This is a genomic window from Paenibacillus sp. 37 (genome assembly GCF_008386395.1).
Classification (GTDB): Bacteria; Bacillota; Bacilli; order Paenibacillales; family Paenibacillaceae; genus Paenibacillus; species Paenibacillus amylolyticus_B.
On record NZ_CP043761.1, the window covers coordinates 6,916,937 to 6,974,607 of the forward strand.

The window sequence follows — 57,671 nt, forward strand, 5'->3', positions numbered from 1 at the left end:
TTCACCTTTTTCCAGATTACGAACTGCAAGGATAACTTTTGCGCCTTTTCCAGCTAACGCTAATGCCGTCTCATACCCTAATCCGCCGTTCGAACCTGTCACAATCACTACTTTATCGGATACAGTCGGGATGATGTCTTTAGTCCAAACTTCGCTCATTTGTCTACACACCTTTCTTATCTCTTCCTTGATACCCTAATATCCAGCGTTTGAAAGCTCTTATCCCCCACCATACTGACTTAAACTCCGTTCCAGCATTCCTCTAACCTGCTGTTGCAGTTCGAGCGGAGACACCACCTTCACTTCCGGCCCATAGGAGAGTAACTTTCGCGCTGTAAAAGAGAACTCCTCAGGCGGAACAAGTCCGCGCCACTCATGGCCTTCAACCGACTTGAACAACACATCTGACGCAGCAATCCTTGCTCCAAATTCCGTGAATTGCAGCACCACTTCTACGCTTGCTCTGTCTTCTTTGGCATCTAGCCACGCCTTCAGGCTCGGAACAGATGCATCCACTGATTCCATAACCGTCAACTGCTGCATGCGATCCACCCGATACAATAATACGCGGTCCTTATTACGGGCTGGCATGTACCAATGTCCCTGCTCATAGTAGATGCCATAGGGGAAGACCTTGACTTGTTTACGCCCACTGCGGGCATGATACATAAATTGGATTTCTCTCTTTTCTACCGCTGCACCCAATATCGCTGTTGTTAAAGGCTCGGCATGCCCACCGGGGTGCTGGACAAAGGTGATATGCTCTCTCATTCGCATAATTAGATCCTGTACATCCTCAGGCAAAGTAGAGAAATACTGCTCAGCCAGATGCTCACGCATCGATCCATACGGAAAATCCGGGACTTGCTGTAGATATTCCAGCATCATAAACAGCCCTAATGCCTCCTGCTGCGTGAATTGAAGAGGTGGCAAAATTCGATTGGGCAACACCCGGTATCCACCGTTCACGCCAACTTCTGTGTACAAAGGAAAGCCCAGCGCCTGCAATGCATCCAGATCCCGCTGGATCGTACGAACCGAGACGTCAAAACGTTCTGCCAGTTCCCGAGCAGTGAACTTCTGTCTGGAATCCATCAGACGCATGATAGCCAGTTTCCGATGATTCATGAATTCAACATCCTAACTACGTCAACTTTTGTCATAGTTAAAGTGTATCATACATTGTAGAAGGGAGCGATGAACATGTCTGATAACAAAACAATTTTGTACATTGCTATGAGTTTGGATGGATATATCGCAAGACTGGATGGTTCAGTCGATTGGTTATTTGATGTGGAAGGTAATGGTGGAGACAACGGGTATGCTGCCTTTTATAAAACGATCGGTAGCGTTGTTATGGGACGTTATACGTATGAAGAGGTGCTCACACTTTCCGAAGATTTCCCCTATGCGGATCGGCCAACATATGTGCTTTCTCGCTCGGAACAGCCGCCCTCTCCACATGTACAGTTTACAACCGAGACAGTAGATACGCTCATTCCCCGGTTAAAGCAAACTTCTGATGGAGACGTGTGGGTTGTGGGTGGCGGAATACTGGTTCAAGCTGTGTTAGCAAAAAAATTGCTGGATGAGATTGAAGTCGCCATCATTCCCAAAATTCTTGGTGAAGGCATTCCCTTATTCCCGACAGGCACTGTGCCAAGCCAATTCAAAATGATCCGAACCCAGACGCTGGGACAGATCATTTCAATTCGTTATGAGGTACAGAACAGCGGCACAACGGACACACCCTCGAATGTCTAGATAAGTAGAAAAGGAAAAAGACCATTCTTATGATGAAGGGACCTCATAAAGTTAGACACCATCTAACTATTGGGGTACATTTCATGAAAGAGTGGTCTTTCCATTACTATATTTCAAGTTATCCTATCATTCCTCGTACATATTCCGTTAACACCTCTGCCGTCCTACGGTGAGATAACTCGCCTGGATGGGTGCGTGCCCCTACCGTCTCTTCGGTTGTATCAGGAAGCTGGATAATCATAACCTTACGATCTCCTGTCCCCTTTGTATACGCATCAATCGCACGGTAGATGGCGGGCATCATGGGAAAACCAAGCATGCCATAAGCCCATACGAGATGTGCCGCCGGATTGTTTTTCCGAAGTTTGGACAGGAACTGTTCCACCGCTTTCTCAAAAGCAGCCAGATCCTCTTCATGATACGTACCGTCTTCGTTCAAACGTTGCTTGTACACCTTGCCCGTGTCGGGGTCTTTCCACTCAGGTGACTGAAATGCACCCCCATCATTGCTGCCCAGGTTCACGACTACCACATCCGGCTGCCAGGAACCAAAATCATGCTGATCTCCTGCGCCTAGCGCATCGTTACGTTCACCAGTAAGCAAGCCACAGACCTGTTCGTAATACTCGGGGATGTTCCCTTTTGGATTGTTATCCCAACTTGTCAGCACACCCCAGCCACTTTGCGAGATGACCCGATACTCCGCATTCAGCGCTTCTGCTGTCATAAACGTATAATTATGTATGGCGCTGAGCCACATCGGAATCCAATCTTCCTCCGCTTTTGCTCCAATCGCACCTTCGCCAGATGTAATACTGTCACCAATGAACTCGATCTTGTACGGTTTTTCCTGCACAGGCAGGAACGCTCCATCGGATTTCACCGCATGAATCTGCAAGGCACAACCCGGGTCACCACTCATCGCTTGAACATCCTTTACGATCCGTACATTCTTCACCAGATCTGCGTTCATGCCCCGGAATACACAGACCCAGTACCTTCCCACCGTTAACATCTGTCTGCTCACCGGAACACCGTTGATCAGAATGCTGATCCATGACTCATACATGTCATACTGTGACTCTACTTCAACCCATAGTTCGGAGCCCTGTACATTGAGTTCGACTGCACTCCCCGTCCAAAATAACGTCAACGGCGATCGCTCTTGAGTCGTTCTACCATGCACTTTAAGATTTCCGATCTTAGGCAGAGCATATACCTTTAAATTCTCATTAGATATCACGGTGCAAACCTCCTACGTTTGGCTCAAATTATAAGCTGGCTCTCTACATGTCTCGGATGTACGCTTAGCTGATATTATGCAACTTTTGAAGCGCTTCCTTTTTGTTTTTCAAAAAGAAAACATGCTTGCCATTGTTGCACTCATAGATGAAATCTCTCAAGCTCTTGCTGTTATGTTCTTCGAAATCTCCCACAATAGCAAGCTTAACATGATAGTTCACGTACTTCTGCAAAATCTCGCCTGCAAGTTTGGTTCTCAGTTCGAAGAACTCTTCCGTGATGTTCGATTTGTCGATAATGAGTTTATCAGCATCATCGGTATACCTTACCGAAGCCATCAAATCCAGTGCATCTTGAGCATTGTTGATGACGATGCCATCACTTTCAATAATGGCGACCTTGGAATTGCCTTGTTGATCAATAGTTATGTTCATTTCACTTTCTCCTTTGGACATCGTCTTAGGGAATTCGGCTTTTGGATATGAGATACCATATCTCAGTTATTCATCTTTTCAATCGTCTCCATATAGAACACATGCAGCACACTCCGGCTTACCACATCATCATCCACGATCATGATAGAAAGTGTCATCGACATCGGCCCCCTTGATCAGATTCATTTTGGGAATAGCTATAACAAATGTTGTCCCTGTCTCTCCCGAAGACGCCGACTCTACCTTAATTTGTCCCGCCAACGACTGGACGATATCACGCACATGGGACAGGCCAATGCCCGTCGCGGCAATGCCAACTTCATTGAACTTGGTTGTGTAGCCCGGTTCGAAGATGACATCCCGTTTGGCTTCAGGTACACCTTTTCCAGAATCCATCACGACGAATTGTACTTTTTCTTCCTGCTCATACACACGAATTCGGACCGCCCCGTCATGCTCAATCGCTTCTACCGCATTGGCAATCAGGTTATTCATTACCGTGAGAAGAGGAATGTAATACGGAGACTCACAATCATACTGTTGCTCAATATCGATCTCGACCTGCTTATGCAGCATTTCGCTATATTTTCGATTTGCTTTGCTGGCAAAGTTCAGTACTTCAGACAGGCTCATGTTAACCGCTTTTTCGTTATCATACAGCTTCAGCAGACCCGCGAGAATACGTTGTGAATCCTTCTTCACTTCATGAATCTGTTGAGCGATGCCCAGGGTACGCTGACTGTATTGATTCATGTCCTGCTCCCGGAGATCGCGATATAGATCATAGCTGTCTGCCGTAATGCCTTCGATCGTATTCATCGCTTTCTTCAGGTAAAAGACCTCGCTATACAGACCCGAGTTCACACTCAGCATCTGCTCCATCCGCTTCTCCTGCTCTGCATGTAAAAGCCGCATCTGCCTCACCGCAATGCTGTTATATAGCCCAATCACAAAGTAACTTCGCAGACCACCTACCACAAGCAGATACAACCATTCCTTCATATAAAAGATATTGGTCCCGCTTAACATTCCGCGAAAAAGAAGCTCAACAAGATTAGAGGAGAAATCGATACATGTGATTAACCCGCCGAGCAGAAGAGGCTGCATCTCATGGAATCGATGCTTGAACTTGCTAAGTCCATAGGCAAAGACCACATAATACACACCTGCCCCCAGATTGTCCCTCATGCTTTCCAGTATGGAGACGGTCTGCACATGATTGATGAGATCTGCTGACTGAAATAGCAAATTCGCGATACCTGTCAGGATCCCTGTCTTCACATAAGACAAGTGTGGCATGATCATCAGCAGAAATAAAAGGATGCTAACCCCCAGCCCGATTCGGAAGTAATCTTCCCGGAACGGATTTATCTTGAATTGCGCCCCTACCGCTGTGGCAAAGGCAATGGCCGTCATCTGTACATTTTCATTTTTGACCCAATTGCGCATCGATCTCTTCACCCACTATAACAACGTTTAGCGCCTACTGCCGGAGCCCGCGCTTCTAATGTTAAACATACTAACATATGAAAGATGCATTAGAAATAATTAAAAATAGGGACTGGATGCGCAAGCAAAACAAAAGGCCGGAAGTCTTCACTTCTGCGGCCTTTTCCTTATATCTTATCCGGAATATCAAATGATACCATCGTGCCCTCACCCGGCTCACTTACGATCGACAATCCCCGACCATACCGTTGCAGCAATCTGCGGTTTGTATTCACAATGCCTATTCCGCCTTTTCCACCTGGCGTAGCATGTAGCAGTTCTGCAACCTTCTCCGGTTCCATACCTTTGCCATTATCCTTCACCTCAATACGGGTATAACCCTCATGACGAGTGATGGATAGGCATAACGTACCGCCTACATTGCGGCTTAATAGACCGTGTCTGACGGCATTTTCAATCAAAGGCTGAATTGATAACGGCGGGAGAAGCAACGGAAGGTCCGGCTCTACGTTTAATACCACCGACAATCGATCTTCGAATCGTGTTTTTTCAATATAAAGATAGGCTTCAACGAGTTCCAGCTCATATGATAATTTCACCAGTTCCCCTGTGTTGAGATAGTTGAAGCTGATCCGTAAATAAGATGAAAAAGCTTCACCAAGCTTCCGCATATGCTCTGTATCAATATCACTTAAGACCATAAGTGAATTCAGCGTATTGAACAGGAAGTGAGGCTGAATCTGAGCCTGCAAATAAGCGGCCTCCATGCGCAGGCGCTCTTGGATAGACTGATTTAACAAGGTCAATGCACGTATCCGATATTTCAGTTCTACCGCATCTACAGGCTTCGTGACATAATCATTTGCCCCCGATGCAAACCCCGTGTAGATATCTGGCGGCTGACTTCGTGCCGTCAACAGCAGCACAGGAAGCTCAGACATCGAGAACTGTTCCCTCACCTTCTGGGTTAACTCATAGCCAGACATATTGGGCATCATCACATCTGTAATGAGCAGATCCCACTGACGTGTGCCGAGCAACTCCATCGCTTCCTGACCCGAACCTGCTGTAGTTATATCATATGGTTCCGTCGAAAGAATGCTGACCAACACATCCAGATTCACCGGATCATCATCCACAGCCAGAATGGTAGCTCTCCCCTCTTTTAACAACGGAGCCATCTCTGCCGTCGCCAAGGCTTCCGCGTCCCCCATACCTTGGCGGGGTAACAGGAATCCGCCAGGTGCATCTTCCATCATCTCGGCGGCCTGTTCCCATATCAGGGGAAGTTGTGACTGAGCCTGATTGGCGGCTTCATCCGCGAGTGGCAGATCGAAGCTGAATACCGAGCCCGTTCCGAGTTCCGAGCGAACCGTAAGTGCCCCGCCGTGCAGTTCTACGAGCTCTTTGCAGATGTTCAGTCCAAGCCCGATGCCTTGTCCGTCACTGATTCCATACGACCCTTGTTCATATGGAAGGAAAATACGCATCCGTGTATCCTCATCCATGCCAATGCCTGTATCCGTCACATGAATCAGAGCATGTCCTTCACAAATTTCGGCACTTACGGTTATCGTTCCTTCCTCTGTATGTTTAAGCGCGTTATGCAGCAGATTATACAAAATCTGAACGAGCCTTTCTTCATCAGCCATGACCAGTGGGAACGATTCCGGAATCTCCATATGAAGGTGGACTGGTTTCCGTTCTGCCATGAATTGCAGCATGGCGATAATGCCAGGCACAACCGACTGTATGGAAAGAGGACTCTGACGCAACACAATGCGGTGCTCCTTCAGTCGGACTACATCCAGTAGATCACCAAGGAGATGCGACATCCGTCGACCGATCGTAACCAGCAACTCCATATCCTCCAGGCTCCGTTCATCCAACCGGTTTTTCTCTCGGGTGACCACGTTGTGAGCGATGTTAATGATCCCGTGCAGTGGGGTCCGCAGTTCATGTGATGTATTCGCCAAGAATTGATCTTTAATTTTGTCACCCTTCTGCAGTTCTGTATTCAGCTTCATATTCTCTTTGGCATTCCTGAAGTATTTCTTGAACCAATAGGCGGAGAAGCCGGTAATGGCAAAGATGATGTCAATAGGGTAATAGACTGTTGTCACATCTCTGGCTGTCTCGGCCACACTCCATAACAGGTTGGATGTAATGCCTCCTGCAGTAAGCAGCAGAAAAACAATATCCCGGTCTGCCTGTTTCCTGAAGATCATCGTTCCCACGATATATAGAAACCAGATCAGGGATACAAGAAAGAAAAGGTTAATGAAGTTGTAATGGATCATGGTATATGTAATATGAATGGGCACAACCACAATCACGGCCGTATAGATCAAGGTCATGACAACATGCCACTGTAGCCATGCCTTTCGTAGATGAACCATCGTTAATCTCTGGAATAACAGCAGGATACAAGCATTTTGCAGCAATAATGAGATCAATCGAATTTTAATGCCCCAGGTATAATTGATCGGAAGCCATAACATCAAAATATTATCATGACCCATCGTAACCGTGATGCCAACAGTTAAAGTTAATACGGCTCCAACCAGCAAGGATCGTTCCTGCCGATTAAATGCGTAAAGAATACAGGCATACATGCCGTGAAGGAGCAAAATCAGAAAGATGACCAGCTGAAAACCAATGGAGTACCACCGCGAGTAATCAACAGCTGCCTGTGAGCCAAAGCGAACAGGTTTGCTAATTCCACCCATATATGGGCTGTCGTAATTGGCTACGCGAATCAGTAGTTCAATGGAGGTTGTTCCTTCCTGATCGTAGGTCACTGTATATGAAGTACTCCCGGGTATATATGTAATGCTATCCGAGGAGACCTCACCTGTGCCCCCGTTGGCGTCTCCGTTCAACTCAATCTCGGATGAACTTCGAATCCCCTTGAACCAGAAGGTAACGGGCGTCTGAAGTGGGTCTGTCAAAATACGCAATCGATACGTTCCATAACCGTACGAACTCTCATGTTCCTGATTCTGTGCACTCCCCCAGTCTCCTGGGACCTGAACACTCTTCGCACCGCCATCCCTCTTGGAAATATTTTGCAGGGTCAGTAATTCGTCCGGGTAAAGTTCCCATTCCCCGTTCAAGTACATAACAGGGGACTGATCCAGATCCACATCTCTCAGATCAAGCACCCCGTTAACGGCGCGATGTTCATCTACTGTGTTGAATAACTCTGACCATACCGAGCGCATGCCAAGTAACACTCCAAAAATGATTAGCATGATGATCAAATATTTGTAACGGTCCATACGTTTTGTTTGAAGTAATTTCATTAATTATTTTTTCATGACTTTGGTTAAACCGAGCTTCCAGTCCTGATACCATTCGGTAATGTCCTCACTGATCGGTATCTCCAAATCTTGCTCCATTCTGGTGGTTAAGAGACGATACTGCTCCTCTACACCGAGATCGTTGTGCATTTCATCATATAACTTCATTAGCATATAATAACTTTCTTCTTCATCCGGAAGCATATGCTGGATACGTTGTGTACTCTCGATCACTTTTTCCACCAGCCCATGCTGCTGGTAATACAAACTTAGTTGTCTCATATGATACAGCCACAGATAGCGTAATCTTTCCCGCTCAGGTTCAGCCCACATGTATTCATAATTGCCAAGATAGGTACCCTTATATAGATGAAGCGCTTGCTCATAGGCATGAACGGTACTTGCGTCTACAACTTTCCATTGCCTGATTTCCCGTTCCCACTGCTCACTATCCAACTGAGCCTCACCCAATTCGAGTCGATAGCCTGCCTCCAGGTGTCCACTCTGAATCTTGATCATATCCATATTGCAAGTTTTCAGGGTTTGGCGGACATGATAAATCGCAGTGTAGAGTTGGTGTGCCGTCTTTTCCTCTTCCATTCCCGGCCACAGAAGCTCCAGCAGAACACTTCGATGGACGACCTGGTTCCGGTGGTGAAGCAAGTATGCAAACAGCTCCTGCGCCTTGCTTGTACGCCATTTAGCAACCTGGATATCCTTTCCTGGAAGCTTAAACTGAATCTGATTAAAACAGCAAATTAAAGGTACGTTTGTATCCTTTGAATGCTGCTCCCGTTTTACGCTCAGTTTCTCTCTTACGCGGCTTACCGTCTGCTTCAATCGATCCTTTTGGATGGGCTTCATCACATAATCCAAAGCCTGTAATTCGAAAGCATGCACCGCATATTGATCGTAACTGGTCACAAATATAATTTCGGTGCCCGGTGTTGCCGTCTGAATCTGTCTTCCCAGATCCATACCATCCATCTCCGGCATATGAATATCCAGAAATACAACATCAGGACGGTGCTCCACAATACCCGCCACAGCCTCTGTTGGATTCATATATGTAGCAATAATTTCAATGCCGCTTACTTCTTTTTCTAGTGATTTTTGAAGGCCTATCAACGCTAGACGTTCGTCGTCAACCAATATCACTTTCACAGGAGCTTCCTCCTCGACCCTGAGGCCTTGAGATGTATTTTTTCACTATTATATCATAGGCATTTTAAGTATTTAGCGTTCTTAGTTATCCATTTTTAATTTTTAGCAATTTAATTGTATAATACTAAATAGAAGACAGGTTATCAGATCCGGTCTTGGAAGAGAGGAAGGTACCATATGTCAGATGTTAATCAAAGCTTTGCGCAAGCCCTTGTCAAATCATTAGTAGGGGAACGTGGCCACATCCGCATCGCCCGTGCTCTACCCGACATCGATGTCACACTTGCTGCTCGTACGCACGATGCCATGCCATATACGATCTATCAGTTGGTGAAGCACATGCATTATTGGCAGCAATTTATGCTCGACCACTTGGAAGGACGCAAGCCACAGCTCCCTGCTAACGTGAGTGAGAGCTGGCCTGAGGAGAAGGGCCCACAGGATGAAGCCACGTGGAAGGCAGATATTCAGGCATTCTTGGATGGGGTTGATCAAGCCGTAGCCATTGCAGAAACTGCACAATTGGATGATCCACTGCTCTATTTCCCGGGTGAAACTAAAGCAGGACTTCTGCGCAATATCGCCTCCCATAACTCGTACCATCTGGGTGAGATTGTTCTGCTGCGTCGCTTCTACGGCGCATGGCCGCCTCCAGGTGGCGGATATCCGGCGTAAACCATCTCCACAACAGATCTATTGAACGAATATACAGACACATCTAAGCTGTGAAAGGACGATTGTTCCTTTTACAGCTTCTTGTGGTTATAGGCAAGTACCATCCATTGAAGTGCCAATTATAATGCTCATGTCCTGCTCCAGGCTCATATATTACTTCAAAGTACGTATATGACTTTGAGGTGCGTACTTCTCATCCTTCTTTTTCTGACCCACAATATGAACAGAAGAAGAGAGGAGCATGTCCATTGAAACCCGAACAATCCGTTACCCGTTACACCGCACTTGTCATTGGTGCTGGAGGCGTCATTGGAAGAAACCTTATGGATTATCTGATGACACTTCCCCAGTGGAATGTCATTGGTGTATCTCGCCGCGGAGGGGAAGATGCCCCTAGGTTGCGTTATATATCAGCTGATTTACTGAACGAAGCAGACACACAAGACAAACTGAGCCATTTAACGACCGTTACGCATATTTTCTACGCCGCGTATCAGGATCGTCCAACCTGGGCCGAATTGGTACAGCCCAACTTGGCCATGCTCGTCAATGTGGTGAATACGATTGAACCGATTGCTCCAAATCTCCAACATATTAGCCTAATGCAAGGTTATAAAGTGTACGGTGCACATCTCGGGCCATTCAAAACACCTGCCAAAGAAACGGACGCATATCATATGCCCCCCGAATTCAATGTCGATCAGCAACGGTTTCTCGAAGATCGGCAACCCGGAAGCAGCTGGACCTGGTCAGCCCTGCGCCCTTCGGTGGTATGTGGCTTCGCTCTGGGTAATCCAATGAACCTTGCCATGGTTATTGGCGTATATGCGGCTATCTCCAAGGAGCTTGGCTTACCACTTCGATTCCCTGGGAAACCAGGAGCGTATCATTCGCTGCTTGAAATGACTGATGCCACATTGCTGGCTCATGCAACCGTATGGGCAGCAACCGAACCTCGCTGTGCCAATCAGGCATTTAATATCACCAATGGCGATCTGTTTCGCTGGAATGAGCTCTGGCCCAAAATTGCTGCATTTTTCAAATTGGAAACCGCACCGCCACTCACCCTCTCACTTGCAACTGTGATGGCAGATAAAGAAGATCTTTGGGATTCCATGATTGAAAAGTATGGTTTGGTAAACACCCCTTATGATGATGTCTCTTCCTGGGCATTTGGTGACTTTGTCTTCTCGTGGGATTACGATTTCTTCGCAGATGGTTCCAAAGCTCGCCGCTTCGGATTTCATGATTTTATTGACACTGAGGCTATGTTTATGGATATTTTCAGAAATCTACGTGATCGCAAGATCCTTCCGTAACTTAGATAAATGCAGAATAAGCCGATTCCTGAATTCCAGAATCGGCTTATATAAGTCACTCAACGTCAGTAGTCGTTGGCGGCTTAAACAGAATTTTTCCTCGATCACCATAAACATTCTCCACGTGTATATCGCCCCATCTACACATTAGATGAAGAATCTCTTTAAGACTCCACCCATACGCTGTTAACTCATACTCCACTTTAGGCGGAACCTGGTGATGGGAAATTCGGACAATAACCCCCGCCTCCGTTAGTTCACCAAGTTGCTGCGTCAGCACTTTCTGGGTGATCGCAGGGATCAGTTTCATCAGCTCACCATTACGTTTCTTGCCAAAGGTAAGATGGAATAGAATAACAGGCTTCCACTTTCCCCCGATTACCTCAAGAAAAGCTTCAACTGCGGTGTTATATACTTTGAGCGGTTCCTCCATATCACCTTCGGTCTCCCTTCGAGTCTATTGCTCAATCTTCCCGATTCATCTTCTCAAAAATATGGACTAGTTGCGCTCGATCCTCTTCGTTTAATTTCTGGAATAAATTCTTACGCAGCTTCTGGCCCTCCAATATTGCTCTTCCGAGGACTTCGGTCCCTTTATCCGTAATGTTCAAATAAATAATGCGGCGGTCCGCTTCATCTACCATTCTGACGACTAGTTCCTTGGCTACCATCTTGTCCGATAAATAACTGAGTGTAGGCGGCGTGAACCCTAACATTTTTGCAATATCCGAAGGTCGGCTTTTTCCATTTTGATGGAGATGGCTGAGTACAAGCACATGAGAGACACCGAGGTCCTCATTGAATGATTTGTTCCATTGTATGATCAATTTATTAGTGAAATTATCCATGTTGTGTATAAGCTCAAAAATGTTCTGTTCTTCCATTAGATCCTCCTCGAAAAAATAAACAACAGCCCTCATTTAACTTAAGGGCTGTCATCATTTTACACGCTATTGGGCTGAGTAGCCACCATCGATCACCAGTTCAGATCCGGTAATGTACGAAGAATCATCCGACGCCAGGAACAACGCGGCTTTGGCAATATCAATAGCCTGGCCCAGACGCTGCAAAGGCGTTGCCTGAATTAACCGTTCAAGCAGTTCCTTTGAGGTGTTCAAGGATTGGGTCATTGGTGTTTCGATGATCCCAGGAAAAAGAGCATTCACACGAATACCTTGACGTCCGAAGGTGGTCGCAGCAGCTTTGGATAATGCACGTACCGCGCCTTTGGACGCCGAGTAATGGTTAAAGCCTTGTCCAATCAAAGCGGTATATGATGAGATATTGACGATAGAACCTTTTTTCTGGGCTGCCATATAAGGAGTGACATGTTTCATGCCAGCGAATGGGCCGTAACCGTTAATGGAAAGCATTTTCCCCCAATCCTGTGCATTGATTTCCTCAAATGGCTTCTCGGAAGAAATGCCCGCATTATTGACCAGAATATCAATTTTCCCAAATCGTTCATTCACTACTTTCGCCAGTGCCTGCCAATCTTCATCCGAAGATACATTCAACTTCATTCCGTACACATTCTCTTTTTGGCTTACTCTCTCCAGTGCTTCCTCATTAATGTCTGCAGCAATGACGATGGCGCCTTCCTGTGCAAAAAGATCTACCATGCCCTCTCCGATTCCCGAGGCTCCGCCAGTAATAATAGCTACTTTATTATCTAATTTTCCCATGTGAATTGCTCCTAACGTATTTTATTTATTTGTAAGTAACAAGGGCTACTTTGTTTTTCTTTCTTAACATGATGCGTAGCCCTTTCTTGAAGAAACCAAGGTATTTAGATATATAATATTTAGATGACTAAATATTATATATCTAAATACTAGCAAAGTAACTGCCTTAATGCAACGAGTACAGCTCTATATACTTATTTTGGATATCTTGGCGAAGCTAACGCAGTTAGTAAAAGCTCGGTTTGGGTGACATTTCCGACTTATCGCGCATAACTAGGCAACAAAAAGACTGCATCCGTCATGACGGATGCAGTCTTTTCAACGTTTTGTATAAAAAGAAGCCCATACCTTTACTTACAATGCACCTTTAAGGTTTGCAGGTTGATTTTCCTCATTTACCAGACCTTGAATAAAGATTTCAAAATTGGGTGCAAGCCACGTAATCTTGTAGCTTTCTTTTTTATCCACATGAACAACCTCGGGCTCACCAGCATTGCCGGATTCACGATAATCCAGCATCACCACCTCCGAATCGGAAGGGCACTCACAGATGACAACACCGATTTCGGGGTAACCCCCCTGCTCGATAATAAACCGGCTGCCAGTTTCACCACCTAACGAATGTGCTTTCTCACGTCCAATTCCCAGTATCCCCTTGACCTCAACGCGGACTTTCTTGGCAGCCTCTGCTTGGCTAACCGGAAAATGCCTATAGTGGGGGACACCGCCATTATGTAATTTCATCATGTTAATATAGGATGTTGGCAGCTTAAACACCAACTGCTCCTCCACTGACTCGACCTGTTCATCGGTAGGCGGGGCCAACACATATTGATCCACGGCTTCAGCACTGTCATTCCAAAAACCTGTTGGTTCCAGATGGCTAACACTAACAGGTACGGTTGAGATCTCAGTAATAGATGGGAAGGTATCCACCGATTCGTCTACGGATTCCTCTGAGGGTTCCTCCTCCATTTTACTTCGAATCCATTCCAGAAACTCCAGCGTATCTTCATCCTCAGGGTCCAATTCATCCGCTCTTTCGAACGCTTGTAGCGCATGCGCATATTGCTCGAGATAATAATAAGCCAGTCCAATCCGATAATGCCAGAGTGGGTCACCTGTGCCCTCTTTAGCAACCGTCAGGAATTGTTCAACCGCTTCTTCATACCGTTCCAGGTTATTCAGCGCTCGGCCCAGATGGTTAACCAGCTCATAATCCCTTTCTTCCACAGGAATCGCTTGAATTGCATCCACAATTTCCTGAAACTCATCTTCTTCATGCCACTCTTGCAATTGAACCAACAGATCGTCTCTCATTCTCTTTTCCTCCCCGTTCATTCACTCATGATTACGTATTGAAAATTATACCACTATCCGGATCACCATCTCCAGCAAAGCAAGATCCTTAGTGATATCATGAATTGATATCTTTTCATTTCCGATGACAAAGCTAAAAGAGGTAACCTGAACCCTGTTAAGAAAACCAGGCAGGTTACCTCTTTTATTCCTTCCACGATATTGCATTCTTAATTCAATTCAGTAACTCCACACAATCGTAAACCCATCCTGCACTTAACCAGTTCCCCAAATCACTGGAACCACTGATCGGCGTAATCTTGATAGTATTGGAACCATTCACGAAGTAAGATGCCGGGACATTCCAGCTGAACGTTGTGTTGTTGCCACGATAGGTACCAATCGTGAAGCTACGAGAATTGGGCTGTGAAGATGCAGCAGGATTGGTTAAAGCATGTCCATTAACCGTTACGCTAGGTCTGCCATTATTGTAAGCTGCGGTAATACCGATGTTGAGCGTATGAGAAGATGCCGCTTGAGATGCATTCAAATTAAACGTTATTGTGGTTGGAGAATTCTGACCACGGAACTGGATTGCCGGGAATCGATTGGTCGCGCTACCGGTGGCATAGGTGACAGGTCCCCAGCTTGGGTTGCGACTATCGGACGGGTGACGGATCGGAATGGTCTGTCCATTCAGGAACTCCCGTGGTGTACCATCCCAGTTGCCGATTCGCCAGATGTTGGAGGCTTGACTCGGATCATTGTTGATCGTACGTGTATTCAGAGTCGTCGTTTGGCCTGCCGTGACATTAACCGTTTCCGTATATACCGCCAGTTCTCCCTTATAGGCTGTCATGGTGTATGTCCCTGGGATCATGCTATATTTGGCGGCTGCCCCACTTGAAGAGGTACCCACCCAATACTGAGCATTACTATTGGCGAACCCAATTGTATATGCATAACCCGTATCCATTCCGGAGAGACCATTAAGCACTACGTTCCCTCGACTGGAAACCCAACCCTGCAAGTTCAGACCAGACATCCAGCTGAAGTCGGGTACACTTGGGGTACCACCTGTGGTGAAGATCAAAGCGTACGGCCCATGCAGACCCAGGCGCCAATTTTCCGTCTGTGCATGTCCCGAGTTCATATAATTATAGACTTCCGTCTCTGTTCCACTTTGGAACTGAATGTCACGGAAGAATGGGCCGCCAGAGCTTTTTTCCCGATTGCCGTAGGCCATAAATACACCGACGCCATTCCCCGTCACCCCACGAACAGATAAGTCTTTGGCCTGATCATTACCATAATATTTGGAGGCCGACTGTCCATTTGCAAACCCGAACACATCCTGACTTTCAATTGCTCCAGTGTTACCCCGGTTATTAGAATTCGCCGGAACACCTGTCAACACACTACCATTACCACGGAAAATGTACCGTAACTCTCCAATCGAAGGTTGAGCCGTGATATGCGTTGCCATGTATATGATATTCTCGCCACCACGCGAAGCATAATAGTGAGTTAATGTGCTTGTAGATACCGTAATTAACACGGTCGATCCAGAAGGAGAGGTATTCCAAGTCACATTGGCGGATGAACCCAAACCTGACCCGATGTGCGACCCTCTGTTGCTGTTCAGCTCCGTACCGTTCATTTTGGCCGATATAATATCGCCATTGGTTTTATTCACCACATAGACTAATCCTGATCCGGTGTTTACTTCGATTCTTGTGCCGTTATCGGTCACATTTATGGTTGCCGCGTGTCCGGTAGATGCAGGGTATACAGCAGCTGTTGCAATCATGACGACAATTAAAAACAAACCAAGCGCCTTTCTCACTATACTTTTGGTCATGAGTAAATCCCTCCTTGGAAATCATTGAATAAAGCGCTTACATTACAATGTATAATAACTGACACTTCCGTCTCATATCTCTATGTCTGCTATGTGAGCCTGTCCATGATCAATGGAATGTTATGTCTACGTGCGTATAGAATAGAGTCATCACTTCATGTAAACCTGATCTCGCCACCCCCTTTTTTAAATCACTCTTCTACATAAAAGTATTCTTACAATTCCAATAAAATAATACCATTATATTACATATGTTCGCAATGAAAACGGCCCGTATATCTGATAGCAAATTCTAAAAACAAAAAAACGCAGCTTCAAAAAGCTGCGCCCGCAAATATCAAACTAGAGACGTATCATCTCTTCCGAATAGGTATCCATATCTCACTTCTATATTGCTCTACAGTAACATCCTTGTGCTCATTCCATAGCATTTCCGGACCCTCACTCAGCTCATAGTCCGATGAAGGAAACCATTCCGCGTAGATCCGGCCCCACACCTCCTGAAGCGTACCAGGAAACGGACCGACGACAGCAAATACAGCCCATGTCGAAGCAGGAACCTCCAGGTGTTCCAGTCCTTCAGGCGTCTCTTTTGTCGTAGCTGCACCAATGTAATGATCCAGTTCTCCCTGTTCCGCCATACGTCCCTCACTGAAATGGGATGAAGCACTGATTAAGCCCATAGGTTGGACGTTCGATGCCCCCTTAATCCTATCGATCAATTCCGGTGTAAGACTCTGGTACATCGCAGCGATCTCCGGATTAACCCCGTTGAATACGATTGGCACCCTTTTACGAATACCCACGATTCGAAACGCCTCTTTATCTTCAATGCGGTAGTTCATTTCGCTTCCTCCTTGAATGGTCAGTTGAAATGTCATTCGTGGGAAGGCTTTAAGGGATGGACCATGGTTTCGTGCTTCGGAGGGCGTAGTGCCATGCATGCTTTGAAAAGCACGCGAGAAAGAATCCGGCGATGTATACCCGTATTTTAGTGCAATATCAATGATTTTGCTGTCACTGTGGCTTAACTCCATAGCTGCAAGTGTCAACCGGCGACGTCGAATATATTCCGAGAGCGTTACACCACTAAGAAAAGAGAACATGCGTGTAAAATGATATTCCGAGCAGCAGGCAATCCGGGAAATCTCCTTCATGTCCATGACATCCATCAGATGCTCCTCAATATAATTCAAGGCTTCATTTAACCGCCTCAGCGTATCCATATCATCCCTCCCACGTTAATTTAAGCTTAGCAAAGTCATTCTCTTTGCATCCGACATTACCTGCACCATTCTGTAGGCTCTTTGCATCTAAACAGAAAAAAAGAGCAGCATCAGCTGCTCTTTTCCAACCTTGATACTCACATAACGCCAGTATTTAAGTCAAACAGGTCAAACCAGATACTCCGCCATAATTTGCTCGATATCGTACGGTGTAACGCCTTGATCCACCGAATAGATTGTATCCGCCTGATCTATTGTATCCACCAGTTCTCCTCTAGCTTTGGCATGGAGCATGAACAAGTCATGCAGATCGGGTTTGCGTAAAGTCGTTAGTGCTTTACCCATCAGCACGATACCTTTCTGATTCCCCTCTACGTTATTGTGGTAGTCCGGATATCTGGTCAGTGCCAGGTCTGTCCAGATGACGGTGCGTTCGACCAGATCCATAATGACAGGGATCGCAATCTGCGTATCCGCTGTAATATCGATTTTGTTCGCTACGGTAGACGGTTCGAAAATCTCGCCAGACCCCGGCTTCTTCCTCATCATCCAGCCCACAAAACATTCGGGCAGATCACAATACGGATGACTTGTAAACGAAAGCAGTGTCGCCACCACATATCGTCCACCAAAAGCCACGATGGATGGAATATGCAGATCAATAAACTCACTTGCTCCGTTAGGTGCAGTCACGATATCTCCGCTATGGACAGCCTTATAGTTAGAGGATCGCAGATTCGTATAGGAAATATGCTCCACATAGTTCCAGTCCTTATCATACATCACCGCAGACAAGTCAATGTCCACGCGCCCTGTAGACTTTCCATCCACGTCCCCCTCTTTCCACCAGTTGAAGAAACGAATGGTATCACCCTCTGCCATCGGCACACGGCTTCCACGAACGATGGTATGCAGAGCCTTGCTCGCTGATCTCTGGGAAAAGGGTACCAGATAATCATGAAGCTGTGGATCGACATAGGTCTTCCCAAGCGGGGAAAGGTTTGCGAATCGCTCTACCAGCGCCTGCTCGCATAATTGCACGACATCTTGACACGTGCCTTCATCGATCTCTGGCAGCTCATTCGGAACAGCAAAAGCTTTGGCTACATTGCCTTTCGGGAAGAAGACACGCAGATCCTGCCGTTCATTACGCTGCGCAAAATGCTGTCTCACCTGCAATAACACTGGGGTAGAGACTTGCTCCAATACCTCACCAAAGGCCAGCAGGACATACGCTTCATCTTCGGTCATACGCAACATGTGATCCAGTCTTCTCGCGAATTCACCTGGACGCTGTGACAACAGATCGATCAGACTCCAGACATTCCGATATTGGAAGGCAAGCTCCACACTTCCGTTGAAGGTCGAATACGGTTTATTATTACGCAAAATATCAAAAGCCTCTTCGCATCGTGGATACCGAAGCTTATATTCCGAAGGATGCAGAATTTCGCCGAGACGAATCCAGCGATCTTTATAACGCAGCATATCCTCCGTGATGGAGCCACATTGCTCCAATAATCCGAGCAAAAGGCGTCTCTCACGGCGTTTAAATTTTCGGAAGGGAGAAGCCGCAGCGAGGCTGACATCACCATTCGACCAGGCAACAGCCAGACGCAGGACATCACTTGCCGTTTTGAAATACGGACCGATTCGGTCGATGTTCGCCTTTTCATGCTTCAACAGCGAGGCAACCACAAAGCCTACATTTTCTTTGAACGGAATCTCAGCGGGTAATAGCGCATCCACGTCTTCCGGGTCTGCGTGCTCCAATACCGTGTCGATATCCGCCTTGTCTGTTTCAGAGATGGAACCTTTTGCTTCAATGATCTGACGGATTAGCGCCTGGAATGCTTGTTTGTTTCCCAAACCAATGACTTTCAAGTCCGTCTTCTCCAGCAAAGGCATTCGCTCCACAGATGGTTGATCCGAATAGACCACAGTCAGGTTGGTCAGATAATGAATAATTGCATTAAGGTATAACTCCGCTTCATCCGCTTGCATCACCTGCATTGGGAATCCTGCATACATCGGTGTGTACTTCACATGTGCGCCGACCATGACTCTCAGATCCGCCACAAGTTGATGATATACTGCTTCAAACTGTTCCATGGACAGCTGTCTCATCGCCTGCATTAGCTCATCCGAGAAGGTGTATCCGAGTGCTTCAATATTTTTGAGGGCAGTCGCCAGGTGTGTCTTCGGCAACTGTTGTTTCCCTTCGTTTGATTCAATAATGAGTTTGTTCGCTCTGCGCAAATAAATCGTATTGTCCATGATAAAAGAGTCCAGGAAAGCCACATCCCTATATAACGTGAAAGGTTAGGGTTAGAAGGAAGGAATATGATAGCCTGGACGCCTCCTCTCTGATAATGAAATCTTCAGGAGAGCTGCGACCCTATGATCTCCAATGATGTAGAAGGAAGGATCGCAATAGCCTGAAGGCCAGCGATTCGAAGTTCGTCACCCGAACCTCTGGTGAACCCATCATCTCAGATTCCACGATATGCCAACAGGGCGAAAGTATTACGACACCCCATTGAAATTCTTTTTTATATCCACCAAAAGATATATGTGGTTTATGATCTTTCCCAAATCCAGGGGGAGTGCTCAAAATTGTGTCGAATATAACGAAGAAGAACCCTAGAGAATGATGCAGAAACGAGGTTAGGACGATGGAACTTCAAAAATTATATTCTGATTATATACGGCTCAAATTCAATTGTGGAGTTAAGCCTGCGCCTTCGTGCACAGATTATATGGAGTATGGTTTGTATGAGGATAATAGTGCCGAACTGTTTATGGTATCCCACCCAGATGAGACATTTACAAGCTGGATGTCGAGACTGCGTCCGAAAGATCCCTATTATGGATCAAGGCCAGACTGGAAGCCGACTCTCTCAGAACCATTTGAACAGCTCGATGTTTATGACGAAATGATTATGTATTATCTGTTATTTACCATCAACACCACGCTGTCGATCAACACGTATAACACCTACAGTGCCATGAATGAATTTATGAAAGGCTATAGCTTCTTCCAATTGTCTCAGCTAAGCGAAATTCCCCAATTCAGCGAGGAACAAAAGCATCTGTTACGTGACTTTTTCTTCTTTTTTTACCTCTATGCACACCCGGTTAATGAAGATACATTATATGCCTGCTCATTCAGCGAACAACACCTTGTACATACGAAGACCGACATTTCATTGGAGGATTATTTTTCGGCATACCATGATCACTACACCTTACTTCGAAATGAATACAGGGAACAAATCGTAATCACTGCTGAAGAGATCCAAGCCTGCAAACGCCTGACGCTGGAACTGCTATATACCATTGAAGGCCGATCTCCCAAGTTAAACATGCCTTCAGAGGAAGGTTTGGAACCAATCATCATGTTAATCAACAACGTGAGTCAGATGTTACAGTTGTATACAGAGGAACCGGAGGCATTATTCCAGATCATGCGGGATTTCCTTATTCAAGCTGAAGGTCACTCCAGTACATACGCTAACCACTGTTTCAAGACACTGCTTCAGAACTATGCTTCATATATCCTGTTTTTCCGATTTGATGAGGTTCAATTGCTGGTAGATGCTTTCAGGCATACCCCGGCTTGGTGCGAAATAATTGTTAGTAAACTGTTCAACGACTCCATCTTCCTTGAAAAGATCATGAGACTACAGCAGGTCAATCTTGACGCTTATCCAGACGTCACTATGTTCTTTAATGAAGAGGCACGAAAGATGATTTTGTAGCAACGATCTGGCCCTACAAAAAAATGCCTAAAAAAGCCTTTGCCGACCCCCAATGTCAGCAAAGGCTTTTCGTTTTAAATTGTTTATTGATCAATCAAGTTGGTTACTTTCAACATTCTTGCAATCAATGCAGTGACCTCAGCACGGGTCATCGTAGTCTTCGGACTCAGAACCTCTGGTCCATTACCTTGGATGATTCCGGCTGCAATCAACTGGGCTACATCTTCTTTCGCCCAATTCGATACATCCGCTGCATCACTATAACGTTCCAGTTCAGCGTTCATCTGATCCGGGCTAATTGCCGCTTCCGGTTCAATCAGACGATACGCACGAGCAACCATGGCAAATCCTTGCTCACGTGTGATCTCCTGATTACCGTAGAAGTTCCCATTATCGTAACCGCGAACGATACCGAATTCATTCGCAAGGGCTACCGCGGAGCGGAACCATGCGGAATCGTTAACGTCAGGGAATAGATTCTGTGGTGCATCCTGACGCATTAAGCCCAGTCCAAGCACAACAATTTCGGCAAACTCGGAACGAGTAACCTGACGGTTCGGTGAGAAGGTGTTATCTCCGTTACCTTGCAGATCTAATCTCGCAGCGATGTTGTTCACATCCGTTTTGCCCCAGTGGGATCTGGCATCTTCAAAATCCTGCGGATTCCAGATGACCGAGTAACTTCCGCTGCTGCGCAAGTCATTAATGAGTGCATAGTAACGACTATCGATCTTCGTGACAACCGTTGGTACATGGAAGATGCTACCGTCCGGGTTAATGATCACGCCTGTGGTAATCCGGTTCGGATCGATACCTTCTGGAAGTGCAATATACTTCGGTGCATAACCGTTCAACTGGCCGGATCTAACTGTCTGTCCATCTTTCGTAAATGTCAGATCCAGATCGACCGGATCCACCAGAAGCTCATACCCTTCGGTTGCAGCCTTGTTTTTCACGCTGCTGATCAAGGCATCCGAAGAACGTGCAATGTCGACATGTACAGCAATATCTTTCATTGCAACGTTGCCCAGTTGCTTGGACACACCGTTCAGGTCCATTTTGCCACCAGGTACCGGATAGATCGCCAACGGATTGCTAATGTTCAATTTGGAACCTTGATCTACTAATTGTTTCAATGTTTCGAGGGTTAAACCATCCACCTTCATATCCCCATCATTCGGCGAATGAATGGCGAACTGCTGACCTGTGCCTTGTGACATGGCAACATTCAACTTGGCTGGATCAACTTGAACCAATGTTTCTTTGTTGTCAGATGGTTTGGATGTAGCAAATGGTTGATGGCTACCATCCCGAGTTGTTTCCAAATTATCCTTCACGGGTGCCGTTGGTGTTGGTACTGGCGCAGGGGCAGGTGTGCTTCCACCGTTACCTCCCGTATTTCCACCGCCATTGTTCCCGCCGCCGTTGTTGCCTCCACCATTGTTACCATTGTCACTGGACGCTCTGGTGATAACCGTAGTGTACTCCGTCTGCAAACCATTCGTATCTGTAACTCTAATGACAATTGTGTTTGAACCTACCTTAAGTGCAAGATCATCACTACTACTGCCGCTCTCCACTTCCTTCCAGATTCCATCATGCAAAATCTCAATTTTGTCTGTAGAATCAGGAGCAGTTGGGTAAATACGTAGATTGTACACATCATTGGTTACCGTTGCTGCGTAGTTGAATTGGTTTGGATCAAATGCTTGGTTCAACGCAATATTTTTCCCAAATGAATCGGTCAGACTCAGCTGTGTCAGTGCTTCTTTTACAATAGTAAATGTTTTCGTTTTCGTAACGGAACGTCCTCCATCCACTGCTGTTACCTCAACGGTATAAGTGCCGGGTGCCAGATCTTCATCCAGATGATAGGACCAGTTTGGATCCCCAGCATTCCAGATCAAACTTCCTGCAACATCAACTACATTTCCATCCGCATCTTTCAACACTGCACTCAGCGTATCTGTATCCGTATGGACCGTACCCGAAACCGTTGGCTTCTTATCTGAAGTACTCCCTGCTGGTTCAGTAATCTTCAGCGCGCTCGCGAATGGGTCTTCCAAATCGAATTGGAAATCATGAACCAATGTCCCTTCTGCTCCCTGGCCTTTTAGATAGCCAGATGTTCCATTGTAAGCAACGTTAACCTTCTCATCACTTGATAATTTAACCGATTCGGGCAAGGTCAAAATCAATTTTGTAGGATCAGATCCGTCGATGACAGCTCCGACAACTTCTACGGTTTGCCCACCTACCGTAACTGTAAATGCACTACTTAGATCCACTTCAGAAACTACTTCGATACTTTTATCAAAATGAATGGATATCGTGCTTTCGCCCTCGATGAAGCTGCCGCTGTCCGCTTTGGGTTGATTCTTGACCAATCCATCGATTGCGTTATCCAATAATCTTAACAGGTCATTTACCTGAGTCTGTGTTACCAAAGGATTGCTCAAAAGTGTCTGTGCCTCTTGGACTTTGGTTTGCAATGCATTCCATGAATCTGTCGTGTAATCACCATTCGATAAAGCTAAGGCTTCTTTCACTTTTTTCGCTAATGACATTGTATTGACTGCGTGAAGAGCCTGATCGAATTCATCAACCTTGAGTCCGGTTAACGCGTCTCTCAACGTGCCACTACCGTCATAGTTAATTGTAATTTCTTCTCCCGATTCAAGCTGAGCTTCCGTCAGAGGGATGGAAATCGTAGATCCATTAGCTATAAATTGACTAAGATTATCATACACGGTACCTCCAACTGTGACGGTGAAACCCTTCAAATCATCCGATTTCACGTCACGATTGAAGGTAAGATTTAGAATTCCATCGTCGTTTACTTGCGATGTTTGCAAATGGGCACCCTTAGGTTCCGGATATGCAGCTGCAAACGTGAAGTAAGAACCGTCCGCAAAGTTGGAACTGTTTAATGTAACCTTTCCATCCGTTACTGGATAAAAGATATCATTATTGTCAAAAGAGTCATCTTGGCTAAGAATGATGTAGCTTGGTGTTACACCTTCAGCATCATCCACTTGAAGTGTGATATCTTGATCATTCCAGTTCGTTTTGTCCACCTGATATGAACGATCCATGATCTTTACACGAAAGCCATCTTTCACGATGGATGCACTTACATAAGATACGGTATCGTTCACGCTCTTGTCTGCAAACATAAAGAAGGAGTTGTTATCCATCGTATTCTCATTGTCGGCATTATCTGAATGAATCGTATCTCCAAGAGCAATGGCTACATTTGAGCCGACTCCTTGTGACTTGGATTGTTTCTGGTCCTGGGCACCCAAGTCATCACGTCCGATCCCGGTAATGCGATTCTTGTAATCTGCCTGGTTCGACGAATTCCAGAAAACCGTACCTTCTTCTCCGTTCCAATCACTGGCAACATAGTTGTCTGCCAGAGTGATTCCGTATTTTAACCCCAAGTAACTGTACACTTTAGTTCTTTCAACGTCCTGTAACTCGCGATTATATAATATCGTTTCCGATATTAGTCCATTAAACCTTCGATTATGCCCTGCTCCGAAGTAGTAACCCGTAGCACTCGTGGCACTATTAAAGTTCGCTGTTCCTGCAGTTGTTTTATCGATTAACTTCGTACTATTTAAATACATCCCAAAATAATTCTCAGTGCGAAGTACATTGAAAATATCTGCTTGCCCTAACTGATACGGGTTACCTGCATTATTTCGAATCAATTCGTCGTTCCCTGCATTGCCAAATGAAGATCTGATTACACTTGTACTGTACGTGTCGGTACTTCCTTGGCCGCCAAAATGCCAAGGGAAACCGCTCGCAGCAGCTCCTTGAATGGAAAATGCCTCACGAGCGACATCCGTTGTATGGAAAGGCTCCCTGACATAGTATCCTTTGTTGCCATCAATTAATATACCGCTGTTAAAGTTAATGGCACCTGTAACTAAGGTGTTAGGATTTACGATACTCCACACATTATCATGTTCTACATTGGGGTCCAGATCTACCAGATCGGTCAAAGAAGTGATTTTACTGCCGTCAGCTGCCAGATTCATACTTTGCTCAACGTCAATCCATGATATGAGTCCATCGCTTACACCACCCGGATATCCCCCTGCGGTAATCGCGGTACTGTTGGATACAGGATTTTCAGTATCTGCATGAGCTTCTATGGCTGGAAACAAAATTGGTGTAGGCAATATACTCGCAACCATCACCAAAGAAAGCACCCTTGACCATACTCTTGTCATTTTGCTGTTGTGCAAATTCTTATTGTTCTTCAAACACTTGTCACACCTTTCGACTAATATCTAATTTTAGCTAAATCATTCTTCTCATAATCCCTTTCAGGATGCTGATTTACTAGATTGTGTTAATTTTGAAATACTTCATTGCTTATTCTACACTGAGCCTCTTACCAAACTCTTACCAAGCTATACGATAATGAATACAAACGATAGCAAGGAGGATATGAGGGTGGATAACCTTTTATCATATCCTCTAGCAGGAGACACATAGAGTTCAGCGGCTCCAACGTCAGTTCAAAAAATAAAAAGCCTTTGCCGACCCCCAATGTCAGCAAAGGCTTTTCGTTTTAAATTGTGTTTATTGATCAATCAGGTTTGTTACTTTCAACATTCTTGCAATCAATGCAGTGACCTCAGCACGGGTCATCGTAGTCTTCGGACTCAGAACCTCTGGTCCATTACCTTGGATGATTCCGGCTGCAATCAACTGGGCTACATCTTCTTTCGCCCAATTCGATACATCCGCTGCATCACTGTAACGTTCCAGTTCAGCGTTCATCTGATCCGGGCTAATTGCCGCTTCCGGTTCAATCAGACGATACGCACGAGCAACCATGGCAAATCCTTGCTCACGTGTGATCTCCTGATTACCGTAGAAGTTCCCATTATCGTAACCGCGAACGATACCGAATTCATTCGCAAGGGCTACCGCGGAGCGGAACCATGCGGAATCGTTAACGTCAGGGAATAGATTCTGTGGTGCATCCTGACGCATTAAGCCCAGTCCAAGCACAACAATCTCGGCAAACTCGGAACGAGTAACCTGACGGTTCGGTGAGAAGGTGTTATCTCCGTTACCTTGCAGATCTAATCTCGCAGCGATGTTGTTCACATCCGTTTTGCCCCAGTGGGATCTGGCATCTTCAAAATCCTGCGGATTCCAGATGACCGAGTAACTTCCGCTGCTGCGCAAGTCATTAATGAGTGCATAGTAACGACTATCGATCTTCGTGACAACCGTTGGTACATGGAAGATGCTACCGTCCGGGTTAATGATCACGCCTGTGGTAATCCGGTTCGGATCGATACCTTCTGGAAGTGCAATATACTTCGGTGCATAGCCGTTCAACTGGCCAGATCTAACTGTCTGTCCATCTTTCGTAAATGTCAGATCCAGATCAACCGGTGTGACAAGTAGCTCGTATCCTTGGGATGCGGCTCTTGTCTCGGCGCTGTCAATCAAAGCATCCGAGGAACGTGCGATATCAACATGGACATCAATATCATTCAACGCTGCATTACCAAGCTGTCTGGACACACCATTCACGTCCATTTTACCGCCAGGTACCGGATAGATTGCCAGCGGATTGCTAATGTTTAGTTTGGAACCTTGATCCACCAATTGTTTCAATGTTTCGAGGGTTAAACCGTCCACCTTCATATCACCATCATTCGGTGAATGAATGGCAAACTGCTGTCCTGTGCCTTGTGACATGGCAACATTCAGCTTGGCTGGATCAACTTGAACCAACGTTTCTTTGTTGTTAGATGGTTTGGATGTAGCAAATGGTTGATGGCTACCATCCCAAGTTGTTTCCAAATTATCCTTCACGGGTGCCGGAGTAGGCGTTGGTACTGGCGCAGGTGTAGGTGCTGGTGTGCTTCCACTGTTACCGCCCGTATTTTCACCGCCGCCATTGTTGCCTCCACCATTGTTACCATTGTCACTGGATGCTCTAGACACGTTAATTTTATACTCCGTAACATGGCCAAGTGAATCCGTTACTCTAACAACGATCTTATTTCCACCAACTTGGAGCGGTAGATTCTCACTTACAGTACCACTTGAAACCTCGTTCCATTCTCCATCTCCAACAGCTATTTCAATCTTGGCAAGTGGATCAAGTGCCGTTGGCGTTAGCTGAAATTGATATACGCTATTTGGCACAGAGATGGTGTAGGTATCTTTAGCCGGATCAAAGGCCGGAGACAAGCCTCCCACGGAAGGGACCAGTGTTTGCAAGGTAGATGTATCCGTACCAATCACTTTGGTAAGTCCTGTTCTAGCGTTAGTCAGATCTTGAAGTGCCTTATCTACCTGCGCTTGAGTTGCTGTCAGATCATTAAGCACTCGATTTGCTTCATTCATCGCATTATCCAGTGCTGTCCAGCTTGCTGGTGTGTAGGCTGACTCTTCCAGGCTTTCACCTGTAATTTCAGTTACTTTCGCTTGCAAAGCTGATTTATCTACAACGGGTACAGATGTTGTAGGGATTAGGCCCGTTCTTGCATCTGTCAGATCCTGAAGCGCTTTGTCTACCTGCGCTTGGGTCGCTGTCGGATCATTCAACACTCGCTCTGCTTCATTCATCGCATTATCCAGTGCTGTCCAGCTCGCTGGCGTATACGCTGATTCTTCCAGGTTTTCACCTGTAATTTCAGTTACTTTCGCTTGCAAAGCTGATTTATCTACAACGGGCACAGATGTTGTAGGGATTAGGCCCGTTCTTGCATCTGTCAGATCCTGAAGCGCTTTGTCTACCTGCGCTTGGGTCGCTGTCGGATCATTCAACACTCGCTCTGCTTCATTCATCGCATTATCCAGTGCTGTCCAGCTCGCTGGCGTATACGCTGATTCTTCCAGGTTTTCACCTGTAATTTCAGTTACTTTCGCTTGCAAAGCTGATTTATCTACAACGGGCACAGATGTTGTAGGGATTAGGCCCGTTCTTGCATCTGTCAGATCCTGAAGCGCTTTGTCTACCTGCGCTTGGGTCGCTGTCAGATCATTAAGCACTCGATTTGCTTCATTCATCGCATTATCCAGTGCTGTCCAGCTTGCTGGTGTGTAGGCTGACTCTTCCAGGCTTTCACCTGTAATTTCAGTTACTTTCGCTTGCAAAGCTGATTTATCTACAACGGGTACAGATGTTGTAGGGATTAGGCCCGTTCTTGCTTCTGTCAGATCCTGAAGTGCCTTGTCTACCTGCGCTTGAGTTGCTGTCGGATCATTCAACACTCGCTCTGCTTCGTTCATCGCATTATCCAGTGCTGTCCAGCTCGCTGGTGTATACTCCTCTTCGTCCAGCTCGCCTGTTTCGATCTTATCTTTAATATCATCGAATTTGGCTTTCAACTTCGCCTTATCAATAGCAACAACATAATTTTTTGAATTCGACTCTTCTGAATCTGAATAGGCTGGATTGTTCGTCTTCGCTGTTACTGTCACTTTGTAGGTGCCAACTTCTAGCGTTGGTACCAATTGCGACAGGTTAAGCGCCGTTCCGGTTACTTCCTCCGTCCGCTTCGTGCCGTCTCCCAGTTCAATCGTTACTTCATATTTATCTGCATGTGCAACTGCTTCCCATGTCAACTCATCGTCGGTCAGTGTGACGTCCGGTACCGTCAAAGGAGTAGCAGCAGTTGCAATGGTAAAGTACGAGTTCGGACCAAAACTAGAGGTACTCAGGGTTACTTGGCCGTTCTCAATCAAATGTAATGAGTTTGGATTACCAAATTGAGTATTATCGCTGATCACAACATACCGAGGCAACGCCGGGTTACCTCCCGTTTCGTCTACCTGAAGTGTAATCTGTGATTCAGTCCAGTTTGCTTTCTGTACCTTGAAGATACGCTCCATCCCAAGTAGTTTTTTCCCATCTTTCGTAATTGGTGTTTTGAATTCAGTACTTGCTCCATTGTCACCAAACGTAAAGAAAGAAGAATCCTTTAAGAATTCATTTTTATTTGCAGAATTGGTATCCTCAACACTGTTGCCCAATGCAATCGTCAACGTAGATCCCAGTTCCTGCGCTTTGGCTTGTTTCTGCATCAATCCGCTCTGATCATCTCGACCGATGCTTGTAATGCGATGGGTATAGACTGCGTTCTCCTGGGCATCCCAGATAGTTGCCATGTTTGAATCGACATATGAATTGGCTGTCGTCTGATCCAGCGTATAGCCGTATTTGATCGCCAAATATGTGCTGACTTTTTGGCGTTCTGCGTCCGTCAGAGCATGGTCAAATACGATGATTTCTTCAATCGTACCCTGCCAATGTTCAATGCCCGTTGCTGCTGGGATCAGCTTGCCGACTACTGCTCCGCCAGAGTTACCAGTATCCCATAGCTTCACATTATCTTTTCCCCAGTCATTTAGTTGCTGTACCTGCTTCATTTTACTGTACAATCTAGCTATGTTGGGTTCAGTTTCCCCGCCTGTCCAAGTAACAAATTGCTCGTTCGGGAATGTCGTGCCCAAGAATCCTTCAGGGGTGTATAATGTTTGGTTCCTGTCACTGTTAAATGTCGTCAAGCCGCCCCTTGTATTATTCTGAAGCATCCCCATACCCGTATAAGCACCCGGTGTTTGTACTCCCCATGAAATAATATAATTGAGGCCTCCAGTTTTATTGGTTCTACTAACGGTAATGATCGATCTGGGGCTCTTCCCTTGAGGAAGCTTACTTACATCCAGATTCATAAAACTACTCGTGCCGTTATATTCCAATACCGGATTGAAATTGATATTATGATTTTTATCATCCCAATAGGTCGGTTGGTTAGCTTCCGTACTTTGGGTTGCATTGTTTATTTTACTGCCTTGATCTTCCCAAGTACTCACCTTTTGGCCACTGGCAACTCCCATCCCCAGATCTGATCGTAGCCACAGTGCAGAGGCACCAATTCCACCTGGACCAACAGGAGTCTCGTTAGTCGCCTCCGCTTGAACCAAACTCATGGGCAACGTTCCAATCACCAGAATAAAGGAAAGAACCAGCATGGACATTCTTTGCCATGGTTTCTTCCGGATTTCTGCTGTGTACATAATTTCCTCCTACTTAATATGTTATTTTTGGACTGCTTACTGACTCAAAACATCATATCTACCCTCATCTTGCTTATTCTACACATGGCCTCTTACCAAACTCTTACCAAACCTTTCACTAGCAAATACGACAAAAAAAACAACCTCGCAAACGAAGCTGCAAGGCTGTGTATTTCAATCAAATATTCGAATTTTTCCATTGTTGGTACCATAACTCAACTTCCAGGCCAGGACGTATACCTGCCTCTTGTTCTAACGTAGTGACCAACTGATTATATTGAGCGATCACAGGATCTTTATTACCTAATCGATCATAGGTCTTCATTAAGGCCAATCCGACTTCCTCCAATGATGGCTCGAATTGCTGTACCCGGTGATATAGCGTGAGTGCTTCCGTATTCTGTCCCAGCTCGATGTAATATTGTGCGAGTTGCATGGCGTGGTTACGCCAGAGTGCATGCAATCGCTGGCGCTCCAACTCAGCCCAGACATAATCGTCCTCTCCATAATATTTGCCTTCATATTGATCTGAGGTCTGCCGATGTTCAGCTATTGTAGACGAAGATAATAGAGGCAATCGGTTAAGACGGCTCTCCCATTCTTCCACGTCAATCCTGAATTCACCCGTCTCCAATAGATAACCAAACTGTTGATAACGAATGACCATCTTGTCCTCACCCATGAATTCGTTCATCATGCTGCGTAAGCGATGGATGCCACTGTGCAGATTGGATATACCTCTCCGCTCATCCAACTCTGGCCACAACAGTTCAAGTAGCTTATCCCGCTTAATCGGTTTGTTCCGATGGTGGAGCAAATAGGCAAATAACTCTCTAATCTTGGTTGTTCTGAACTTCATATGTTTTGGCGTCTCATTTGGGTGCACTTGGACTTGGAGCATCCCCAGACAACGGATCAACATGGATGGCCCTTCTGCTATATTCAGACTTGCTGACACCGTTCGGCGTTGATACATCTTCATCGTTTTTTCCAAACGGTCACGCGTTACAGGCTTCATAATATAGTCCAGCACTTCAAGCCCATAGGCCGTCAGTGCATGTTCGTTATATGCGGTTGTGAAAATAACTTCTGTTCCAGGAGAAACCTCATGGATACGTTCGGTTGCCTCGATCCCGTTCATCCCCGGCATTTGAACGTCCATGAAGACGATTTCCGGCAGATGAAGTTTGATCTGATCTATGGCTTCCTGTGCCGTCAGAAAAGAGCCGATAACTTCGCAATCCTCTCTCTCTTGCAACAGTTTGTTCAACCTGCTCAGAGCGAGATATTCATCATCTACCAAAATCACTCTCATATGCACAACTCCTCTGGCTCACTGATCACCCTTTAATCTATAATTTTACCATAAATCCTGACGTGGGACCGCTATCATTTATATATAGAATCTATGTTCCGGTATTCAAAAAAATGTTCATCTTTGGAAGAGGACATGCAGGAATTTGAAATAAACTGTCGAAAACTAAAGTCTGCCATGAAACCTATAACCTATAAAAAGACACCCCGATATGTATTGCTGTCGATTCTATTCCTGACTATTTTGCTTGGCTTTCGCTGGATATGGTCTGAGACTTTCACTATACCCGCACATCCTGAACCCATTGAAGGCTTGTTAGACCTTCGAGGCTGGGACCTCGCCAACACTTCACCCATATCCCTGGATGGAGAATGGGAGTTTTATCCCCAGACGTTAATCTCTACTCGTGACGCGAAAATAACGGATAACCCATCCTCATGGATTCAAGTTCCTGATGACTGGCGTAATGCATTACCACAATCCTCATCATCGTTCGGATATGGGACGTACCGTCTTCGCATACTTTTAGATCCATCTGTGGAGGAAGTCTCTCTCTGGGCTCAGAAAATCCAGGCATCTTCGATCATCGAGATGAACGGGACCATTGTTGCCGAATTCGGCCAACCTGCCACTCATGCCGAAGCCTATCGACCAGAAAGGACTGCATTTACAACTTCCTATGTGCTTGACGGCGCCAGTGAACTTAATCTTTTGGTGCAGACAGCCAATTTTGACGATCCATATAGCGGTGGGATCACACGCTCTCTCTATTTTGGTTCTCCAGAAGCCATTGGAAGTGAACGAGGATTATCCATTGACCTGCAAAAGATTACATTCGCCATACTGATTTTGCACAGCCTATACGCTTTTGTTATGTTTCTGTTTATCCGGAAGGAACGAGCTCTGCTGACGTTCTCAATGCTAACACTGGTTGCTGCCCTAACGGTCGTCTCCGACCATGACAGTCTGTTATTAAGTTGGATTCCACTCAACTTCACTTGGATCGTTAAGGCCAAAGCGTTATCCTATCCGTTGTTCGCATTCTTTCTTTTACAGATGGCTAGAAGCTTCTCCCATAGTCTACAAGGACGTAGATTATTCCGAGCCTATGCCAGCATGCTTGGTATCTACTTTGTATTTCTATTGATTGCACCGGTGACCCTTGTCTACCATGTGCTGGAGACAGGACTTTCTAATTTCCTGTACCTATTTGCTATCGGCTGGTCTGTGTACCTGTTCTTCCGCATGGCTGCCGAGAAGCGAAGGGACGCCAGCTTTTTGTTATTTGCGGCAACCAGCAGCTTATCCAGCGTACTATGGGGAATTGTGAACTCACATAGCGAAATTACCAATGTATATTATCCAATAGATGTTATTGCGGCCATATTCGGCTTTGCCGCGTATTGGTTCAGGAAATACTTCCGTAATTCAAGCGAAATTGAGAAGTTGTACGAGCAGCTCAAAGAGGAGGATCGCCAGAAGGATCAGTTTCTTGTGAATACGGCTCATGAATTGCGTACACCGCTGCACGGGATCATCAATATCGCCGAGAGCATCGCGGTCCGTGAACGGCGTAAATCAGGTGGGCAACAGGCAGAAGACATGAAGCTGTTAGTTACCATCGGCCGACGCATGTCCCAACTGGTTGATGACCTCCTTGATGTCATTCGTTTGAAGGAAAAACGTATTACACTTCAGAAGAAACCTTTATCTCTTGCCTCGGTCATTCCAGGCGTGATCGGTATGTTCCGATTCATGGCAGAGGGCAAGCCCATCCATATGCAGGTGGATATTCCAGACTCACTGCCGTTGATTCAGGCCGATGAGAGAAGACTTGTTCAGGTGCTCTACAACCTGTTGCATAATGCACTCAAATTTACCGATGAGGGTACAATTACCGTGTCCGTTCGGGAACATGGAGAGTACGTCTTGATTCAAATTTCAGATACAGGTGTTGGTATGAGTGAGGAGATACAACAGCGAATATTCGAGGCGTATGAACAAGGGACTCCAGAGGCCCGTTTAAGCGGAGGAATCGGCCTCGGTCTCAATATCAGTAGGCAGCTTACCGAACTCCATGGCGGCCAACTCACCGTGCAATCCGTACCTGGGCAAGGATCGACCTTCCAGATCTCGCTTCCACGGGAAGACACTGCATCGCTATCGGACCAGACTGAGCAGCAATGGGACGCTCACAGCTTCGATGAAATTGCGATTGCAGAGCCGCAGCAGCAGACCGTCTCTCATGATAAGACTGCCGCAAGAATTCTTGCCGTCGATGATGATCCTGTTAACCTGCGAGTACTGATCTCCATGCTTGCGAATGAACCTTACCATATTCAACCTGCAGCCTCGGCGCTTGAGGCACTTGAATTGTTGGATAAGGAGCCTTGGGACTTACTGATTGCCGATGTCATGATGCCCCATATATCCGGTTATGAATTGACCGAGAAAGTACGCAAGCGTTATTCGGTATCCGAGCTTCCCATCCTGTTGCTGACGGCCCGTAACGAACCAGCGGATGTATACGCCGGATTCATGGCCGGTGCTACGGACTATGTCACCAAGCCCGTGGATGCCGTTGAATTAAGGCATCGCATCGGGTCTCTAATTGTACTGAAACAATCCATTGATGAGCGACTGCGCATGGAGGCTGCTTACTTACAAGCACAGATTCAGCCCCATTTTCTTTTTAATACGCTCAATTCAATCATGGTTCTTAGTGAGATGGACACGGAGCGAATGCAGAAACTGGGCGATGCTTTTATCGAGTACCTTCAGACCAGCTTTCATTTTGTTAATTCGGAGAAAATGGTTGAGGTCACTCATGAGTTGGATCTCTCCCGCGCCTATCTCTACATTGAGAAAGAACGATTCATGCATCGGTTGAACGTCATCTGGGATATTCCCGATGATCTCGATCTATCCCTGCCGCCACTCACCATTCAACCGCTCATTGAGAATGCTGTTCGACATGGTATTCTCAGCAAAGTTGAGGGTGGAACCGTGCATATCCGAATTATCAACCAAACAGCGTCCACCTTGATTGAGATCGAGGATGACGGTGTGGGGATGCAGCCCGAGCAGATCGAACGGGCACTGGCATGGCCCAAGAAAGGTCCCGGCGGAACTGGAGGCATTGGATTAACCAACACACATCGCCGGTTGACCCAGATGTACGGACAAGGTTTGACCATCGTCAGCTCGCCGGGCCAAGGTACGAAAGTTTCCTTTGTCATCCCTTTGGACCACAGCATAAGAGCCTGAGCGATAAGATCGTTCTAATGACTCTACAGCCGCATACTGTACGATCGGTATCCGTATACTTTGTGTAAAAGGTCTAAGGGGAACGCGATGATAGCGGACATGTTCAAGTTCAATTCCAAGCTCAAGTTCAGGTTCTGACATACCAAATAAACCAAAAGAGAGCTAAGCCGGGACGAAACCCGTGCTTAGCTCTCTTTTCTATGGCTTCATTATGATCTAACACGATAAGCTAAACGTTATACGTGCAGGACTTGTTTTTCATCCGATAATCCCAGCGCTTTGGCTGTTGAAGAATGAACCTCTTTGAGGAGATCCAGATTCTCCACAAGGGATATGCCGTAGGAAGGAATCATTTCCTTGATCTTTGGCTCCCATGCCTCCATATGCTGCGGGAAGCACCGCTGAAGAATCTCAAGCATGACCTGAACCGCGGTGGATGCACCCGGTGATGCACCTAACAAAGCCGCAATTGTTCCATCTGCAGATGTGACCACTTCCGTACCGAATTGGAGCGTTCCTTTGCCACCTTGGACGGTATCCTTGATGACCTGAACACGCTGCCCTGCCAGAACCATATCCCAATCCTCACTCTTCGCACCCGGAACAAAATCACGCAATTCTGCCATACGTTGTTCTTTGGATAACATCAGTTGTTGGATCAGATATTTGGTCAAAGAAATTTCTTTGACACCTGCTGCAAGCATCGTAAGCAGATTATGCATCTTAACCGACGTGATTAAGTCAGCATTGGAACCCGTCTTCAGGAACTTCGGCGAGAACCCGGCAAACGGTCCGAATAACAGCGACTTCTTATTGTCGATAAACCGGGTATCCAGATGTGGAACGGACATAGGCGGAGCCCCTACCGAAGCCTTACCATATACCTTGGCATGATGCTGTTCCACGACTTTTTGATTTTTGCACACCATAAAGATGCCACTGACCGGGAATCCGCCGATATGTTTACCTTCCGGAATGCCCGTCTTCTGGAGCAAATGCAGACTTCCGCCGCCCGCACCAATGAAGACGAATTTCGCCTTATGGCGTTCGACTGCACCGCTCTTCAGGTTTTTCACGGACAGTTCCCATTGTCCATCGCTGGTGCGTTTCATATTCTTCACGCTATGTTGGTAGTGGATGCCCACGTGTTGTTCCTTCAAATGTTTGATTAGCATACGCGTTAAAGCACCAAAGTTAACGTCCGTACCGGAGTCAATTTTGGTTGCTGCAACAGGCTCATTACTTGTACGATCTTTCATCATTAGCGGCATCCATTTCGCCAGTTCTTTCTTGTTATCCGAGAATTCCATGCCTGCGAACAACGGGTGATTCGACAAGGAGTCATAACGTCTTTTCAAAAACTGGACATTGCTCTCTCCATGTACATAACTCAAATGAGGAATCGGCATAATGAAGTCCCGCGGATTACGAATCAGACGGCTATTGACGAGATAGGACCAAAATTGCTTTGAGATCTGAAATTGTTCATTCACTTTAATCGCTTTGCTAATATCTACGGTTCCGTCTGGTCGTTCAACGGTATAGTTAAGTTCGCACAATGCAGCATGCCCGGTTCCGGCATTATTCCATTCATTGGAACTTTCCTCTCCTGCAGTGGCTAGCTTTTCGAAAACCTTAATATTCCAGTCTGGTGCCAATTCTTTTAGCAAAGTTCCCAAAGTTGCACTCATAATTCCGGCACCAATCAAGATAACATCTGTACTCGTTTGTCCCTGGCTCATGTCTACCGTCCTTATATCCTATATTTGCCAAAAGGATGTAAGCGTTATCGATTTGGCATTTGCAGCAAGCCCATTCTTGAACGGGGTCGCACCTTCTCTGAATGATTATAACCTTGATCTAGTGTATCAATAATATAGAGCAATTTAAATATGCAATTTCAAGATATTTGCTATTCCATCAGTATACGCTAGTTTACATCGGAACGTTAGCCCGGTTATAGGCCTGAAAGATTTATTTGTTCAAAACAAAGAAAGGAGCCCGGTTTTAGGGGGACTTGGCACATGAAAAGTTGTATAGCCTTATTTAGTCGTGAAAATGGATGCGCTAAAGAGCCGCTCTCGAATGTTTCGCTAAGCGGCTCTTTATTGTTTGAAATGACTATCACAGCCAACGGCGTTTCGGGGAGTACTCAGAAAATTGAAATCAGTTCCTTCGTGTACGGATGGCGTTCTTCAGCGAACAACGCATCTGCGCCAAAGCGGTCAACGATCTGACCTTCTCGCATAACGATGATGCGCTGACTCATGCGATGTACGGCAGCCAGATCATGCGAGATGAACACGTATGAAAGACCAAGTGATTTGCGGAGATCCGTAAGCAATTGCAAAACTGCACCTTGCGAGATCACGTCCAGGCTGGCCGTCGGTTCATCCAGAACAACAACGTCCGGCTCAATGCCAATAGCACGTGCGATCGTGACGCGCTGACGCTGTCCACCACTTAGTTCATGGGGGTATCGTCCAGCCAAATCGCTTGGAAGCTCGACCGCTTCAAGCAGCTTTTGGACGTAAGCATCCTTCGATGTGTAAGTAAAGTGGGACAGTTCGGCGTTCCGTCCAAGTTGTTCGTACGGATCGATTAGCGAGTCGGCAATCTTGAGCTTTGGATTCAGTGCAGCCATCGGGTTCTGAAATACAATCTGGATTTTCCGTCGATGAGGTCGCAACCGTCGACCGCTCAGCCGCGCGATATCCTGTCCACCCAGTGTAATCGAGCCCTTATCCGCATCTTCGATCCGTAGCAGACAGCGGGCTAGCGTACTCTTCCCACAGCCGCTCTCGCCAACTAGGCCAAGACACTCACCACGGTTCAGAGTGAAGGAAATATCATTCACAGCAGGTCGGTCTGCACCTGCATACGTTCGGCTGAGATGTTCCACGTGAAGCACGGGATGACTAAGGATGCTGGGCGAGGAAGCAGGCTTTGCAACGGCGGTATCTATAACGGTATCTGTATGTGGATGATCTGTATCTGTAGCAGTTATGACTGCCTGATCTGTATCCACAGTATCTATGACCACATTGTCTGTATTTGCATGGTCTATCTCTGTATGGTTTGCGCCTGTAGCAAGGTCATGGCTTCGCTCAACCGATTCGTCGGACTGCACAAATCCTTGGCGTTCTTCATTTGAAGTCGTCTTCATTCTATCCCCGCCTCCTTCAATCCCGACTTCAGTGAGCGGCTCAGAACGGGAGCTGCTTCGATTAACTGGCGCGTATATTCATGCTGAGGATGGTCAAGAATGCGATGCTTGCCACCCGATTCGACGATTCGCCCTTCCTTCATCACAGCCAAGCGGCTGGCATAGCTGCGTACATGACGCCAGTCGTGTGTGATAAACAGAATCGCACAGCCTGTCTCCGCTTGTTTGCGTGCCAGCAGTTCCAACACGCGATGCCCAGACACACTGTCCAGTGCCGTTGTTGCTTCGTCAGCAATCAGCAGACGAGGGGAGAGCATCAGCGATGTGGCAATAGAAGCCCGCTGAAGCTGTCCACCGCTCAACTGGAATGGATAGCGACGCAGCAATTCAGCGCCAAGGCCAACCGATTCCAATGCTTCCTCCGCCCGTTTCTTACGGATGGCAGAAGACTTTTCCCCATGTACCTTCTGGTATTCATCAAAGTGCCCACCAATACTACGAAATGGCGTAAATGCTCCCTGATAGTCTTGAAAAATATACGAGATGCGGCTTCCCCGCAGGGCGCGCATCTCCTTTGGATTCCGTTCCAGCAGGTTGCTGCCTTCGAACATGACTCGCCCCGACGCATGCAGGTTGGGCGGCAGCAGACGACCAATGGCTTGCGAGAGCAAGCTTTTGCCGCTACCGCTCTGTCCAACGAGTGCCATGAACTCGCCTTCACGGACAGCCAGAGAGACTTGATCTACAATAGTACGATCCCGACTGGAGATGCTCAGTTCCTCAATGGAGAGAATCATGGCTGTACCTCCTTCTTCACATCAAACCGGTCTCGCAGATAGTCACCCAGCATGTTGGCAAGCAGGACTACCGAGACAATGGCAAGGCCCGGATAGATCATCAGCTCCGGCCGAGACTGGAAGTAAGGCCGCGAGTCGTTCAGCATCGCACCCCATTCAGGTGTTGGCGGCTGTGCGCCAAGCCCGATGTAGGACAATGAAGAGATGAGCAAAATGATTTTGCCCAGATCAAGACTGGCCAGTACGAGCACATGGCCTGCGATATGTGGAAGCAGATGTTTTCTCATGATACGACCGTCCGACAGTCCGTTGGTCCGGGCGATGCGAATGTAATCCTTTTGGGACTCCGATAAAACCGTACTTCGAACGAGACGCGCATAACTAACCCATTTCACGATTACGATCGCCAACACCAGATTGCCGATTCCGGCTCCTAGCAGACCACTTAGTACAATTGCGACGATGGTATCAGGAAAAGCAAGAAAGGCATCGGCGATCCGCATGAACAGTTTATCGACCCAGCCACGTTTGTAACCCGCGATCAAACCAAATGGAATACCGATCAGCAGTGCAGCACCGAGTGCCAGTAAGCTATAACCCAGTGTTTGGCCGCCACCAAGCAGCAGACGTGTCAGTACATCGCGGCCCAGATGATCGGTGCCGAACGGATGGAGAGCACTTGCCCCCTGCAATCGTCCGCGCAGATCGGTTAACGTGTGATCATGTTTCAGAACTAAAAAGGCATATACGGAGGCCGCGATGACCAGCAGTGCAAATAGCAAACCAACGATCGCCTGCCAGCTATGTTTTTTAGATTTTGTAGTTGAAATGGGCAGGGGCATGGTTTTCATCGGTGGGCCTCCTTTTCCTTGAGTTTCATTTCAGGATTCAAATAACGATAAGACAGGTCAACCGCCGTATTCACGAGGAATACCAAGATCGCCATGATCAGGATGTAACCCTGGATCAATGGATAATCACGCTGACGGATGGCGTCAACGACAAGCTTGCCAATACCCGGATAAGCGAACAACACTTCAATCACGACAACTCCACCAATCAGGCTGCCGAGGCTTACGCCGAATACCGTAATGACAGGCGGCAGACTGTGCCGAAACGCATGAAGCATGAAGATCCGGCCTTCGGATAACCCTCTTGCCCGGGCGGACCGAACGAACTCCTGACTAAGAGAATCTAGCAGGCTGGAACGCAAAAGACGCACATAAACGCTGGAGATGGCAAGTCCCAGCGTCAGAGATGGCAGAATAAGCGAGGTGAATCCATCCCGGCCCATAGTCGGCAGATTGCCGAATCGTACGCCGAACATATCGATCAGGATCAGACCCAGCCAGAAGCTTGGCACCGCCGCACCCACAATGGAGAGCATCCGGCTGCCCCGGTCAATCCAACTTCCGCGATGGAGCGCTGAAAGCGAGCCGAGCGGGATCGCTATCACGAGCATGACCAGCAGAGCGCCTATCGTCAGCTCAGCCGTAGCCGGCAGCGCACGCATCAAGGTCTGCATGACGGGCTGACCTGTCGAATACGATACGCCGAAGTCGAGTCGAACGAAATCGAGCAACCAGTTGCCAAATTGGACAGGAAGCGAATCGTTGAAGCCCATCTCCTCGCGTACAGCTTCGACCTGCTCCTGACTGACAGACAGTTCATCTACGTTCAGGATCGTCAGCACTGGATCACCCGGCGCCAAACGAATGAACAGGAAACTCACAAACATAATGAACAGCAGAAAAATAAATACCTCTAGGAACTTCCGAAGCAAAATGCGAAACATTACATCACGTCCAGCTTATTGGTGATCATGTAATATTCACTGCGGGTGGTAACCCAATTTTTGATCTTCTTGCCGTTGTAGGCCACGATCGTACCCGGATGCAGCACGAATGAATTCAGCACGTTGTCATGCACGTAGTTGGCTGCCTTCTCGGCAAGCTCTGCGCGTTTCTCCGGTGCAACGGTGAGATTCAGCTCGTCGATAATCTTGGTCAGTTCCGGGTCTTCCGATCCGCTGAAGTTAAGAGCACCCTTCGGATGGTACGTTGCATTCAGGTAATAACCTGCATCGCCACGCGGGGCTGTCAAATTACTGTACGTCGCAATATCCCAGTCACGGTTGGATGCCATATAATCTTCTGGCGTGTCAATCTGGCGAATCTGCACGTCGATCCCAATCTTCTTCGCATCAGATTGGAACACTTGAGCAATTAGTGGCAGATCGGCACGAGCCGAATACGTCAGTAGCGTCAGCTGCAATGGTTTGCCATCCTTGGTCATCACGCCGTTTTGCTGCGTGTACCCTGCTTCCTTAAGATAGTTCACTGCAGCGTCAGGCCCGGATTGCTTAGCAGTCTCTGCATATGTTGGCGCGAACGGCAGCGATGGCAGGAATGGTCCGATGGCCGCTTCCCCGTAGCCGAGCAGGATAGTGTCCACGATGCCCTGACGGTCGATCAACGCATCCACCGCACGACGGACGTTAATGTCCTTCATACTCTCCCGCTGCATATTCGTCGTCATCTGATGCACACGGAACGTCGACGTGGACTCCACAGTCATGCCGTCCATTGCTTTGAGCGATTCGAGGCTCTCGACCTCTGGACGGTATACGATATCAACCTGACCAGATTTGAGCGCAAGTGTGCGGGCATTAGCATCTTCATTGAATGAGAATGTAATGGAATCCAGTGGCGATGCTCCGTCCCAATATTCATCATAGCGATCCAGATCCAGCTTGCTGCCTGGGGTAAAAGAGGTCAGCTTGAACGGGCCCGTGCCAATGGGCTTGTTCACAACGTCCGGCTCACTCACGTCGATAATCGCCGTGTTGGGATTCACCAGTTCCGAAGCGAACTCCGGGAACGGCTGAGTTGTGGTGATCTCCAGCTTGTCACCCTCGGCTTCAATCGTATCAATCTTCAGAGCGTTCTGGATGGCTACATTCTCTTCCAGTGCCCGCTCAAGGGATGCCTTAACGGATTCGCCCGTCATCGGCTTACCATTCTGGAAGGTCACATCGTCTCGCAGGTCGATTGTCCAATGCTGACCATCTTCGCTCTCCCAGCTCTCAGCAAGCCATGGAGCAACCGTCAGGTTCTCTTCATCGAGACGAACCAGCGTTTCCGTAATGCCCGCGCGCAGCGGCACATAGCTTGAATCCACATGTGGATCTAGTGAACTGGTGGAGAAGTTATATAGGAAGTGAACATTTTTATTACCGGTGGATGGCTGCGCAGCGGGACTGGACTCAGATGATCCGCAGGCGCTCAACAGTCCAGCGCTCAAGGCCAAGGAGACCAGCGCTAGCAGTGGCGTCTTTTTATTCAAGGTAATGCCCCTTTCTCTTAATCGTAATTATTATTATCTAAACACAATGAGTATTATCTTATCGTAATGATTACGTTTTGACAAGAGTTATATTGGTGTTGGAACGAGAAAAAATCCGACTCTCGGATGAGAGCGGATTCTGCATGTTTTTTGTTACATATGAGGGCTTTATTATAGTTAATTCTCTTCCCGATTTGGGATTGTTTAGATGTATAACTATGCAAGATTCCCCGAAGAGTTACAATCCAGTTTCGTAGTCTTCCAGCAAATGTGACCAATAACCTTCGACATTCTTCATTGCTATCGGATCAATCTGCTCAAAATAACCACGAAATGCTCTGGCATACTCATCTGAGGTATATGTACCCTCCAGTCTCATTTTAGTTGCCAGTTCACTTCTAATTAGATGAAACAAAAAGAAGGTTCCCAAATTCTTATTGAGCATATATACGTTGGACTTATCCAATGATGATGTCGTGAAAAACATATCGCTCCCTTGTTTTAGATAGAGACCATACGAGTCACGCATACCATAACTTGCAAAGTGACCAATCTGAATATATTCCTCTCCCTCAATAACTTTCACTTGGAAAGCTTCAGATTTATAAAAGGAAAAATCATCATATTGTTCTGGAACTCCTATGTCGATTAAAAAATGAGCATTCTCTTCACTTATGCCCCAATCTTTTAGATTAGTAAAGTCATAATTAATTATTTCCGATTCATAGTAGTCCTTTATCTCTACGATATGAAAATCCATGCTCTCACTCCTCTAACTTTTAAAATGCTTGAGCTAGAGCCATAAGACTGATCTAAAAAATCACTGGTGCGTCCAGGCTTCCAGTCCCTCATCACTTATATCAATTGGTGCCTGCTTAGACATGTATTCCGCATGCGCTAGAGGAAAAGCATAGCCACCTGTAATAATTTCACCATGCTTTCTTCTAATGGTTCCTCCTCTTTCGATTAAAAGAATCAAAGGTTCATAGAGATCATGAAACTCCGACGCAATTTCATTTCCGGAATCAAATAATAACAACCATTCCAAGTATGCTTCACACGTTCCTTTTAGGAAACTGTTTTTCAATTCCTTTAATTGAGGACATTTTTTAGTTATATCCAGATCAACGTCATATCCGAATGCACGAGAAGCGTTGAAAAAAGGATACGATGTTTTCAAACGGTATGTAGTGGTCAATATTGCTGCTCTTCTAATATACTCCTGTAATAATGCCATGTTTGAGGGTTCATCTGTTCTACCGGAAGTCCCCCAATTGATGCTGTTTATTCTTTCTATACCTTTACATAATTGATTCATTAATACCTCCTCCTCTAGAGTCAACTACCCGGGGATACTAAGGGTTTTTCAAAGATTTTTTTCTAAAATATCCAATGTAAAAAGTAAATAATAAAAAAATTACTAAACCCACATACCAATCTCTATTAAAGAGGAATACTATCGGAATGAATAAAAATATAATTAAAAATGTCCAATTATATATCTTGTGAATAAATCTCTTTTTTATAAATCCTTCACTGATAATTGCAAATAAGATAATAACATAACTGTAGAGATCAAATGATAGTAAAAATATAGAAATACCTTCTATAGCTGTTGATGCTGAAATAAGAGATAAAATAAAGTACAAAACTAAAATTAATAATATAAAATTTAGATATGCATGAAATAAAGGAATAGCAAACGGTGCGATCTTAGACTTAAAAAAGCTCTCAATAGTTACCACAAGATGACCACTGCTATCACTTGTAATTAACGGGTTAACTTGTTCACTTTTCAAAAAAGAAATTTCTTTTTGAAGTTCTTTTCTAAAACTCATCATTCCGGCCCTTTGATCTATCTGATTATCTTCTTCTCTAAGCCTATTAAACGTTTCAACCAATCGGTTAGGGAACAATACTGTGGCTTTTGAAATTTTCTCCACGGCATCATAAAAATCTGTTTTCCTTTGTACATATTTGTATACTTCTATTTCCGCTTCTGTATAAATCTCTAATGCTTTCTCAAAGCGTTGTTGGTCTAATTTAATACTCTCTAGATAATTCGCTCTCAATTCTTTGTACATCCAAAATAAAAGAACTATAATAACGGTTATCATTAGATATGTTCCATTATTCGGAACCACACCCTTAATAAAGTCTAAAAAATAATTCATATATACCTCCTATAGTATATGGTAAATAGTATTTACCTAATATATGTCGGAAGTATTCTATTTACTTTTTAGTAGCCACCTTGCTCCCCTCTCATAAAACGCTAGATACCGTTTTTATCTTCTTCCACATCCAACATACCCGCAAGAACTCCTCACCACGTCTTGCCCCTCCTGACATTTAACTTATTTTTGGCACAAACAATTCACCTTCGTTTGAGAATTTCAGGAGAATGGGTACAAACAAATAGAACTATAGGTCCTCACAAACAGCATCTAACATGGATTAAAATATAGTATAGATCAAGAACTGAGGATTGAGACGATGACAAATATACAGATCCCTGTGGATCAAATGACACACACGATTGGCGTGTTTAAGGTAGGACACGGGCACTTGCAACAAACTCTGGCTAGATTAAATAGCCAACTTACTCCCCTACTCGATGGTTTTGAAGGCGAGACAGCCGAGCGCTTTGCCCACTTATACCGTTATGCAGAGAAAAACCTGAATACCACCCTGGAGCTGCTTAATACAATATCTCTTCGTTTGGAACAGATTCGGGAACGCTTTGTCGATACCGATTCCACTATGGTTAACATCTCTGCGTTACTACAGTATCAGGCCAATCCGGGCACACCTCGTACTAATGATCTTGTTTGCGGCCCAAATGATCCCCCTCCTAAACGAAGCGTTGAGGAACATGTGGATGCCTTTTTCAATCAGGCCGGAGAAAACATATTAGCGATTGGTGACTCTGCCCTGCAACTAGGTAAAGACCTTATTGAACATCCGGTGGATACCGCGGGTAACTTTTTATATGATAATACCATTGGTACAATTAAAGACGTAGGGAACGGAATCGCCTTTAGTTGGAACTATGTGTGGGATAACGGAGATACCCGAGAACAGGCAGAGAAGCAGATTGCAGCCGAGTTCGATAAAATGAAGCAAGAAGGCGGAGCAGAGTACGCTGCAAATATCACAACTTCTATGCTCCTCGGAATCTTCGGTAGAAAAGTCGGGATCAAGTCCATTGATGGCAAACAGCATCACTCGCCCCATACGGATTCTGGTGGGGGAGATAATAAGAAAGCAGATCAGAATAAAAACGAACAACATGTTCAGTATGGCGAAGACTTTGGTAAAATGGGAACATATGTGGAGAATCCAAGTATTCGAGTTAACTGGAGTGAGTTTGCTGAACATGGTTTCTCCAGAATGGAGAAACGTGGAGTGACTCAGGATATGGTTGATGATTGGGTTAAGAACGGAAAAGCGTTATCCCAAAATGAAGGCGTAAAATATGCCTTTATAACAAGAGAAGGTGTAGCTGTTGTTAGCAAGGAGGGCAAATTAGTTACTACATGGGGTAAAGATAATTTTGATGAAGGAATGACAGAAATCGTTGAAAAAATATACGGTAAATAAGAGGTGTTACACATTTTAGTTAAAAAAATTATAGATGAATGGGATCCACTTGATCTATTTCCCTATGCTCCTGAGGATGAATATGAAGAAGAAATAAAAAAAATTGAAGAATATATTCGCAACGCCAGCTTGGATAAAGATACCTTAGCAAAAGAAATATACACAATGTTCAGGAGGAGGTTCGGGAGCGATATATTCACTGAGAGTCTAGAATCGTGTATAACTATTGCAAACAAAATTCTTGATACTTCTCATGATAACTAAACAAAATCACACACGAAATCCGTAGCATTTAATTTCGGATGAAACAAAAAAGAGGAGGTAGCCGGCCGGACTACCCCCTCTTCGTGTGCGCTTATTGCAAGAGTCTTTGGATCAGAATAAGCAGTGTTCCTGCTGTTACTCCAACCGTCACCCCAATGAGGTATTGCTCTACAAGATCACGCAACCTGCCTTTGTTCTTTCTCATTTTTCTCACACGTTACCTCCGTGAGGTACGTACCGAAACTAGACAGAACATAATTATCTACTTCATCTTTCGCAGATAGAAGTATCCACAAATTTTCTCTTTTAATTCCGATTAAGTTGCTTTTAGATTCTTATTAAATTTCTTTTCGCTCCCAAGAGGGGCAATTTTTATTGGACTCAGTGCTACAGTGAGCCCTTCTCCTTATAACGCTGCTCTTTTAGCCTACGGAACTTACCGTAGTTTAGTATGGGTATTAACCCATTACCATTATATTTCTTCCAATCCCAAACCGCAATTTATTCCAGATAAATTTCTGCTCCGAGGCAAAGCAATCTTTGACCACTAAACTTATTCCATTTCCTCCAACATCACCCGATACCGCCCGATCTGCTCCGCCGTCGCCTCTTCCCGCAATGATTCCAACAATACCGTGCACCTTATAAAACACCTATCCATTCCAAGCATATCCACTAACCTGATCGCCTGCAAAATGCGCTCCACGGCCACCTGTGGCCTTCCCATCCACTGTTCATACAAAGCCCGCTGATAACAGTAATGGTACATATCATCATTGTTTGAAGAATTCATTTCTGTGCCATCGTCCAGTATCTGATCCTCGAACACATGTAAAAGCCGATCAATCTGCCATCTATGCCGCACTGCTGCTTCCGTAATCACTTTTAGACCCACCAACCATTCCTCCGGATGCTCAAGCAAAAAGTTCACAAACTCCTCCAGCAGCTCCAACTGCCCGGCTTCAATCTCAAGAGCATACCGATTCACCTGTGCCTTATGCTTAAACTCCTGCACCGCCTGCATGCCTACCTCATCCAAATCCTCCATCCAGCCTAGTTCTGCATATTGATCGATACATGCCCGCGCCTGATCTACCTGTCCCATCTTTTGGTGAGCCATACCCCGCATTAAGTGACTGAACCCGTAATAGTAGACCAAGGGCCTCTCGATGTGTATATGTGGTGCAGGCACTCCCTTTGACTGATACTCCTGCCTCTCTTCATGGATAGACTGAACACATTGATATAACATGTCCGCCCTCTCCATCACCTTGTTCCAATTTTCAAAAGCCACAGCCATGTCCAACATTTCAACAATGATGTCCGGTTTGAGTGATTTTAGGATAGATTTGCGCAAAGAGAAGTCCTCCTTAATTATCCATTTTTTTATAATTGTATAGATAAACCAAAAGAAGATCAATATAAATTGTACTTATAAGTACTTTTATTCAAGATAACACTTTGTACATATTAGTCTGTAAGGATGCTATAACCTCTTCTAACCTTAAGTGGAGGTGATCAAATGAGTTTACCAGAGGACGTAGGAAACCGAATACGTGAGTTAAGAAAGGCAAAAGGCTGGACTCAGGAACAACTGGCGGAAGCAGCAGGTCTTCATTACAGCTATATTGGTGGAGTTGAACGAGGTGATCGTAACATTTCTTTGGAAACTCTTGAGAAAATAATGAATGGATTGCAGGTCACTGCTGAAGAAATCTTTAAATTCAAAGAAGACTCTGAGTACAAAAGAGCCTTGGATGAACATATAACTTTAATAAGTGGTAAAAGTACAGATACCATCGTATCATTGACCAAAATTAGCAAAGAAGTTTTAAATGCTATCGAAAAATCACATAAAGATTCCGATTAATTATATCTGCAGCAGTATCATTCGCTAACACCAAAAAGAGTGGAGTAACGCCTCCACTCTTTTTTTATCTCTCTTTTCAAATAACTTCCCGCTCAAACTCCGCAAACTCCACTCTGTTCCGCCCATTCTGCTTCGCCTGATACAAGGCCTTATCCACCGCAGCGAACAGCTGAGTCAAATACCCCTCCGGATTCTCCGGCACATGCTCCATTTCAAAGTCCTCAAAGGAAAGAATCCCAATACTAATCGTAATCGACACCTGCATAATCTCGTGATCCACCTCAATGTGATTAGACTCCACAGCTGTTCTCACGCGCTCCGCGATCTGGTTCGCCAAATCATGCTCCGTATGCGGAAGATAGATCATGAACTCTTCCCCGCCATAACGCGTCAGGATATCGGTACTGCGAATGGATTGTTTGACCGCCTCCGCCGTACGAACAAGCACCTCATCCCCAATGACATGCCCATAGCGATCATTGATCGCTTTGAAGTAGTCGATATCGAGCAACAGGAGTGAAAATGGTGTTTTGTATTGAATATTGGTAATGACCTCATGATTCAGGTGTTGGGTCAGATAACGTCGGTTGTAACAGTTGGTTAAACTGTCCGTCAGGGCGAGTTCTTCCAGTTTGCGATTGGCCTCGGATAACTCCTGACGGATCAAGTCTAGCGCCTGATTTCGCTCCTGAAGCGTTACGTTCTGGCGATTCATCTCTTTTACATAGAAGCGCTCCTGTGAGACATCCTGGAACGTAAGGATATGACCGATCGGCACAAGAGCCGAATCCACAATCGGAGACGATTGCAGAATATAGTGCCGAATGTTGCTGTCCCGCTCCACGATCACTTCAATATGAGAGAGGGTATTTTCTTTTTTCTTATAATGATTCACGAACTCCCGACAGCTGCCCACGACTTGAACAGACTCCAGAAAGGCTTCCATATCAAAAGAATCCCCCACATGCAGATCCATAAAGGATCGTGAGGCTTTGTTCGCTTCAACAATGACTTCATTCTCATCCAGTACCAGGATGCCATATGGAATCGTATTGATCACGTCCTCATGCGCGATGGAGACCAGATCGAACACATTGTATCTTTTGATCACATAGACGAAGAACAGGTCCGACAGAAAGATCCCCAGCGATGTCATGCCAGGAATGATCGGCAACCAGCGGGCTAGAACGACATTCAGAATCGCATCGATTGTTGCAAAAACAGCCAACACCAAGATACCCCATAGGGTGATCCGTACCTGTTTTTTGATCATGGCAGACGTCTGCGATGAATACACCGCCCGGAACAGAACGACGAGGGAAACCAAGAAATAGCTCACCAGAATAACCATCACAACCCAGAACCAAGGGCCGTAAGCCCGCTCGATGTACCCGCCCTCCAGGGGAATGACGAACTCGTTCCATGGATTTGCGACTACACCTATAGCCCCGATCACCGCAGGGACAAATAGCAGGAAAGTGCCTTTTGCACTCAACCGCTCCGCGTAACCGGTAATAAAGATCGTCAGTAGAAGCCACCCGCTCCCAAGCAGAGAGACTGCAACGAAAGACAACGTAACATAGAACAACTGCAGACCAGAATCATCCGTAAGCGTACTGGCAAATTGACAGAAAGGCCAGAGCATCATCAACCCGTGAAACAAAAAGTACACCTTATGTAAGTTCGTAATTCTAACCGTAGCAAACACATATACACCTACACCGAACAATAGGACGAATAAAAAGAGATCATACCATACTAATGGGTTCACGAATCTTCTCCTTCTTAGATGCTACAATGACAACGTGATTGCTCATAATTCTATGTGATACCTATATAAAACTTCAATAAACACCTATACAATACCGCTACGACAAACATTGGTTAATTTAACCATATCTTATCACAGCACCATAAGGGTGAGTAGCCCATACACTGGAAGTCCGACCAACCTCTGATCGAAATCCTGATCTATTTTGCGTTTTTATGAAGGAATCTGACTGTTCCACAAAAAAAACCGCCCATATCCAACGGAGCGGCCAGCCAGCAATTGGTTTGATTCAAATAACCCATATCATTCGCGGAGTTTATCTCTCCGGCAGTAGTACTTAACCTTCTGATCAGGGACATCTACTCTTCCCGTACTTTGGCTATGATTTGCTCATGACCAAGTCAACGTTCGCCTTCAACGACCTGCTTCTCAGCGATCAACAGCTCCAATTGTTGCTTAATAACGTGTCTCGTTTCTGAGATATGCTTCATGACTCATCCCGACCAGATCAGATTCATATTTAGGGGAATAAAAGGGTTCGTTGTCTGAGAATAAGTCTGGGTTATCCTTCAGCAACTCCGTGATTATCTCTGACGTCTTAGTCGCATCACACACTCTAACAACCGCATCACCGAGCTGTCCTTTACGCATCGCACCTTCGCGAACCAATACCTCGTCTACTTTCCAGAAATGCTCCGACCATGGCAACCCACAATGTCTGCGGGACGGTACCGAAATCTGACTTCCATCCGGTAAAACCGTATAAAGCATCTCATGCTCGTCCGTCATTCTGCCTGGAATGTCCACCCACTCTTCGACCCCATGGATAAATGTGTTCCGCTTCAAGTCAACGCCCACTAACAAGATCGTCGCTTTCCGATCCAACAGTTTTCCCCATGCTGAACCTCTCGCACACGGTGTATCGAAGAGATGATCGTCCTTCGTAAATGCCTCTGCATCCCTCCCCAGTGCCGCTACCGAGTGTGTAGGATGCCACGAACGAACCACGCCCGGACGTTTACGGAAAAGCTCAGGTAGAATACCCACGCAGCATACAGAATTTTCCACGTGGAACATTGGGTTATCCGCATTAATGGTAGACCACGTATGAGTGGGAAGCACCAACAATCCGTCTTTCATATAGTCGCTACAGGCATCCAACACCGTATCTGCTCCACCTTCAACCTCGCCCAAACTCTTCATTGAAGAGTGCATAAGCAACGTACCTTGGCGATCCAAACCAAGCTGCTCCAGTTGCTGCATCAAGCTTTCTTTTGTATACATATCCTTTCCTTACCTCCTTCATTTCTTATCCCTTTTCGATGGAAAAGTAAACCCATGCTCAGTTTCACATCATGCTTCTCAGCATAACAAACAAAGGGCCGAGGGTTAACCCCCGGCCACAGAGAAAATTCGTATAGGTTCATGCAGTAGCTGTCAATCTACTTTTACTTAATAATAACGTACTCCAGATTCACCAGCTTCGCATATGTCACGATCTGATCTGTCGTCAGGTTCAAGGATACAACCGTATGGTGACCGCCACCATTTTCGATCCATGCTCTAACGCCATCCTGGAAGTTCGGCTTCACGCTCCACAATACACGCGCTACCGGCAGATTAGGTGCTGGAACGGTAGGCTCGAATGCAGATACTTCATTGATCAGCAGTTTGTAATGGGTACCGAAGTCTGCCATGGATACCACGACACCTTCACCCGCTTTGCCATCGAATACAAGACGAGCTGGATCTTCGCGATCGCCAATACCCAGTGGGGACACGATAATTCTTGGTTTCGTGCTAGCCAGTGTAGGATCTACTTCAAGCATATGGGATTGCAGGATTGCTTCCTGTCCAGCAGCCATCTCGTAGGTGTAATCTTCCATGAAGCCCGTGTTCTCGTTATGTGCCATGATTTTCAGCAAACGATCCAGTGCAGCTGTTTTCCAGTCACCCTCACCGGCAAACCCATACCCTTGCGCCATCAGGCGTTGCACAGCCAGACCCGGAAGTTGTTTCATGCCATGCAGATCTTCGAAGTTCGTCGTGAAGGCACTATAACCACCTTCGTCCAGGAAACGTTTGATCGCAATCTCATAGCTTGCTTGCACACGTACGCTGGCTTCCCAAGCTTCCTTGCTGTTCGTGCCATAGTCGAATTCGTACAGGTCTTTATATTGAGCAATCAGATCATCGATTTCCTGCTCCGTTACGGCGTTCACGTATTGCACGAGGTCGCCAATGCCGAAGTAATCAACCGTCCATCCGAATTGGATTTGTGCCTCTACTTTATCACCTTCGGTCACGCCAACGTTGCGCATGTTATCTCCGAAGCGAGCAACTTTGAGGTTGAAACCTTCGTTAAAGGCAACCGCTACGTCCATCCAGTCTGCAACCTGCTGTTGCACTTCCGGGCGCTCCCAGTAGCCAACAACGATTTTATTTTGTTTTCTCAGACGGGCATTAATGAAGCCATATTCGCGGTCACCGTGAGCGGCTTGGTTCAAGTTCATGAAGTCCATGTCGATGGTTGCCCAAGGAATGCTTTCGTTGAATTGGGTTGCCAAGTGCAGCAAAGGTTTTTGCAGCAATTTTGTACCACGAATCCACATTTTTGCTGGGGAGAATGTATGCATCCATGTGATGACACCCGCTACTTCGTCGCGGTAGTTGACTTCCTTCATGATGCTCGTGATTTTATCTGCGGTTACCGCCAGATCCTGCAATACAAGCGGGTACGGCAGCACGCCGCTGGCATTAAGCGCATCCGTAATTTTCTGTGCATTGGCTTTTACTTCGCCCAGTGCTTCTTCTCCATACAAGTGCTGTGAACCGACCACAAACCAGAACTCTTTTGCTGCTGTTGCTGACATATAATCATCCTCATTTCATTTTTTTATAGTTGAACAATATGGGTTTACACTAGAACACTGCGCAGCCAGAATAATCTTCCGATCACTGTTATCCCCAGATTTTTTTGATTCCCTTTTATACAGGGAAAATCCGGGGATAAAGGTGAACGCTGCGCTTCTCCAGCTTTCTTCTGTCTTCTCCGTTATCGTGTAAAAGTTTTATACAACTCCATTGGTAGTAGTAGCAAAAGACCTATTCGATTGGATTAGTGTCATCCGATCGATACATAGTCAAATTACTTCTGTCCGTAATACGCGTCTTTGCCGTGTTTACGCAGATAGTGTTTATCCAGGATGCCTTGTGGCAGTTCTTTTGCGAAGTTATTCAATTGGCGCGCGTACAGGTTCATTTTGCATACTTCCTCCAGCACGACACTGTTCACCACCGCTGACTTGGCATCTTTCCCCCACGTAAACGGTGCATGACCATGGAGCAGTACTGCCGGAACCGCCATCACATCAATTCCGCGCTGTTCGAACGTTTCAATAATGACACGTCCTGTCTCCGCTTCGTATCCGCGATCCACCTCGTCCTGGTTCAGGAAACGTGCGCAAGGCACAGCCCCATAGAACGTATCCGCATGTGTGGTTCCCATTACAGGAACATCCAGTCCGGCTTGCGCCCAGATGGTTGCCCATGTGGAGTGTGTGTGCACGATGCCGCCAATCTCCGAGTAATGCTTATATAGTACGGCATGTGTTGCGGTGTCCGAGGAAGGTCTCATCTCACCCTCCACCACGTTACCGTCCAGATCAACCACAACCATGTCGCTTGCTTTCATCACATCGTAGCTGACGCCACTTGGTTTGATTACGAACAGACCGCTTTCCCGATCAATTGCGCTGACGTTACCCCAAGTGAATTTTACAAGTCCGTGCTTGGGCAGTTCCAGATTCGCCTGAAATACCTCTTCTTTCAGTTGTTCTAACATGTTATTCCCTCCCGTTCTCTACCAGATGATCTACAGCTGATTGCTCAATCGCAAGTCCACTCCGATAGCGTTCGATAAATGCTTCAAATCCCTTCACATCCGATGCATCTGGCGCCACTTCGACTCCCTCAACATCGTTAAAGACTTTCTGCTCCAGGAACACATCCAGGCTCTCCTCTTGATCCTTGTTGATCATGTACGAAGCCAGAAGCGCCATGCCCCATGCGCCGCCTTCACCAGCGGTAGACATGACCGACACCGGTACATTCATCGCAGCAGCTACAATCCGTTGTCCGACGACAGGGGTCTTGAACAGGCCACCGTGAGCCAAAATGCTATCAATGGCTACATTCTCTTCCTCCGTCAGGATGTCCATCCCCAGCTTGAGTGCACCGAAGGCACTGAACAGATGTGTCCGCATGAAGTTTGCCAGATTGAAGTTGCTTTCCGGGGAGCGGACGAACAATGGACGGCCTTTCTCAAGTCCTGTAATGTTCTCGCCTGAGTAGTAACCGTAGCTGAGCAAGCCACCACCATCTGGGTCTGCCTCCAAAGCTTTGTTAAACAACACGCTGAACAACTTGCCGTTATCCACTTCATATCCCATCGCTTGAGAAAACTCACGGAACAGTCCCACCCATGCGTTGATATCACTGGAACAGTTGTTGGCATGCACCATCCCTACTGGGCTACCATCCGGTGTGGTGACCATATCGATCTCCGGATACACTTTGGATAGTTCCTTCTCCAGTACGATCATGGCAAATACCGAGGTGCCGACCGAGATGTTCCCCGTACGTTTTCTCACGCTATTCGTTGCTACCATACCCGTTCCGGCATCGCCCTCTGGCGGGCAGAGCGGAATGCCTGCTTGCAGATCTTGCGAAGGGTCGAGCAACTTGGCTCCCGCTTCTGTCAATGCACCTGCGTTCTCACCAGCGAGATATACTTTGGGAAGAAGACCCTCAACCTTCCACGGATAACCTTTGCTTGCGATCCGTTCATCGAACTGTTGGATCATGGATGGGTGGTAATTATGTGTAGACTCGTCAATTGGGAAAATGCCTGACGCATCGCCGATGCCAATCGCCTTATTGCCCGTCAGCAACCAGTGGATGTATCCAGCCAGAGTTGTCAGATGATTGATCTGAGGTACGTGTACCTCTTCGTTTAAGATAGCTTGGTACAAGTGGGCAATGCTCCAGCGTTCAGGAATATTGAATTGCAAAAGTTCCGTCAGCTCCCTTGCAGCTGCTCCCGTCGTCGCGTTACGCCAGGTGCGGAAAGGTACCAGCAGTTCGCCCGCGCTATCCAATGCCACATATCCGTGCATCATGGCCGAGAATCCGATCGAACCGACCGTTCGCAGCGTAATTCCATATTTCTGTTCCACATCTTGCTTCATCTCACGATAAGCCGTCTGCAGACCTGTGATGATATCTTCCTGGTTGTACGTCCAATATCCATCTTTCAGGAGGTTCTCCCATTCATAACTGCCTGACGCGATGGTCTCAAAACGCTCGTCAATCAACACCGCCTTAATCCGCGTTGATCCAAATTCAATTCCGAGCGAAGTAGCGCCACTGGTAATGGCTTCTTTCAAGTCCAATTGACTCATAATCACGTGTATCCCCTCTCCGGTTGTGATTCCACATCCCTAAGGATGCATATATAAGGTGAAGCTTCTACTTATGCAGTAACTACTCATGAATTTTGTATAAGAGGTTGTTCAAAAATCTGTGTTTTCAAAGAATACGCTTTCCTTTTCTGACAGCCTTAGTATATTTTTTGTACGTACATTTGTCAATCATATATAATAGTTATACTTACAAAGGACACATATTGTGCTCTATTTGGCTAGCCAAAGGTCTCATTCAGCTATAAAGTGGCTATGCTGTAAGGTACACCTCTCTGCAAAAAAGCCGGATATGTACGGTTTATTTCGAAAAATATGCTGTTTTATATGCATTCAAACTGAATCATGCTAAAATATGTACGTACAACTATTTGAACAACAACGTTGATATAGATGAGTAACGATGAAAGAAGTGGACTACGTGAAGCCAAAATACCAGGTCATCATTGATGATATAAAGAGTCATATCCTCTCGGGGGCATATAGCATAGGCGAACAGATTCCAACCGAGTTGGCATTACAGGAAAGCTACAATGTAAGTCGCCAGACGGTGCGGAAGGCCATTTTGGAGTTATCAAACGAAGGATTTTTACGAAGCGAAAAGGGTTCAGGAACTTACGTTAGTAATCAGTATCGATCACGATCAGGCGGCAATACGTCAAAGAAAACCATTGGCGTAATCACAACATACATCTCGGATTACATCTTTCCTTCCATTATCCGCGGTATAGAGAGTCGTCTGAATGAGGACAACTACTCGCTACTGCTCGCCAGTACCAATAATGATGTGTCACAGGAGAAAAAAGCACTCGAAATGATGCTCTCCTACGGTGTGGATGGCCTGATCGTCGAACCGACCAAAAGTAATCTGTATAATCCCAATATTGCATACTACCTGTCATTCAAGGAGCAGGATGTACCGTTTACGATGATTAATGCCTTTTATGAAGAGCTGGAGGTTCCTTTCTTCTGTCTGGATGACGTGCAATCCAGTTATCTCGCCACACGTGAACTGATCGCCAAAGGCCATACCCAGATCGGTATTATTGCGAAAATGGATGATTTGCAGGGCAAGTATAGGATGAAGGGGTATATCAAAGCACTTGGTGAAGCGAAGTTACGGTTCCATCCTGATCAAGTGCTTTCCTTTGATACCGCATCGAAACCGGAGTTATCCTCTAATGTAGCAGCGTATCTGGACGAAAACAGGGATTCGCTGACCGCACTGGTTTGTTACAACGATGAAGTAGGTCTTGAAGTCGTGCACGCCTGTAGGCAATTGGGTATCTCGATCCCGGATGAGTTATCCATCATTGGACAGGACAATTCATACATCGCCAAGAACGCCAACATCCGGCTCACCACACTAACTCATCCGCAAGAGCAGATGGGCCGTGATGCTGCCGATTGGGTAATCAAGAATCTGCAAGGCAAAAAGGATCTGCCAACGAAAACCTACTATCAGCCGGTGCTGGTTGAGGGGGAGACGGTGAAGGAGATCGAAGTGGAGTAATATTGGTGCGGAAACGGAAAAGCGAGAAAGTTGTTACCGAGCGTTCCTGTCCAACACACTTAAAGAAGGCCGTCAGAATCATCTGCGGCCTTCTTTGTTCTTGTTCCATATAATGAGGGATTAACCTTTTCCGATATAAATAATTTAATCTGCTTTAGCCGAAACAGACACCACTTACTGCGCCTGATCCGCTTCTTCGCTTACCAAGCTTACAACGACGCCTTTCTTCTTCAGGTTCTCTACTACCTGCTCAGCACGATCATTCAAAGGATTGTTCGCCAGATATACCTCTGTCAGATGTGGGATGGTTTCGAGCACTGCAATATCCTTAATGAGGTTATCTTCTACATATAGATACCCCAAGGTCGGATGATTTTTTAAAGGTGTCAGATCCTGAATTGTATTATCATTCATAATGAGCCATTCCAGCTTTAACTTCTGAAGAGGACTTAGATCAGTCACCTGATTCCCACTGGCGAGCAGATTGGTCAGCTTACGCATATTTTTTAATGGAGCCAAGCTTTTGATTTTGTTATCATCCATAACCAGATTTTGCAGATTAGCCAGACCTGATAATGGCGAGATATCTGTAATCTGATTGCCCTCAACCGCTAAGAACGTCAATTTCTTTAACTTGTTGAGTGGTTTAATATTTTTTATATTTTGGCCAGGCAAGAATAAATCCGTCATATTAACAGCATGTTCAAGACCTTGCAAGTTGGAAATCTTACTTTTCGTTTCCATAGCATATATGGATTTTAGTTTTTTTAAATCGCCAGCCTTTATTTCCTTCTTAGCCGATAGCTTCAGATCTGCTCGAATAACTTTGGCCAAGACCGGGTCTTTGATAAGCGATGCAGCCGAGATAATAGTGGTCGGTAATAGTACAAAAACCAAACATAAAACGATCATACTTTTGATGAATTGATTACGCATATAGATTCTCCTTTTAAGCATCTTAATTAGTGGCTCCGTTTCAAGGAGTTGAGGTCAGCCGTAACGATTTTACCTGTATTTCCAAAGACGTACA

44 protein-coding genes (2 of these 44 running past the window's edge) are annotated in these 57,671 nt (G+C 46.0%); 9 read left to right on the top strand and 35 right to left on the bottom strand.

The window, feature by feature from the left end:
• Positions 1-159: the 5' end (the start) of an oxidoreductase gene (locus F0220_RS29645; RefSeq protein ID WP_105600537.1), read on the bottom strand. Its footprint begins 765 nt before the window's first position; the window shows 159 of its 924 coding nt (coding positions 1-159); the start codon lies at positions 157-159; its stop codon lies off the left edge, out of view.
• A gap of 60 nt (positions 160-219) precedes the next feature.
• A complete protein-coding gene (locus F0220_RS29650; RefSeq protein ID WP_105600539.1) occupies positions 220-1,128 on the bottom strand; it encodes a helix-turn-helix transcriptional regulator in 909 nt (302 codons plus the stop codon).
• Positions 1,129-1,197: 69 nt separating this feature from the next.
• On the opposite strand from F0220_RS29650, the gene F0220_RS29655 reads away from it, so the two are divergent.
• Positions 1,198-1,764 (top strand): dihydrofolate reductase family protein, encoded by a 567-nt coding sequence (locus F0220_RS29655; RefSeq protein WP_105600540.1) that lies wholly within the window; start codon positions 1,198-1,200, stop codon positions 1,762-1,764.
• A gap of 118 nt (positions 1,765-1,882) precedes the next feature.
• On the opposite strand, the gene F0220_RS29660 is transcribed toward F0220_RS29655, so the two are convergent.
• The 5 genes from F0220_RS29660 to F0220_RS29680 all read right to left on the bottom strand — a co-directional run bounded on the left by F0220_RS29660 (position 1,883) and on the right by F0220_RS29680 (position 9,355).
• Positions 1,883-3,007, bottom strand: coding sequence for an SGNH/GDSL hydrolase family protein (locus tag F0220_RS29660; protein WP_149846874.1), 1,125 nt, complete (start codon positions 3,005-3,007; stop codon positions 1,883-1,885).
• A 64-nt stretch (positions 3,008-3,071) separates the two neighbouring features.
• Positions 3,072-3,440 (bottom strand): DUF4180 domain-containing protein, encoded by a 369-nt coding sequence (locus F0220_RS29665; protein ID WP_105600543.1) that lies wholly within the window; start codon positions 3,438-3,440, stop codon positions 3,072-3,074.
• 129 nt (positions 3,441-3,569) lie between these two features.
• On the bottom strand, positions 3,570-4,901 hold the full coding sequence (locus tag F0220_RS29670) for an ATP-binding protein (RefSeq protein WP_223199816.1): 1,332 nt from the start codon (positions 4,899-4,901) through the stop codon (positions 3,570-3,572).
• A 155-nt stretch (positions 4,902-5,056) separates the two neighbouring features.
• Entirely contained in the window at positions 5,057-8,194 is a 3,138-nt protein-coding gene (locus F0220_RS29675) for a hybrid sensor histidine kinase/response regulator (protein WP_105600546.1), read from the bottom strand.
• Between the two features lie 3 nt (positions 8,195-8,197).
• Entirely contained in the window at positions 8,198-9,355 is a 1,158-nt protein-coding gene (locus F0220_RS29680; RefSeq protein WP_105600548.1) for a response regulator, read from the bottom strand.
• A 177-nt stretch (positions 9,356-9,532) separates the two neighbouring features.
• Here F0220_RS29680 and F0220_RS29685 point away from each other — a divergent pair, with 177 nt between their 5' ends.
• On the top strand, positions 9,533-10,030 hold the full coding sequence (locus tag F0220_RS29685; protein ID WP_091012319.1) for a DinB family protein: 498 nt from the start codon (positions 9,533-9,535) through the stop codon (positions 10,028-10,030).
• 248 nt (positions 10,031-10,278) lie between these two features.
• Positions 10,279-11,349, top strand: a complete 1,071-nt coding sequence (locus F0220_RS29690) for an SDR family oxidoreductase (protein WP_105600550.1) — start codon at positions 10,279-10,281, stop codon at positions 11,347-11,349.
• Between the two features lie 55 nt (positions 11,350-11,404).
• Here the strand turns inward: F0220_RS29690 and F0220_RS29695 are convergent, their stop codons facing one another.
• The 7 genes from F0220_RS29695 to F0220_RS29725 form a co-directional block, all read right to left on the bottom strand.
• Positions 11,405-11,782 carry a winged helix-turn-helix transcriptional regulator gene (locus F0220_RS29695; protein WP_091012315.1) on the bottom strand — a complete coding sequence of 126 codons (378 nt, stop codon included), beginning with the start codon at positions 11,780-11,782 and terminating at the stop codon, positions 11,405-11,407.
• Between the two features lie 31 nt (positions 11,783-11,813).
• Positions 11,814-12,233 (bottom strand): MarR family winged helix-turn-helix transcriptional regulator, encoded by a 420-nt coding sequence (locus tag F0220_RS29700; protein WP_105600551.1) that lies wholly within the window; start codon positions 12,231-12,233, stop codon positions 11,814-11,816.
• Positions 12,234-12,299: 66 nt separating this feature from the next.
• On the bottom strand, positions 12,300-13,034 hold the full coding sequence (locus F0220_RS29705) for an SDR family NAD(P)-dependent oxidoreductase (protein WP_105600553.1): 735 nt from the start codon (positions 13,032-13,034) through the stop codon (positions 12,300-12,302).
• 354 nt (positions 13,035-13,388) lie between these two features.
• Positions 13,389-14,354, bottom strand: coding sequence for an SMI1/KNR4 family protein (locus F0220_RS29710; protein WP_105600554.1), 966 nt, complete (start codon positions 14,352-14,354; stop codon positions 13,389-13,391).
• Positions 14,355-14,568: 214 nt separating this feature from the next.
• The gene (locus F0220_RS29715; protein ID WP_105600556.1) at positions 14,569-16,194 is read right to left on the bottom strand and encodes a rhamnogalacturonan lyase B N-terminal domain-containing protein; all 1,626 of its coding nucleotides are present in this window, start codon (positions 16,192-16,194) and stop codon (positions 14,569-14,571) included.
• 353 nt (positions 16,195-16,547) lie between these two features.
• Positions 16,548-17,420 carry an AraC family transcriptional regulator gene (locus F0220_RS29720; RefSeq protein WP_105600557.1) on the bottom strand — a complete coding sequence of 291 codons (873 nt, stop codon included), beginning with the start codon at positions 17,418-17,420 and terminating at the stop codon, positions 16,548-16,550.
• A 168-nt stretch (positions 17,421-17,588) separates the two neighbouring features.
• Positions 17,589-19,697 (bottom strand): TerD family protein, encoded by a 2,109-nt coding sequence (locus F0220_RS29725; protein ID WP_181155519.1) that lies wholly within the window; start codon positions 19,695-19,697, stop codon positions 17,589-17,591.
• Between the two features lie 398 nt (positions 19,698-20,095).
• Here F0220_RS29725 and F0220_RS29730 point away from each other — a divergent pair, with 398 nt between their 5' ends.
• Complete coding sequence (locus F0220_RS29730; protein ID WP_105600559.1) at positions 20,096-21,181, top strand: hypothetical protein; 1,086 nt, start codon at positions 20,096-20,098, stop codon at positions 21,179-21,181.
• 83 nt (positions 21,182-21,264) lie between these two features.
• Here the strand turns inward: F0220_RS29730 and F0220_RS29735 are convergent, their stop codons facing one another.
• The 3 genes from F0220_RS29735 to F0220_RS29745 all read right to left on the bottom strand — a co-directional run bounded on the left by F0220_RS29735 (position 21,265) and on the right by F0220_RS29745 (position 31,565).
• Positions 21,265-25,425 (bottom strand): DUF8202 domain-containing protein, encoded by a 4,161-nt coding sequence (locus tag F0220_RS29735; RefSeq protein ID WP_146118066.1) that lies wholly within the window; start codon positions 25,423-25,425, stop codon positions 21,265-21,267.
• 355 nt (positions 25,426-25,780) lie between these two features.
• Positions 25,781-30,250 (bottom strand): DUF8202 domain-containing protein, encoded by a 4,470-nt coding sequence (locus F0220_RS29740; RefSeq protein WP_149846875.1) that lies wholly within the window; start codon positions 30,248-30,250, stop codon positions 25,781-25,783.
• Positions 30,251-30,428: 178 nt separating this feature from the next.
• The gene (locus F0220_RS29745; RefSeq protein WP_091012297.1) at positions 30,429-31,565 is read right to left on the bottom strand and encodes a response regulator; all 1,137 of its coding nucleotides are present in this window, start codon (positions 31,563-31,565) and stop codon (positions 30,429-30,431) included.
• Between the two features lie 177 nt (positions 31,566-31,742).
• On the opposite strand from F0220_RS29745, the gene F0220_RS29750 reads away from it, so the two are divergent.
• Entirely contained in the window at positions 31,743-34,832 is a 3,090-nt protein-coding gene (locus tag F0220_RS29750; RefSeq protein WP_223199817.1) for a hybrid sensor histidine kinase/response regulator, read from the top strand.
• Between the two features lie 236 nt (positions 34,833-35,068).
• Here F0220_RS29750 and F0220_RS29755 read toward each other — a convergent pair whose 3' ends face one another.
• The 9 genes from F0220_RS29755 to F0220_RS29795 all read right to left on the bottom strand — a co-directional run bounded on the left by F0220_RS29755 (position 35,069) and on the right by F0220_RS29795 (position 44,314).
• Positions 35,069-36,574: a malate:quinone oxidoreductase gene (locus tag F0220_RS29755; RefSeq protein WP_105600565.1), complete on the bottom strand. Its 1,506-nt coding sequence runs from the start codon at positions 36,572-36,574 to the stop codon at positions 35,069-35,071.
• 410 nt (positions 36,575-36,984) lie between these two features.
• Positions 36,985-37,998: an ABC transporter ATP-binding protein gene (locus F0220_RS29760; protein ID WP_308737372.1), complete on the bottom strand. Its 1,014-nt coding sequence runs from the start codon at positions 37,996-37,998 to the stop codon at positions 36,985-36,987.
• Positions 37,995-38,795: an ABC transporter ATP-binding protein gene (locus F0220_RS29765; RefSeq protein WP_105600566.1), complete on the bottom strand. Its 801-nt coding sequence runs from the start codon at positions 38,793-38,795 to the stop codon at positions 37,995-37,997. The genes F0220_RS29760 and F0220_RS29765 overlap by 4 nt, the downstream gene beginning before the upstream one ends.
• Positions 38,792-39,646 (bottom strand): nickel transporter permease, encoded by an 855-nt coding sequence (gene nikC, locus F0220_RS29770; protein WP_105600567.1) that lies wholly within the window; start codon positions 39,644-39,646, stop codon positions 38,792-38,794. The genes F0220_RS29765 and nikC overlap by 4 nt, the downstream gene beginning before the upstream one ends.
• Entirely contained in the window at positions 39,643-40,590 is a 948-nt protein-coding gene (gene nikB / locus F0220_RS29775; protein WP_105600569.1) for a nickel ABC transporter permease, read from the bottom strand. Before nikB ends, nikC begins: the two co-directional genes overlap by 4 nt.
• Positions 40,590-42,140 (bottom strand): nickel ABC transporter substrate-binding protein, encoded by a 1,551-nt coding sequence (gene nikA / locus F0220_RS29780; protein ID WP_105600570.1) that lies wholly within the window; start codon positions 42,138-42,140, stop codon positions 40,590-40,592. Before nikA ends, nikB begins: the two co-directional genes overlap by 1 nt.
• 238 nt (positions 42,141-42,378) lie before the next feature.
• A complete protein-coding gene (locus tag F0220_RS29785; RefSeq protein WP_105600572.1) occupies positions 42,379-42,900 on the bottom strand; it encodes an SUKH-4 family immunity protein in 522 nt (173 codons plus the stop codon).
• Between the two features lie 60 nt (positions 42,901-42,960).
• A complete protein-coding gene (locus F0220_RS29790; protein ID WP_091012283.1) occupies positions 42,961-43,458 on the bottom strand; it encodes a hypothetical protein in 498 nt (165 codons plus the stop codon).
• Positions 43,459-43,495: 37 nt separating this feature from the next.
• Complete coding sequence (locus F0220_RS29795; RefSeq protein ID WP_149846876.1) at positions 43,496-44,314, bottom strand: hypothetical protein; 819 nt, start codon at positions 44,312-44,314, stop codon at positions 43,496-43,498.
• Between the two features lie 322 nt (positions 44,315-44,636).
• On the opposite strand from F0220_RS29795, the gene F0220_RS29800 reads away from it, so the two are divergent.
• Complete coding sequence (locus tag F0220_RS29800) at positions 44,637-45,743, top strand: WXG100 family type VII secretion target (protein WP_105600574.1); 1,107 nt, start codon at positions 44,637-44,639, stop codon at positions 45,741-45,743.
• 3 nt (positions 45,744-45,746) lie between these two features.
• The gene (locus F0220_RS29805; RefSeq protein WP_091012277.1) at positions 45,747-46,007 is read left to right on the top strand and encodes a DUF1871 family protein; all 261 of its coding nucleotides are present in this window, start codon (positions 45,747-45,749) and stop codon (positions 46,005-46,007) included.
• A 91-nt stretch (positions 46,008-46,098) separates the two neighbouring features.
• On the opposite strand, the gene F0220_RS33275 is transcribed toward F0220_RS29805, so the two are convergent.
• Together F0220_RS33275 and F0220_RS29810 are read right to left on the bottom strand one after the other, a co-directional pair.
• The gene (locus tag F0220_RS33275; RefSeq protein WP_256974893.1) at positions 46,099-46,221 is read right to left on the bottom strand and encodes a hypothetical protein; all 123 of its coding nucleotides are present in this window, start codon (positions 46,219-46,221) and stop codon (positions 46,099-46,101) included.
• Between the two features lie 339 nt (positions 46,222-46,560).
• Positions 46,561-47,364, bottom strand: a complete 804-nt coding sequence (locus F0220_RS29810; protein ID WP_105600575.1) for a DNA-binding protein — start codon at positions 47,362-47,364, stop codon at positions 46,561-46,563.
• A gap of 165 nt (positions 47,365-47,529) precedes the next feature.
• Here F0220_RS29810 and F0220_RS29815 point away from each other — a divergent pair, with 165 nt between their 5' ends.
• Complete coding sequence (locus tag F0220_RS29815) at positions 47,530-47,877, top strand: helix-turn-helix domain-containing protein (RefSeq protein WP_105600577.1); 348 nt, start codon at positions 47,530-47,532, stop codon at positions 47,875-47,877.
• 76 nt (positions 47,878-47,953) lie between these two features.
• On the opposite strand, the gene F0220_RS29820 is transcribed toward F0220_RS29815, so the two are convergent.
• The 5 genes from F0220_RS29820 to F0220_RS29840 all read right to left on the bottom strand — a co-directional run bounded on the left by F0220_RS29820 (position 47,954) and on the right by F0220_RS29840 (position 55,110).
• The gene (locus F0220_RS29820; RefSeq protein WP_105600578.1) at positions 47,954-49,648 is read right to left on the bottom strand and encodes a histidine kinase N-terminal 7TM domain-containing diguanylate cyclase; all 1,695 of its coding nucleotides are present in this window, start codon (positions 49,646-49,648) and stop codon (positions 47,954-47,956) included.
• Positions 49,649-50,104: 456 nt separating this feature from the next.
• A complete protein-coding gene (locus F0220_RS29825; protein WP_105600580.1) occupies positions 50,105-50,932 on the bottom strand; it encodes an AAC(3) family N-acetyltransferase in 828 nt (275 codons plus the stop codon).
• A 164-nt stretch (positions 50,933-51,096) separates the two neighbouring features.
• The gene (gene araA / locus F0220_RS29830; protein ID WP_105600582.1) at positions 51,097-52,521 is read right to left on the bottom strand and encodes an L-arabinose isomerase; all 1,425 of its coding nucleotides are present in this window, start codon (positions 52,519-52,521) and stop codon (positions 51,097-51,099) included.
• A 275-nt stretch (positions 52,522-52,796) separates the two neighbouring features.
• Positions 52,797-53,492, bottom strand: coding sequence for an L-ribulose-5-phosphate 4-epimerase (locus tag F0220_RS29835; protein WP_047840995.1), 696 nt, complete (start codon positions 53,490-53,492; stop codon positions 52,797-52,799).
• Between the two features lies 1 nt (position 53,493).
• Positions 53,494-55,110, bottom strand: coding sequence for a xylulokinase (locus F0220_RS29840; protein WP_105600583.1), 1,617 nt, complete (start codon positions 55,108-55,110; stop codon positions 53,494-53,496).
• Between the two features lie 439 nt (positions 55,111-55,549).
• Between F0220_RS29840 and F0220_RS29845 the strand changes: the two genes are divergently transcribed.
• Positions 55,550-56,641, top strand: coding sequence for a GntR family transcriptional regulator (locus F0220_RS29845; RefSeq protein ID WP_105600691.1), 1,092 nt, complete (start codon positions 55,550-55,552; stop codon positions 56,639-56,641).
• Positions 56,642-56,815: 174 nt separating this feature from the next.
• Here F0220_RS29845 and F0220_RS29850 read toward each other — a convergent pair whose 3' ends face one another.
• Both F0220_RS29850 and F0220_RS29855 read right to left on the bottom strand, forming a co-directional pair.
• Entirely contained in the window at positions 56,816-57,577 is a 762-nt protein-coding gene (locus F0220_RS29850) for a leucine-rich repeat domain-containing protein (protein WP_105600585.1), read from the bottom strand.
• 26 nt (positions 57,578-57,603) lie between these two features.
• Positions 57,604-57,671, bottom strand: the 3' portion of a protein-coding gene (locus F0220_RS29855; protein WP_105600587.1) for a WD40/YVTN/BNR-like repeat-containing protein. Its footprint extends 601 nt past the window's final position; 68 of the gene's 669 nt are visible here — the last part of the coding sequence; its start codon lies beyond the right edge, outside the window; its stop codon occupies positions 57,604-57,606.

Coding starts and splice junctions, on each gene's coding strand:
- F0220_RS29650 (WP_105600539.1), bottom strand. CDS start 1,128: ATGAATCATCGGAAACTGGCTATCATGCGTCTGATGGATTCCAGACAG.
- F0220_RS29655 (WP_105600540.1), top strand. CDS start 1,198: ATGAACATGTCTGATAACAAAACAATTTTGTACATTGCTATGAGTTTG.
- F0220_RS29665 (WP_105600543.1), bottom strand. CDS start 3,440: ATGAACATAACTATTGATCAACAAGGCAATTCCAAGGTCGCCATTATT.
- F0220_RS29675 (WP_105600546.1), bottom strand. CDS start 8,194: ATGAAATTACTTCAAACAAAACGTATGGACCGTTACAAATATTTGATC.
- F0220_RS29685 (WP_091012319.1), top strand. CDS start 9,533: ATGTCAGATGTTAATCAAAGCTTTGCGCAAGCCCTTGTCAAATCATTA.
- F0220_RS29695 (WP_091012315.1), bottom strand. CDS start 11,782: ATGGAGGAACCGCTCAAAGTATATAACACCGCAGTTGAAGCTTTTCTT.
- F0220_RS29700 (WP_105600551.1), bottom strand. CDS start 12,233: ATGGAAGAACAGAACATTTTTGAGCTTATACACAACATGGATAATTTC.
- F0220_RS29705 (WP_105600553.1), bottom strand. CDS start 13,034: ATGGGAAAATTAGATAATAAAGTAGCTATTATTACTGGCGGAGCCTCG.
- F0220_RS29710 (WP_105600554.1), bottom strand. CDS start 14,354: ATGAGAGACGATCTGTTGGTTCAATTGCAAGAGTGGCATGAAGAAGAT.
- F0220_RS29715 (WP_105600556.1), bottom strand. CDS start 16,194: ATGACCAAAAGTATAGTGAGAAAGGCGCTTGGTTTGTTTTTAATTGTC.
- F0220_RS29720 (WP_105600557.1), bottom strand. CDS start 17,420: ATGGATACGCTGAGGCGGTTAAATGAAGCCTTGAATTATATTGAGGAG.
- F0220_RS29725 (WP_181155519.1), bottom strand. CDS start 19,697: ATGGACAATACGATTTATTTGCGCAGAGCGAACAAACTCATTATTGAA.
- F0220_RS29730 (WP_105600559.1), top strand. CDS start 20,096: ATGGAACTTCAAAAATTATATTCTGATTATATACGGCTCAAATTCAAT.
- F0220_RS29735 (WP_146118066.1), bottom strand. CDS start 25,425: ATGACAAGAGTATGGTCAAGGGTGCTTTCTTTGGTGATGGTTGCGAGT.
- F0220_RS29740 (WP_149846875.1), bottom strand. CDS start 30,250: ATGTACACAGCAGAAATCCGGAAGAAACCATGGCAAAGAATGTCCATG.
- F0220_RS29745 (WP_091012297.1), bottom strand. CDS start 31,565: ATGAGAGTGATTTTGGTAGATGATGAATATCTCGCTCTGAGCAGGTTG.
- F0220_RS29750 (WP_223199817.1), top strand. CDS start 31,743: ATGAAACCTATAACCTATAAAAAGACACCCCGATATGTATTGCTGTCG.
- F0220_RS29755 (WP_105600565.1), bottom strand. CDS start 36,574: ATGAGCCAGGGACAAACGAGTACAGATGTTATCTTGATTGGTGCCGGA.
- F0220_RS29760 (WP_308737372.1), bottom strand. CDS start 37,998: ATGAAGACGACTTCAAATGAAGAACGCCAAGGATTTGTGCAGTCCGAC.
- F0220_RS29765 (WP_105600566.1), bottom strand. CDS start 38,795: ATGATTCTCTCCATTGAGGAACTGAGCATCTCCAGTCGGGATCGTACT.
- nikC (WP_105600567.1), bottom strand. CDS start 39,646: ATGAAAACCATGCCCCTGCCCATTTCAACTACAAAATCTAAAAAACAT.
- nikB (WP_105600569.1), bottom strand. CDS start 40,590: ATGTTTCGCATTTTGCTTCGGAAGTTCCTAGAGGTATTTATTTTTCTG.
- F0220_RS29785 (WP_105600572.1), bottom strand. CDS start 42,900: ATGGATTTTCATATCGTAGAGATAAAGGACTACTATGAATCGGAAATA.
- F0220_RS29790 (WP_091012283.1), bottom strand. CDS start 43,458: ATGAATCAATTATGTAAAGGTATAGAAAGAATAAACAGCATCAATTGG.
- F0220_RS29795 (WP_149846876.1), bottom strand. CDS start 44,314: ATGAATTATTTTTTAGACTTTATTAAGGGTGTGGTTCCGAATAATGGA.
- F0220_RS29800 (WP_105600574.1), top strand. CDS start 44,637: ATGACAAATATACAGATCCCTGTGGATCAAATGACACACACGATTGGC.
- F0220_RS29815 (WP_105600577.1), top strand. CDS start 47,530: ATGAGTTTACCAGAGGACGTAGGAAACCGAATACGTGAGTTAAGAAAG.
- F0220_RS29825 (WP_105600580.1), bottom strand. CDS start 50,932: ATGTATACAAAAGAAAGCTTGATGCAGCAACTGGAGCAGCTTGGTTTG.
- araA (WP_105600582.1), bottom strand. CDS start 52,521: ATGTCAGCAACAGCAGCAAAAGAGTTCTGGTTTGTGGTCGGTTCACAG.
- F0220_RS29835 (WP_047840995.1), bottom strand. CDS start 53,492: ATGTTAGAACAACTGAAAGAAGAGGTATTTCAGGCGAATCTGGAACTG.
- F0220_RS29840 (WP_105600583.1), bottom strand. CDS start 55,110: ATGAGTCAATTGGACTTGAAAGAAGCCATTACCAGTGGCGCTACTTCG.
- F0220_RS29850 (WP_105600585.1), bottom strand. CDS start 57,577: ATGCGTAATCAATTCATCAAAAGTATGATCGTTTTATGTTTGGTTTTT.